The organism is Agrobacterium sp. 22-226-1, from assembly GCF_053522345.1.
On the sequence record NZ_JBNWCP010000007.1, the window covers coordinates 110,988 to 168,658 of the forward strand.

The window sequence follows — 57,671 nt, forward strand, 5'->3', positions numbered from 1 at the left end:
ATCTGGTGCGAAGGCTTGCGAATGCCCGGCATCGGCTCGGCGCGCAGGGGCCATTTCAGAACCACCCGCTTCGTCGCATTCTCCAGCGCAGCCTCCATCAGCTCCACCTGATCCGGGTCGGAGCCTACCAGTTCCCTCAGCACCCGCATCTCCTTTTTCACCAGCGCCGTGTTGTGGCGCGGCGGATGCATGGGGTCGACAATCACCACCTCCGGTGAAAGCTCTTTCAGCAACTGGCGTGAATCTCCGTGAAGCAGCGTCATGCGCGCCGCCGCCTCGGCATAGGCGCCGCCCGCCTCCAATGCGCGGCGAATGCCGTCCGCAAGATGGGCATGCATTCCCGGCGAGCGTTCGATCAGCGTTACTTCTGCTCCCAGTGAAGCCAGCAGAAAAGCGTCGCGCCCGAGGCCTGCGGTCGCATCCACGATTTTCGGCGTGCGGCCCTTTGTGAAACCCGCGGCTTTCGGCAGAGCCTGTCCGCGCCCCTCGCCGGAGCGGAAACGGTGGCCAACTGCACCGCCGACAAAATCTACTACGAAGCTTTCGTCTTTTTCTTTCATCGCAGGCCTCAGAACGGGCAGGGTACGGTATAGGTGACGTCACGGCCATCGGGATGGCGGAACCCGACCTCCTGCGCATGCAGCATCAGCCGCGGCGCGGCGGCAAGCGCTTCGCCTTCGGCATAAAATTCATCGCCGAGAATGGGGTGGCCAAGCGCCTTCATATGCACACGCAATTGGTGGGTGCGGCCGGTAAGGGGGGTCAGCGCCAGCCGCGTTGCCGGAAGCGGCAATCGCTCCAGCACCCGCCAAAGGCTCTGTGCCGGCTTGCCGCTCTCGTGGTCGACCCGGTGGCGGGGCTTGTTTTCGGGATCGATGGCGAGCGGCAGGTCCACTTCTCCCGCTTCTCCCGCAACCTCTCCCCAGACAATGGCGACATAGGATTTGCGCGTCTGGCGGTTTTCAAACTGCGACGCAATCGCCGCATGCGCCTTGCGGTTCAGGGACATCAGCACGATGCCCGATGTGTCCTTGTCCAGCCGGTTGATCATCAGCGCTTTCGGGAACTGTTTCTGCACACGCGTCATGAGGCTGTCGGAAAGCGCGGGATCGCGCCCCGGCACCGATAAAAGCCCGCTTGGCTTGTCGAGCACCAGCAGATCGTCGTCGCGGTGCACGATGGTGAGCCAGGGGTCGAGTGGCGGATGATAGACGGGGTTGGAAAGCTCGGATGACATGTCGCTTCCTTAGCACGAATTGCGCATTCGGACAGACGCTAGAGCATTTCCAGGAAAAGTGGACCCCGGTTTTCCGTCCGGAAATGCGCCAAAACAAAGAGTTAGAGTGTTTTCGCGATTCGAAGAAAAGCGAAAAAACTCTATTCGGGAATATGCAAATTGACGCGCCCGCTGGTCAGGTCGCTGAGAAGACGGGTGAGCCGTTCGGCTTCTTCGGCCGGAACCGAGAGCAGCATATCCGCGCCGGTTCCGTTGAAATCTTCCTTTTCCACCCGCAGGTTCTGTGTGGCGGAAAGGCGCGATTTCACCAGCGCGAGATCGGAGAAGGGGCAGCTCAAAGTCGCGCTGACATAGGCGATGACGGGTGAGGTTTCGCCAAGCCGCAGGCAGGCCGCCGCCGTGCCGCCATAGGCGCGCATCAGCCCGCCGCTTCCGAGCAGGATGCCGCCGAACCAGCGGATGACGAGAACGGCGACATTGTCCAGCGCCTGACCGTCTATCGCCTGAAGGATCGGTTTCCCGGCCGTGCCCGAAGGCTCGCCGTCATCGCTGAAACGATAGGTCTGGCCGCTTCGCCATGCCCAGCAATTATGGTTCGCATCCGGATCGGAATGCGCCGCCAGAAAGTTTTTCGCATCCTCTTCGCCCGTCACCGGCGCGGCGAAGGCGATGAAGCGGCTTTTCTTGATATCCTGCGAAAAGGTGACGGGTCGGTCGAGCGTGAACATGGGCGTTTCAATATCGCATATATTCGCATGCGGAAATCGGTATAAGGCTCGGAATGGCGAAGATGGCGATGGAGAGGGTTTTGAGCGAGGTGAGGCAGGTCGCGATTATCGGCGGCGGACCGGCGGGGCTGATGGCGGCCGAGATGCTTTCGGCCGCAGGCCATGCCGTGACGGTGTTCGAGGCGATGCCGACCGTGGCGCGTAAATTGCTGATGGCCGGAAAATCCGGCCTCAACATCACCCATGCCGAAGATTACGACAGCTTCCGTCACCGGTTCGGCGATGCGGCACCGAGCCTGCGCGCCGCTCTCGATGATTTCACGCCGGATATGCTGCGCGACTGGGCGCAGAGACTGGGGCAGGAAACGTTCGTCGGCACCTCGGGCCGGGTGTTTCCCTCCGTCATGAAAGCCTCGCCGTTGTTGCGGGCATGGCTTGCTCGGCTGGAGGTGCAGGGGGTGACCATCAGGACACGGCATCGCTGGACGGGTTTTTCCGGTGAGCACCTGGTTTTCGCGACACCGGAGGGCGAGATCACCATCAAGGCCGATGCCGTTCTTCTGGCGCTCGGCGGCGCGAGCTGGCCGCGTCTTGGCTCCGATGCCGCGTGGGTTCCGGCGCTGGCGGAGAAAGGCGTGGCGTTTTCCCCGTTCCGCCCCGCCAATTGCGGTTTCGACGTTGACTGGAGCGATACCTTCCGCGCTCGTTTTGCGGGTGAAGCGGTGAAATCCACCATCACCATTTCGCCGGCCGGAGCCTTTCAGGGCGAATTCGTGATCACGAAGCATGGTATTGAGGGCAGCGTGATCTATGCTCATTCCGCCGCGCTGCGCGACCGGCTGGAAGAGGTGGGCAAAGTGTCGCTCGCAATCGATCTTGCGCTGGGACGTACGGTGGAACGACTCAGCCGCGATCTGGCGAAACTCGGGCGGAAGGAGAGTTTTGCAAATCGCATGCGCAAGGCGGCCGGCTTATCGGCTGTGAAGGTCGGGCTTCTGCGGGAAATCTTTCCCGACATCGCGGCCATGCCGGATGAGTTCGTCGCCGCGAGAATAAAACATGCCGAGATACCGCTTTTGCGGACGAGGCCGATTGCCGAGGCAATTTCGTCCGCCGGTGGCGTCGCGTGGAGCGGTCTCGATGAGAACTACATGCTGGAAAAGCTCCCCGGCATATTTGCCGCCGGGGAAATGCTGGATTGGGAAGCGCCGACCGGCGGTTATCTCTTGACCGCCTGTTTCGCCACCGGCAGGGCCGCTGCCAAGGGCATGGCCGCGTGGCTTGAAAGCTTAGCCTGACAAGCGTTCAGCCGTCCCTGCTTCCTCACCATGTGCGGTCCTGACGAGGCAGCGCATGATGGCGTCAGTGGTGACGGCGCCAAGCGGTTTGCCGTTTTCTCCGACGACCGTGGCGCTGCTGACATTTTCCCGGACGAGCGCACGCAGGCCCTCTTCGACCGTCATATCCGCATCGAGCTGAAGTCGTGACTGGCCGGATAATTCCGGCTGGACGATGGCGCCGAGGCGAATGACCCGGCCGCGATTGACCTCCTCCACGAAGGCTTCGATATAGCTGTCGGCCGGCGACATGACGATTTCGGCCGCCGTGCCCTGCTGGATGATCTCGCCGTCGCGCAGAATGGCGATCTTGTCGCCCAGCCGCAGCGCTTCATCGAGATCGTGGGTGATGAAGACCACGGTTTTTTTCAGTTCTTTCTGCAGTTCCAGCAGCACCGTCTGCATATCGACGCGAATGAGCGGATCGAGCGCCGAATAGGCTTCGTCCATCAAAAGGATTTCGGCATTGTTGGTCAGCGCCCGCGCCAGACCCACACGCTGCTGCATGCCGCCCGAAAGCTGGTTCGGATAATGGCTGGAGAAGCCTTCCAGCCCCACGCGCCTGATCCAGACTTCCGCCCTTTCCTCCCGCTCGCGCTTGTCGACGCCCTGCACTTCGAGACCGTAGACGACATTCTGCAGCACGTTGCGGTGTGGCAGCAGCCCGAATTTCTGGAACACCATCGCCGTCTTGTGGCGGCGAAACTCCAGCAGATCTGCTTCGTTGAGGCGGCACACGTCCGTGCCGCCATAAAGGATTTCGCCGGCAGTCGGGTCGATCAGCCGGTTGACGTGGCGGATCAGTGTCGATTTGCCGGAGCCGGAAAGGCCCATGATGACGGTGATCTGCCCGCCCGGCATGGTGATGTTGATATCCCGCAGGCCGAGCACATGACCATGTTTGGCGTTGAGATCCGCCTTGGACATGCCGGCCTTGACGGGTTCGACATAGTCGGCTGCCCTGGGGCCGAAAATCTTGTAGAGGCTGCGAATTTCGATCGATTGACTAGCCATGCGCCACTTCCCGGTGTTTTTGCAGGCGAAGGCCATAGGCCTGGCTGATGCGGTCGAAGATGATGGCGATGCCGACGATGGCAAGCCCGTTGAACACGCCGAGCGTGAAATACTGGTTGGCGATGGCCTTCAGCACCGGCTGGCCAAGGCCCTGCACGCCGATCATGGAGGCGATGACGACCATGGCAAGCGCCATCATGATGGTCTGGTTGATGCCGGCCATGATGGTGGGAAGGGCAAGCGGCAGCTGCACCTTGAAAAGCTTCTGGCGCTTCGAAGAGCCGAAGGCGTCCGCCGCCTCCAGCACGTCGCGGTCGACCATGCGAATGCCGAGATTGGTAAGCCGGATCATCGGCGGAATGGCGTAGATGACGACGGCGATGACGCCGGGCACACGGCCGATGCCGAGCAGCATGACGACGGGAATGAGATAGACGAAACTCGGCATCGTCTGCATCACGTCGAGAACGGGATTGACCACGCTCTGCAGGCGGTTGGAGCGCGCCATGGCGATGCCGATGGGCAGGCCGACGACGATGGACAGCACGGCGCAGACGAAGATCATCGAGACCGTCTTCATCGTGTCTTCCCACATGCCGAACCAGCCGATGGCGAAGAGAATGCCGCAACAGAGCGAAACAATGGTGGCGCTGCGGCTGCCGAACCAGGCAAGCGCGCCGACAATAAGAATAACGACCGGCCAGGGCGCGCCGATCAAAAGCCTTTCCGCCCAGATGAGGAAGCTCTGAAGGGGAGTAAACAACCCCTCGATTGCGCCGCCATAGGTTCGGGTGAAAGCCCGGAACCCCTCGTCGATGACTTTTTTCAGCGCGCGCAGAGCATCGTCATTCATGGTCGGAAATTTGAAAAGCCATTCCATATCCTGTTCTCCATGACGAACCGGAGGCGGGGATCGATATCCTCCGCGCTCCGGGAGTAAAATCGTCAGAGCGCCGCGCATCCGTCAGGACGCAGGGCGGAACGCTCTGTTGAACCGGCGCATCGTCACCGGAAAGCCGGGAGGCATTCCAGGGCCGATGCGGGCGCGGCGTCGCCGCTGGCGGACGCCGTTTGCCGGGCAGATATGCAGGGACCGGCTTTTAAAGGGCGGCCTTGACCTTTTCCGCGACGTCAGGAGATACCCAGCCCGTCCACAGCGCCTCGTTTTCCTTCAGGAAGTGCTTGGCGCCATCTTCACCGGTCGCCTGGTTGTCCGTCATCCAGGCAATCAGCTTGTTGACGGTGTCGTTGGTCCAGGCGCGCTTGTTCAGATAGTCCATGGCCGGGCCGGCACGATCGGCGAAGGTCTTGCTCACCAGCGTCTGCACGTCATCCACCTGCCATGCGTTCGGCTTCGGGTCCGCGCAGTCGGCGACGGATGTGCAGCGCTTCCATTCAGCCGCATCGTAGTCGGCGCCGAAACCGAGCTTCACCATCTCATATTTGCCGAGCAGCGAGGTGGGCGCCCAATAATAACCGACCCAAGGCTGCTTGGCTTCGTAAGCCTTGGCGATGGAGCCGTCGAGACCCGCGGCGGAGCCGGTGTCGACGAGGGTGAAGCCGGCCTTTTCACCACCGAAAGCCTTGAAAAGCTGCGCGGTGACGACAGTGCCGCCCCAGCCCTGCGGGCCGTTGAACACGGCGCCCTTCGACTTGTCTTCGGGCGAGGGGAAGAGTTCGGGATGTTTGAAGAGGTCCGGAATGGTCTTGAGATCGGGATTGGCGTCGGCGACATATTTCGGAATCCACCAGCCCTGGACCGCGCCATCCGAGAGGATCTTGGCGGCCGCAACGACCTTGCCGCCTTCCAGCCCCTGCTTGACGATTTCCGGCTGCAGGCTGACCCATGCCTCAGGCGCGATATCCGGCTGGCCTTTTTCGGCCATGGAGGTCAAAGTCGGCACGGTGTCGCCGGTGACGATTTCAGCGGAGCATCCGTAGCCCTTTTCGAGAATGAGCTTGTCCAGATTGGCGGCGACTTCGGCGGACTGCCAGTTCATGCTGGCGATCGTCACGTTTCCACAGTCGGCGGCATAGGCCGCGCCGCCTGAAAAGGCGAAGCCGGCGGAAAGAATTGTGGCACCCAAAAGTATTTTCATTGTTGTTCCCTCTGGTCGCGGTGTGGCGAAGACCCGGGCGCTGACGGCACCGCGACCGCCAGCGCCCGTATTGAGGCTTAATAATTCCTTTGTGGCCGTTCCGTTTGCGGCAGATTCTGGCGTATTGAGGATGGCAATTATCAATCAATTATCCGGTCTGGCGGATGTGATCTCCAGATCTGCGGTGTCGGGATACCGAATTCGCGTCACCGTTCCGGCACTGCGTCCGGATATTTCGCGCGAATGGAACTTTTTCGAAATTTAAAAAAAAGGCCGGGAACAATAAAGGGAAGTTTTTGTTTTCTTGGACTTTTATCCCGTGCTGTATTACGGGAGTTTTTCTCTCGGTTTTTGTGGTGATGTTGAATGACCAATCTTGGTGCTGCGCCGGTATGGCCGATCGGTGGCGGTGAAACGGGTGAGCTTGTGCGCCGCTTCGACTGGTCGAAGACATCGCTCGGTCCTATTTGCGACTGGCCGCAAAATCTGAGGCAGAAAGCCAATTCCGTCGTCAATTCCCCCATTCCGCAGGTGCTGATGTGGGGTAGGGATCATGTGATGATCTACAATGACGGCTATGCGGAGATCGCCGGCAATTATCACCCGCAGGCGCTGGGCGGAACCGTGCCCGGCATCTGGCCGGAAATATGGGACTGGAACAGCCGCATTCTCGAAGCCGGTTTTCGCGGTGAGGTCATGGCCTATCGCGACCAGCCGATGACGCTGATGCGGCATGGCCTGCCGGAAGAGGTGATCTTCGATCTGTTCTACACGCCGATCTATAATGAGGGCGGCACGGTAGACGGCGTTTTATGCACCGTGCTTGAAAATACCGACAAGGTGAAGGCCGTGGAGGCGCTGGAACAGAGCCGCAAGGAACTGAGCCGGCTTACCAATGCCCTGCCCATTCTGGTCGGATATGTCGACCGTGATTACGTTTATAAATTCGCCAATGACGGCTATCTGGAATGGTTCGGTCGCCGCGCCGAGGAAGTGATCGGCCGCAGCGTTCCCGAAATCGTCGGCGAGGCGTTTTTCGAGGCCCGCAGGGCCTATCTCGACCGCGCACTCAGCGGTGAGAAGATCGTTTCGGATACCGTGATCAGCAGACCGGACGGCAGCACGCGCGCCGCCGAAATCCGCTATGTTCCGCGTTACATTGCCGATGGCTCCATCGACGGCATCTATGTGCTGATCATCGATATCGAGGAGCGAAAGCGCTCGGAGCGGGAAATCCTCATCAGCAACAATCGATTCCGTGCTGCGGTGGATGCCGTGCACGGTGTGCTGTGGACCAACAGCGCCGAAGGAATGATGCTGGGCGAGCAACCCGCCTGGAGCGCTTTGACGGGCCAGACGCCGGAAGACTATCAGGGCTTTGGCTGGGCGGACGCGGTCCATCCCGAGGACAGGCAGGGGTCTGTCGACAGCTGGAACAAAGCGGTTGCGGAAAAGTCGACCTATATCTGGGAACATCGGGTGCGCCGCCATGACGGCGTCTACCGTACTTTTGCGATCCGTGGCGTGCCGATTTTCGACAAGGCCGGCGCCATTGCCGAATGGGTCGGTGTCCATACGGATGTCACCGAACAGCGGCGGGCCGAAAACACCCTCAAGGAACATGCGAGCAATCTCGAGCGCGAAATTCGTCACCGCATCCGGGCGGAAGAGCAGCTTCGGCAATTGAACGAGAGCCTCGAGGCGCGTGTCGAGGCGGAAATGGCCGAGCGCCGCCAGACCGAAAAGGCGCTACAGCAGGCGCAGAAAATGGAATCCATCGGCCAGCTCACCGGCGGCGTGGCGCATGATTTCAACAATCTGCTGCAGGTGATCGCCGGCAATCTGCAATTGCTGTCGAAGGATGTGATCGGCAATGAACGTGCGGAGCGGCGGCTGGAAAACGCGCTTGCCGGCGTTCATCGCGGCGCAAAGCTGGCCAGCCAGCTTCTGGCCTTCGGCCGCCGCCAGGCGCTGGAGCCGCGCGTCATCAACATCGCCCGTTTCGTAACCGGCATGGACGATCTGCTTCGCCGCTCGCTCGGCGAGGCGATCGAGGTGGAGGTCATCACCTCGGGCGGTCTCTGGAACACCTATGCCGACCCCAACCAGGTGGAGAACGCTCTTCTCAATCTGGCCATCAATGCGCGCGATGCCATGGAAGGGCAGGGCAAGCTGACCATCGAGGTCGGAAATGCGGTACTCGACCGCGATTATGCCCGCAAGCACTCGGAAGTTTCGGCGGGGCAATATGTGATGCTCGCCGTCACTGATACCGGCTCTGGCATGTCGCCGGAAATTCTCGAAAAGGTCTTCGAGCCGTTCTTCTCGACAAAACCGGAAGGCAAGGGCACCGGTCTTGGGCTTTCGATGGTCTATGGTTTTGCGAAACAGTCCAGCGGCCACGTCAACATCTATAGCGAGGTGGGGCAGGGCACGACGGTAAAGATGTATCTGCCGCGCTCCGCCGCCGATGAGGACAGGGAAGTGGTGATGCCGACCGGCCCCGTGGAGGGCGGCACGGAAACCATTCTTGTGGTGGAAGATGACGAGGAAGTGCGCAACACCGTCGTCGAGACCTTGAGCGATCTCGGCTACCGCGTGCTGACCGCCCGCGATGCGCAGGCCGGTTTGACGGTGGTGGAAAGCGGCATTCCGATCGATGTCATCTTTACCGACGTGGTGATGCCCGGACCGTTGAAAAGCCGGGAAATGGCGCGCCGCGCGCAGGAACGGCTGCCCAACCTCGCCGTTCTCTTCACCTCGGGTTACACCGAAAACTCCATCGTGCATGGCGGCAAGCTGGATGCCGGGGTGGAACTGCTTTCCAAACCCTATACGCGCGAAGCGCTGGCGCGGCGCATTCGCCATGTGATCGCCAACCGCAAACAGGTGTCGCTGTCGAGAGCGCGGCCGACATCGGCGCCGGGTTCTTCGAAACCTTCCGAACCGGTCAGGGCGGTCGAAAATCAAAACCGGTCCATACGCGTTCTTCTGGTCGAGGATGACGAGTTGATCCGGATGAATTCGACGGAGATGCTCTCGGAGAGCGGCTTTGCCGTCGTCGAGGCCGGAAATGCGGCGCAGGCGCTGAAGGCTATCGAAGCGGATCAGATCGACGTTCTCGTCACCGACATCGGCCTGCCGGACATGAAGGGTGGCGAACTGGCGGTGGAGGCCCTGCGCCGCAAGCCGGGGCTTGCCATTGTGTTTGCGACGGGGGACAGCCATTTGCCGGAAGGAGCGCCGGCAAGCGCGGTTCTCTTGACCAAGCCCTATGACGAACAGCAGATCGTCTCCGCCGTTGAACAGGCCCATACGGGCAAGTCGGTGGCGGCCGAATAGGCCGCCTTGCCGCCGTTCAGTAACCGCGGGCCATGTCGACCGTCTCCGGCAGCCCGCCCGTTTCCCGCCATGTGCGAACATTGCCGGCGACGATCCGGGCCGAACTTTCCCGGCTTGTCGGCGCGGAAATATGCGGCAGGACCGTAACTTTGGGGTGTTGCCAGAAGGCGGAAGCGGCGGGCAGCGGCTCCTGCTCGAAGACATCGAGAACGGCGTGCGAAAGCCTGCCGGAATCAAGTGCCGCAATCAGTTCATCGGCGACGATGACGGCACCGCGGGCGAAGTTGATGAGTGCCGCGCCCTGTTTCATTGCAGCGAGACGGCCGGCATCGAGAAGACCGCGCGTCGCATCGGTAAGCGGCACGAGGCAGACGAGAATGTCGCTCTTTTCCAGCAATGCCTGCAGCCCGTCATCGCCGGTCAACGTTTCCACGCCCTTTATCGCCTTGGCCGAGCGGCTCCAGCCTGCAACGTTGAAACCGGCATGGATAAGGCGTTCCGCCGCAGCCGTGCCGAGCGCTCCGAGGCCGAGGAGACCGACGGTCATCTCGCCGGGGTGGCGATAGTTCAGCTCCTGCCAGAGCGCCTTTTTTTGGTTTTCGCGATAGGCGGGCATGTCGCGCTGCAGGTAATAGGTCCATGCCAGCACGGCTTCGGCCATGACGCGGGAAAGCTCAGGGTCCTTCAGCCGAACGATGGGGGGAGCCTTATCGCCCAGTTCCAGCACCAGCCGCTCGACACCCGCCCACAGGCTGTGGATCCATTTGAGGCTCGGAAGTGCCGCGATATCGGCCGGATCGGGATTGGCGACGATGGCGAAATCCACCGCCTGTCGCTGCTCGTCCGTCAACTCGGAAAAGGAGAGGATGTCCTCCTGCGGCATGGCGGCGCGCAGCGCCTGTTTCCAGACGGCTTCCGTTTCCGCAGTCATCCGTGAAACAAAGGCGATGGGTGATGGCATGGGACTGATCCTGCTTGCGATTTTAGCTTCACGCCATCAATGCGCAATTTCGGCGGGCAATACCATGGGTGGAATGGGGGAATTTGTGATTCTTCCGTCATGCCGGACTAGATCCGGCATCCAGCCGCCGCGCGTCTGCGCGGCGCCAAGACTTCTTTTCAGCCCAAGGACTTGGGCTGGCTGGACCCCGGCTCGGGGGCCGGGGTGACGGAGTGTGGATGCAACCGGCCTGTTAAATCTCCACCATTACGCATCTTCCTTTACCGGCGGCTTCGCATCGCCGTAATAGGCCGAGAATTTCTCGTGATAATGCTCCGAACCGCCGGGGCCGGCATAACGCTGCAATTCCGTCATGTCGGTCTTGTTCAGCACGATGCCGAGCGTCTTGTTGGCGATCTGCGGTTCGTTGGCCATCAGGTTCTGCACCATCTGGATCGGCGTCTTGCCCCATTCGGTGACGAAGACGAAACCGTCCACCTGCGGCGCAAAGGCCTTGGCGTCGATGACGGGAACCACGGGTGCAAGGTCGACGATGATGTAATCGCAGGCCTCGCGAGCGGAGTCGATGAATTTGCGCATGCCGGAGGAGGAGAGCAGTTCGCTCGAATGGGCGAACTGGTTGCTGGTGGAAACCGGCAGGATGCCCATTTTCGTGCGCGTATCCACCTTCACCGCCTGCGTCCACGGAACTTCATCGAGCACCACTTCGACGAGGCCGGCGGATTGCCGTGTCGTCAGCATGCGGCTGAGGCCGGGATTGCGGATATCCGCATCCACCACCAGCGTGCGCTTGCCGGTGGAGGCGATCAGCCCGGCGAGATTGAGCGCCACGACAGACTTGCCTTCGTTCGGCAGGCAGGAAATGACGCCGATGACCCGGCACTGGCGCTCCTGAATGACGACATCCGCCGTCAGCTTCACGTTGCGCAGCGTCTCAGCAAAGCTGGAGCGCGGGCTGTCGACGGCAAGGCGCAGCATTTTCTGGAACGAGACCTGTCCGCTTTCGTCAAGCGTGGCGTTCTCGCCGCCGGGGGTGGCGGCGCTGTTGCCCGCCTTGGCGTTTTCCACGCCCCTTTCACCGATGAAGGGCAGGTAACCGAGAAAACGCATGCGCAGATTGTCACGCACATCATTGCCGGTGTGGAAGAAGCGATCCCGGAATTCGAGAAGCGCTGCGATACCGCCGCCCAGCATCAGGCCGAGAACGACCGAAAGCGCCATGGTCATGGTCTTTTTCGGGCTGGAAGGCGATGTCGGCAGGCCCGCTTCGGAGATGATGCGCGCCTTGGCGATGGGCAGCGACTGCTTCTGGGAAGCCTCCTCGAAGCGGCCAAGATAGGACTGGTAGAGGGTGCGCAACGCCGTTGCCCGCTGCTCGAGTTCGCGCAGCTGGACCATGGTGATGTTGGCCTCTGAATTGCGGCCTGCCACCCGGTCGATATTGTCGCGCAGCGACTGTACGCGGGAATTGGTGACGTCGTATTCGTTCTTCAGGCTGCCGGTAAGCTGCTGCAGTTCCTGATAGATCTGCCGCGAAACCTCTTTCTTCTCGGCGTCCAGCGCGACCGCCTGCGGATGGTCGGCGCCGAATTGCTGGACGATGCCCTGCTGCCGATCGGAAATGGTGATGTAGCGTTTGCGCAAATCCTGAATGACCGAATTGTCGGTATCGCGGGCGGAAACGACGGCATTGTCGACGGCCGCATCCGGTCCCCGGTCGATGATCGATTTATACTGGTTGTAACGGGCCGAGGCCGTCGCGGCATCGGCCTGCGCGGCGATCAGCTGGCCGTTCAGGTCGGCAAGCTGGCCTTCGGACATCAGCTCGCCGCGCGAGGAGACGATGTTGTTGTCCGACTTGAATTTCTGTACTGCCAGTTCAGCCGCCTGGGCGCGCTGGTTCAGGTCCGTCATGCGTTCCTGCAACCAGACGGAGGCGCGTTCGCTGGCGTCGAAATTGGCGTTCAGCTGTTCGGTAAGGTAAGCCTGCGCATAGGTCTTGGCGATCTGCGCGGCAAGCTGCCGGTCGGTCGAGCGGGTGGAAATGGCGATGACCGAGCTGCGGCCGACACGTTCCACCGTCAGCGACTGCTGCAGAACGGCAGCGGCCTTTTCGCGGCGTCCGGCGCGGATTGCGGCTTCGGAGACCGGCGGATCGCCCGGCAGGACGAGATCGAGAATGCCACGCACGGAGGATTTGACGAGTTCGACCGGCGACATCGGCGGATTGACGATGGTGTCGTTCTCATCGAGCCTGGCCTTGTCTACCACCGTCAGCGCCATTTCCTTGGATTTCAAAATTTCCACGGCGCTGGCGATGCGGTTGTCGACGATCTGCGCGGCGGGCACCGGCGATTCCTCTTCCGCATAACGGGAAAGGCTCTCATCCAGGAGCACCTGCGTCATCGCGGTGTAAACGGGGGTCGCAAGCACCAGATAAAGGCCGGCCAGAACCACGGCGGCGATGACCGAAGCGGCAATGACATTGGCACGACGCACCACGGCGGCCCACAGGCGGTCGAGGTCGATGAACGTGTCGGAATCCTTGCCGGACTCCGGAAAACCGATATTGGATTTAAAGGTCTTGTGGTGCATGGACCTACCTTGTGAATTAAAATGGTACTCGGGAAGCCGAACAAATGCTCGCCTTCCCGCCTCCCGTTATTGGTGCGCCGGCCGCCTCCCCCGGCGGCGCGATTAAAGTCAGGCCGCCTGGACGCGGCTTTCGTGGTTCGCCACCAGTTCCTTCACCGAAGCGAGAACCTGGGCTTCCATGTCGGCGCGCATCAGCGAGAAGGCGACGTTGGCGGCGATGAAGCCCTGCTTGCTGCCGCAGTCGAAAGTGCGTCCGCTATATTTCTGCGCATGGAAAGACTGCTTTTCGGCAAGCCGCTTCATGCCGTCGGTCAGCTGGATTTCATTGCCCGCGCCGCGCTCCTGCTTGGCGAGAATATCGAAGATTTCCGGCTGCAGGATGTAACGGCCATTCAGGTAATAATTCGAAGGCGCTCTCGAAGGTTCCGGCTTTTCGACCATTTCGGTGACGGCGAAACCGTGATTGACCTTCTGGCCGACGCCGACAACGCCATAGGACGAGACTTCTTCCGGCAGGCATTCCTCGACGCCGAGAATATTGCCGCCGACTTCATCGTAAAGCTCCATCAGCCCGGCAATGCAGCCGCGTGCGCCATAGGAAACCATATCAGGCAGAAGCAGGGCGAAAGGCTCCTTGCCCACCAGTTCGCGCGCGCACCAGACGGCGTGGCCGAGACCGAGCGGCACCTGCTGGCGCGTATAGCTGACGGTGCCGGCGACCGGCAGCATCTTTTCAAGCTGCAATACCTGCACGGTCTTGCCGGAGCGGGTGAGCGTGTTGATGAGTTCCGGCGCGCTGTCGAAATAGTCCTCGATGGCGGTCTTGTTGCGGCTCGTCACGAAAATAATGTGTTCGATGCCGGCCTGCATGGCCTCGTCAACGGCATATTGCACGACCGGACGATCCACGATCGTCAGCATTTCCTTCGGCATCGCCTTGGTGGCGGGCAAAAACCGTGTGCCGTTGCCAGCTACGGGAATGACGGCTTTTCTGACAGTTTTGTTCAGGTCCATCGCGTTCTCCTTCATCAAGGTTTGATCTGTCCCCAGTCCCCGCGCAGATTTCGTCCACGCGTCAATTTCACGAAATCTGTCTTTTCACCCCTGTATTCGCCGCGGGCGCAAACATGGCGTCCCGCAGCCTCCTCAGCCGCACCGCAATCGGCATTCTTAAGTGCCCCAGCACGGCAGGATCCCTTATCGTGGTCTTCAAGGCGCCCAGTACCGAGCGGCTCTTGATGTTTTCCACCAATGTCAAAAAATTATGCGCCAGCCGCAGGCTGCGGGCTCTCGCCTGCTGCGCATCCATGGCGGCGGGCAGTAAAGTGTAATGGCTCAGGAATTCCTGATCCGCCCGCATCATCGCTTCGACGTGGTGCAGTTCGAGCACGCGCGAAATCGAGCCTTCGCGAATATTGTAGATGTAACCCGGTTTGGGTTCGATGACGCAGAGGCCGCCGGCGGCGAGTGCCGAGGCGAGCAGGATATAATCCTCGCCGATGCGGATATCCTCGCGGAAGCGCAGCCCCTCGGCATTGAGGAAGTCGCGCCGGAACATCGGTTTCATGTAACCGAAGTTGAAGGTGGCGCGGAACAGGATGTTGGACGAAATGAAGTCCTCAAGCGTGAGAACCGGCCGTTCCTCCAGAAAGTCTTCCGGAAACATCGTCTCCATGGGCCTGCCGTCGGTATAGACGACATCGAGATTATCGACCGCAATCGCCGCATTGGCGGCTTCCGCCCGGCACATCATGCAGGCGGAACGCTCCGGGCGGATGACATCGTCGGAATCGAGCACGGCGATCCAGCGTCCGGTCGCAGCTTCGATACCGGCATTGCGCGCACCGCCCGGACCGAGATTTTCAGCAAGAGCAAGCAGGCGGACGCGCGGATCGACGATGGCGATACCTTCCACGAGCGCAATGGTGTCATCGGCGGAGCGGTCGTCGACGACGATCACTTCCAGCGTCACACCCTGCTGGTCGAGTGCGCTTTGAATGGCGGCTTCAATCGTATCGGCGGCATTATAGGCGGCGATGACGAAGCTGATATCGGGCGGTGCTGTGAGGTTTTCCATCAGGTCGCCTCCACCGCGCCATACTGGCGGATTTCACGCACGCCGAAGGCGCCACTCATCGAGCCCATATGCAGTGCGCCACGCAGCGCATAACGGTTGCGGCGCACGGCGTTGAAACCGTTCAAGGCGGCGAAGACGGCGCAATAAAGCACTTTCGAACCTGCCTTCAGCACCTGCACCACGCGGCGTATACCGGGTTTCCTGTCCGCCAGCACGCGGCCATGGGTCTGGCCGGAGCGGAAGCGGCGTTTGGCAAGCCACATGAAGCTTGCGCGGTTTTCCGGCACCGGTTCGGACAGCATGGCATCTTCTGCAAAAACGATGCGGCCGCCGGCGGCGTGAAGATGCGAAAAGAAATGCGTGTCCTCACCGCCGCTCTGGCCGAGCGCCAGCGCGAAGCGCCGACCCTTCACCGAGGGCGCATCCATCTTGAGCAATGTGTTGCAGGTATAACCGGTGATGATCTCGCCATTGACCCAGACCGGAACGGTCGAGTGGAAATCGCCGCGTTTCATCCAGCCCGGCGCATTGTCCCGGTAAACCGCCGTCACCGGGCCGAGAACGGCTTCCGCACCGGTCTCGTCGGCCTTTTCCAGAAGGGCGGAGAGCCAATGCGGCGGGGCGGTTTCGTCATCGTCGATAAAGGCCAGATAATCCGCCTTGCATTCCGACAAGCAGGCATTGCGGGCAATCGAAATATTCGACTTCGGGCAATGGACATAGGTGATCTCGAAGGGGGCGGTTTCGCGCAGGCGGTCGACGCTCGCCCTGGCGCTTGGCTCCTCGTCATTATCGGCAACAATCAGCCGAACTTTCACGCCTTCCGGCACCTCCAGCTCGAAGAGTGACAGAAGTGTGGCGATAAGTGCGGGGCGTCTGTAGGTGCAGATGCCGATATCGACGGTTTTCGAATCATCTGTGCGGGTGACGGTGTTGTCGGTCATGAGACAGCCTTTCTTCCCCGGAATTTCAGGAGTTCCAGCCAGAAGCCGGTGGACCAGGCCAGATGCATCACCATCGCCGAAAAGGCGGCGAGCGGGCCGTATGGGTTTTTCTGACCTATTGCCATCCACAAGCCATAACCCACACATGCGGCGATCCAGAGGCCGAGCGGAATAAGTGCCGCCCAATGCACAAGCGACAGCAGCGCGAGGATGAAAACCGGCAGCACGGCGAGCGGGATCATCTGGCGGATTTTCGGGATCGAGCGATGTTTCAGGAGGTTCTTCGCCCGGCCGCGGCCATAGGCGAGATATTGCCTGAACAGCGGCATGACGCTCGCGCGCGGATAATAGGTCATGCGGGTCTTGTCGGTCATCCAGATGCGGAAACCGGATTTGCGCAGCCGGAAATCCAGCTCGGCATCCTCATTGTGGCTGAAGCTCTCATCATAACCGCCGACCGCGTCGAAAGCGGCGATCCGCATCAGCGCGTGGTGGCCATGGTCGATCCAGTGGCCTTTCGCGCCTTCGCGGTGCTTGGAGCCGCCATTGCCGAGCTTGGAATTCTGGGCGATGGCCGTCGCCTTCTGAAACAGGCCGTGGCCGACCGTATCCATGGCGACGACGACGGAATCCGCGCCGGTGCGCTCCGCATCCTCAATCAGCCGCTGGCAATAATCGTCGGGATAATCGCCATGGGCGTCGATGCGGATGAGGTAGTCGAAATCCTCGCCGAAGGTGGCGACGGCAAGGTTGATGCCGGCGCTCTGGATGCGCTTCGGATTGGCGAGAAGCGTCACGCGGTCATCCGCCGCCGCAAAGGCGGTAACGATATCGCGGGTTCCATCCGTGCTGCCGCCATCGGCAACCACGATGCGGAAAAGACGCCCCTGCATCGCGCCGGTGAATTTGACAAGCAGCCCCTCGATCGTCTTCGCCTCATTGAGGCAGGGAATGACGATCAGCGTTCTGATGCCGGAATGACCAAGACCTTCCATGATTTGCCCCCTACGCACTACACGGGTGAAAACTGCGCTTCGCGGGCATGGCCGGAAGCGGATTTGGCGAGAGAGGACAATTGCTGCACCAGCAGACGGCAATCGTCGCGGTCGGTCAGCCATTGTTTCCTGTCGAGTGCCGAGAGGGTGTTGAAGGCGTCCGCATAGGTTTGCGGGTTCATCCGGTTAAACAGCGCGGCGAGATCGTCAGCGCCCGCATGTTGCAGGACGAAGCCGATATCGCGCTTTTCGATGAAACGGGCGGTTTCAGTGCCGGTAAGCGCAATCGGCAGGGTGCCATAGAGGCAGCCCTCGTACAGCCGGTTGGGCAGCAGCCAGCTGGAATTCTGGCCTTCCTCGAAAAAGTCTATCGCCCAGGTGAACTGCACCTCGTTATAGATGGCGGCAAGGTCCTCGGGGTTCTTGTAAGGCCCATGGAAATGCACATGCGGGGCGGCGGCCACGAAGCCGTCGAAATCGGCAAATTCCGAATAGGCCGGCCGGCCGCGCAGGATGACTTCGACCTTGCCCTCCATTCGACGGGCAAATTCGGCGAGAATTTCCAGCGATTTGCGGCAACGAAGCGCGCCAAACCAGCCGATTTTCCACGGTTCGCCGGGGGCGGGAGCGCGTGGTTGCGGTATGGCGGCAACGGTGGCGTCGAGCGCCAGCACCTTGTTTTCCTGCAGCAGGACGGGAAGGTCGAGGCCAGACACGGGCTTGAAGTAGTGCTCCACGAAGGCCGGAGAGCTGGTAATCAGCAGTTTCGCGTCGCGGGCGAAATAACGCTGCGCGGCATTCAGCATCTGTCCGGGCTTGCCCGTGTTGAGAAGCAGGCGGTGAATGTCGAGACACTCGTAAACCAGCGCCGGCTGTCCGGCATAGATCGACATGGCCCGCTTTGCCAGCGCCAGCATTTCGAGGTTTCTGGCAAGAATGACGTCGGGGTCGGGGATGCCGCTCAATGTCTTGCCGAGCGAAAGGCTGGCTTTCGCCACCGCCGCCATGCGCTGCAGAAACTGCCCGTCGGCGGTTTCCCCCAGCACGACGGGTACGACGCCTTCAATCTCCGCCAGTCGGTTCTGTCCGCGCCGGAAACCCGCCAGCGTGACCCGCGCCCCGCCCGCAAGCAGGGTCAGCACCCGCCGACGAATGGCGGGGTCCGACAGATCATGCGCGAGATATAGAACATGGGTCATGCAAGGGTCCGGTTGGTTCATGCGTCAGAGACGCCGCGGATGACGGTTTGGTTCAAAAAAATCAGTTGAGGGCGCAGGCGATGGATTCCGGAAACTGGCATTTGTCGCCGAGCGCCGTGAAGGCAAACCGGTCAACGATCATTTGCGATGGTCCTGCATAAGAAAACCGGCCCATCCAGTCTTTCAGCGTGTCGGTGCCCCACAGGCTGAAGAAGATCTTCTGGGCATTCTGGGGAATTTTCGTTTCGTCCGTCACTTCATGGACGAGCTTGCCGTTGACGTAATAACGCAGGCGCTGCGGCTCCCAGACAAAGGCGTAATCGTTGAAGCCGGCATCGGCTCCGCCTTCCACCGCCACCAGCTTCTCATTGCCGCCCTTGGCGGAAATATACTGGTTGAGCTGCACCTGGCCCGTATTCCTGCCCAGAACCTCGAAGTCGATTTCGTCATGCGGTTTCTTGTCGGTCGGGCCGATATAGGTGAAGAAGGCGGAGTTCAGGCCGGAGCCGGTGGCTGCCTTCATACGCGCTTCATAGGTGCCGTAGCGATAACGCCCCTTGGTCTGGATTTCACCGCAGGCGAATTTGCGGTCTCCGGCCTGGGCTTCTTCGAAACCGAGTGTCAGCTGGCTGTTTTCCACCGTCGCCAGTTTCTTCGACCAGGTGCAGTTCTGATGCGCGCCATTGTTCCAGCCGTCGGACACGTACCAGAAGCTTCTGTCCATGGAATCGAAGTTCTCGATGAAGGATGCGCCATTGCCTTCCTGTGCCTGGCCCGGCGTCGCAAAGGGAGCGGCCAGAAGGGCCGCGGCGAGAAGAATGCGTGTCTGAACGCGGGTGACAAATGTTGTCATTGGTTCACCTCTGTCGTTGCGAATAAAGCGTTTCGGATGTCGGCGGGCCGATCATGGCGGCCCGTTTTGCCGCAAAATCGGCCTTCGTCTTGCCTTTGCCGCTGCGGCTTCCGGTCAGCACGGCATAGACGGCCGGCAGGTATTTGCGGGTCTGGGCATTGCTGATCACCAGAATGACGAAGGCGGAGAGCGTCGCGCTGATATAAAAAGCGGGGTAGAAATCCGGCCCGCCCTTGTTCCACACCATCCACATGATGACGAGCAGCGGATAATGGGCGCAGAAAATCCAGAAGCTCAGGCTGCCGGTTTCGGCAAGCCGCTGACCAAGCCGGCTGCGGATCAACAGGGCGGAAGACGCCCAGAAACCGAGCGCGCCGAAAACGGCAAGCAGATTACGCGACATGTTGAGCCAGAAGGTGAATTCCGGGCCGGTGAAATAGAGGCCTGTCGCCAGCATGGCAGAGGCGGCAAAGGTCAGCGCCATGATCGGCACGGCATAGGGGTCCAGCGCCTTGACGTCGATACGATGAAGCGCGAGCGCAATGCCGAGCGAGAAGCTGAAAAGAATGGATTTCTTCTGGACGATGAAAATCGTCAGGTCTGGCATGGCGGTGATGAAGAGCAGGATGGCGAGCGTCGGCAGGGCGAAACGGCGCATCAGAAAGGCGAGCACCGGCGACAGCAGGATGCAGACGAAGAGGTCGCGCAGGAAATACAGCGGCACATTCACCGGCAGCTCCTCAAGCGCCGTTCCGTGGCTGATGATTTCACGCGGGCTCGCATTCCACAGATCGGGGAAATACCCCACACCGACATCGAAAAGCTGGATCAGCAATACGGCCGCAAACAGCGCGCCATTCCACAGAAGGAAGGGCAGCAGCACGGTTTTCGACTTGGAGCGGATCGTCGCCGGATAATCGAAACCGCTCATGCCGCGGCGAAACAGCAGATAACCGGAAATGGCGCTGAGACAGGGCACGCCGATGCGAAACAGCGCATCGCCCAGGAAAACCCGCAGCCAGTCGAAGAAGCCGTAAAGGCCGAGAAAAGGGCTGGTTTCGGCATCGTGCGGCACATGGACGAACACGATCCCGGAGATCAGCAATATGCGCATCAAATTGATACGGGAGGATAGGTTCTGATCGACAGTCACATCAGTCACCCCTATTGGGCGGCGTCCACCCACGCCGCGTTGCAACCAGAGCGAACTTAAGCCCGCACTGGAAAGTCTGGTTTCGACTTTGGGATAAAATGTGGCGACGCGGGAAAAACACAAGCTTAGATTTTGCGGGTGAATGTCTGGCGTTCCGGTCATTCCTGTCGCTGTAAAAATTCAAATATCTGAAATTACTGGAATTTTTATAAATATGGCCATCGTTAAAAATCTCCCAACCGTGTGAAATTGTCATTTGTCGTGATGTTGCGCTGCAAAAAGAACCGCCATCCGGCCCTGCCGCGGTGAGGAAAATCACCGCGGAAAAGGTCGGTTAACGGCGGAAATGAGGCGCGTTTTTCGGCGATTGAACTAACCTTGGGTTGCAGTATCCCGCATGCGCCGCGATTTGACCATTCCGAGAATTTTCCCGAGCAGCGCCCGTTCGGTCAGCAGGATCAGCACCGCATAGATGAGGCCGCCGACGGCAGCGCCGATGAGAACCTGAAGCGTGGCATTGGGAACGCGCTCAGCCAGAAGGTGAAGCAGATAACGCACCGCAACGGCCATCACCAGCGCCGCGATCATCGGCCGGCTGCTGACATAAAGGCCGCGGAAGAAGGGCATATCGCTTGCCTTGAACACCGCCCAGGAATAGGCGACCAGCGTTATCGCATTGACGATGCAGAGCCACACCATCGCGTCGATCAGGGTGCCATAAAGCGCGGCAAGCCAGACCGCGACAGTCGTGACGATGGCGCGGATGGTCGCCGACCAGAACAGCACGCGGCCGTAACCTGCTCCCTTCAGATACGGGATGAAGGTGCTGCACGGCGTCAGAATGGCCTTGGACAGGGCGAGCAGACCGAGGACCGGCCAGGCATAGGCCCAGTTCTGCCCGAAGATGACAAGCATGGCCGGCTCCGCCACGGCCCAGAGGCCGAACATCATCGGTGCCAGGAGCACGGTCAGCACCTGCGTACTGAACATCAGCGCATCGCGCCGGCGTTGCGGGTCGTCCATCATGCGGCTGAAGGCGGGAAACAGGACACCCATGACGGCTGACAGAACCACCTGATTGGGAATGCTGGCAAAGCGGTTGGAGGCGGAATAGGCGCCGGCATCCGCCAGCCCAAGATGCCGGGCAATGACCACCATCGGCGACTGAAAGGTAACGAAATTGGCGATTTCCGAGCCCATCAGCCCCGAACTGAAGCCGAGAAGCGGCACCAGCCGGCGCGGTTTCATGACGAAGCGCGGGCAATAGCGCGAAACGGCATAAAGCCCGACAAGCCGGATGAGGGCCGCGGCAAAAAGCTGGATGATCAGCGCCCAGACGCCGAAGCCGAGAAGGGCGAGCGCCACAGCGACAACCGCGGCGATGCTTTCCGACGCCATGCTCCACACCGCGTCCTGGCTGAAGTTCATCCGCCGGGCGAGCAGCGAATAGGCGACATCGCCGGCAAGCTGCAGCGGAATGAGGAAGGCCATGATGCGCAGCAGGTAAGCGCTTTCCACCGCGCCCAGCAGCCCGCCGAAAAATTCCGCGAAGATGTAGAGGACGGCGGCCATGGTGCAGGAGATGGCAAGATTGGCCCAGAAGACGGTATGGATCGTTTCCATATCCTCTTCCTTTTCGACGATGAGGGCAGAGGTCAGCCCCGCGCCGGCGATCATGGTCAGAAACTGTACAACCGTTAGTCCTACCGCAACCACCCCGAATTCCTCCGGGGAAAGCAGTCTTGCGAGAATTGGGACCGTGACAAATTTAAGCCCGAATGTCCCTGTTTTTGATAAAACGCTCCAGCCGACATTCGTGGTGATGGTCTTTACATTTGGCGCTGGGGGCATACAAGCATCCTGTTTCTGGAGGCCGGCGGGAGGAAAGCCGGTTGGGAGTTGCCGATACCATCGGGGCCGCTTTTAGGATCGGGCCCGACACTTCTTGATCAACGCAAGGGGCGAAACAATGGCAAGATTTACTGTCGTCATTCCCTACTACCAAAAGCAACACGGTGTCTTGGGACGTGCACTCGCATCGGTTTTTGCGCAGACTTACCAGGATTTCGATCTTGTCATCGTCGATGACGAATCGCCATACCCGATCGATCAGGAACTTGCGGAACTTTCGCAGGGTGAGAAAGACCGGATTCTCGTCATTAAACAGGCCAATGCCGGCCCGGGCGGCGCCCGCAACACCGGTCTGGACAATGTGCCTGACGGCACTGACTATGTCGCTTTTCTTGATTCCGACGATATCTGGACACCCGATCATCTGCAGAATGCGGCCTTTGCGCTTCAGACCTATGGCGGCGAGTGCTACTGGGCATCCATGCAGGCAAGTGACGAATTTTATTATCATTTCGCCATCTCCGAGCTGGAGAAGAATGAGGGTGCGGCAAGGCTTTCCGAGAAGCCGCTGGTGATCGAACTGCCGGATCTGGCAAGTGTGATGCTGCGCAACTGGAGCTTCCTGCATCTCTCCTGCATGGTGATCGGCCGTCCTCTTTTTGAGAAAATCCGCTTTGACCCGGCGCTTCGTCTGGCGGCGGAAGACGTGCTGTTTTTCTGTGATTGCATCCTTGCATCGAAGCGAACGCTTCTGTGTGACGATGCCGGCGCGATGCGCGGCATGGGGGTCAATATCTTCCACAGCATCGACAATACCTCGCCGGAATTCCTGCGCCAGCAGTTCAATACCTGGGTGGCGCTCGATACGCTGGAGGGGCGTTTCTCACGCCGGCCGGACGATGTCGCCTCCATCGCTTCCTATAAAAACACGGCGCGCAAACAGGCGCTGTGGAGCCAGGCGGGTAATCTGAAACGGCGCAAGGCGCCCGAATTCGGGCTGCTCCTGAAATGGGCGATGCGCGATCCGGCATTGCTGCGCGCCGCTTTCGAGCTCGGTGCTGGAAAAATCGTCCGCTCCAGATGAGCGAATTCTCGCCCGCAAGAATTTATATGTTTTTTCACCCAGGAGTGACCTCATGAAACCTTACCACTGGGAATCTCATCACGGAAATTTCGGTGACGATCTCAACCTGTGGCTGTGGGATTTTCTGCTTCCGGGCCTGCGCGATGTGCATGACGATGTCATGCTCGTCGGCGTCGGCACCGTGCTGAACGACGTTCTTTTGCCCGCAAAGCAGCGCAAGCTGGTGATCGGCAGCGGTTATGGTTATGGCGCGGTGCCGGATACCAGCACCGAGTTCTGGGATATTCGTTGCGTGCGCGGCGAAAAAACCGCTGCCAAGCTGGGGCTCGCGCCCGAAAAGGGCATTGTCGATCCGGCCGTCATGGTCACCGAGATGCCCGATTTCAAAGGCCTGCCGAAGCTCTACAAGAAGACCTTCGTTCCGCACTGGGAATCGGCGGAATTCGGCATGTGGGAAACCGTCTGCGAACCGGCGGGGCTGACCTATCTCGACCCGCGCGGTGAGGCGAAAGCGGTGATCCGCGCCATCGCCCAGTCGGAATTCATCGTTGCCGAATCCATGCATGGCGCAATTCTTGCCGATGCCTTCCGCGTGCCATGGGTCGCGGTCAGCACCTCGCCGTCGATCAACAGCTTCAAATGGAGCGACTGGGCCGGTAGCGTGGGTGTCGAATATCAGCCGCGCTACGTGCCGGTTTCGACCCGCGCCGAGGCGGCGAAAAAGGGCTCGCGCTTCTGGGGCATGAGCTTCCCGCCGCCGCCCGGCCCCGTTATTGCCGAGACCGGTTCCGCTCCGGCGCACGAAGGTCCGACGCATGAGGGTGACGTGCTGGTGCGGCCGCAGGAAACGCAGCCCCGGTCATTGCGCAAATTGGCCAAGCAGGTGCTGGCCGCGCCTTCCACGCTGGCGCTCTGGCAGGCAAGCCGCGCGGAGCCGCGTCTCAGCCCGGATGGCCGGCTGGAAGAGCGCAAGGAGCGCTTTGCCGCCGTTCTGGAAACGGTGAAGCGGGATTATCTCTGAGGGCGAAGAGTGGATGCGGCAGAGAATTTTCTGCCGCCTTCGCTTGAGGATGCCATCCTCTAGGGTCTCTATCGTCATGCTCGGGCCTGTCCCGAGCATCTGCAACCGACCGATCATACGATACGTGAGTAGATTCTCGGGACAAGCTCGAGGATGACGGCGAGAAATTGGCGGAGGTCGCCTTTCCCCTTACGAAACCGGCGTACCGTCCAGCAGATAACGCACATCCCGCACCGGCGGGGATTTACGGAATCGGGCGGTCTTGTCGCTCCAGATGCCGCGCGTGATGGCGGGCAGGGCGGGGAGCCGTGCAAGGGCGTGGCTCAGCGCGCCGCCCATGCCCTTCTGCTTTTTCGCATCGAGAAAATGGCGAAGCTCGAACTTGGCGCGGATGTGTTTTTCGTGTTCGCGCAGGATCGCCGTTTCCTCTGCCGAAAGCCGGCAGCCAGCGAGAATGGCCTTGTCTGCCTCATATAAGCGGCGAAGATCTTCGGTGCGGTGGCGGCCGCTCAGCGAGTTGCCGCGCACGATCGCGCCGTAACCGCAATGGCGGATGACCTTGTAACGCGCGCCGGCGGCCAGCGCCCGCACGTAAAGCTCGTAATCTTCGCCGAGCCGCAGGCCGTCATCGTAACGCAGTGCATGTTTGTCGAGAAAAGCGCGGCGTATGACCGGCTTCAGAAACCCGGTTTCCCCGCGCTCGACGCCGGGCCTGGAAATATTGCCTTCCACGAATTCCGTCAGCGACAGAAACCGCGCCTGCGGTTCGAAACGGACCGGCTGCATGGAGGATGCACCGGGGACCGATTGCTGGATGAAGGCGATATTGTCGGCCACCAGATCCCAGTCGTCATCGGCCAGCATGGCCGCGAAACGACCCCGGAAAAAGAAGTCGTCCGCATCGAGAATGCTGATGAGCGGCGCCGATGAAATCGAGATGGCGTGGTTGCGCGCAGCCGAAGGGCCTCGATTGACCTCGAATCGCACGACCCGCAGACGGCCCGTGCCGTCATCCGCCGCATGCGCCACATCGCTCGTCGTGTCGGTGGAACCATCGTCGATCACCACGACTTCGCCGACCTCCGGCTCCACAAGGGCGGAACGTATGGCGATATCGATTGTTTCGGATGCATTTTTCGCAGCGATGATGACGCAAATGGGCTGTGAACCGCTCACCATGGATTGTCCTTCTGCTTTGACCAACCGTCAGGATTTGGCCAGCAGAAAGTGTCACGGGTATGGATGCAAGCGATTTTTTTGCGACGCAATAAATGAAGCTGCGTGAAAGCTCACATATCGGTCAGTTTTGCACCGTGCGGCGGCGGGCTTTTTACGGCGTCCGCCTGCATTGCCTCGGCGCCACGGTCCCGCGCGAAGGTTTCGCGCATGCGCCGCTTTTCCCGGGCGACCAGAACGAGAATCCCAACAAAATAACCGACTTGCAGAATGACCGCGCAGATGAGGGTCTGGATGAATGCCGTATAGAACGAGCCGTGGATGAAATATGTCGCAACCGCAAAGGTAAGCAATGCACCGATCATGCTGAAAAAAACACGAGGTGCATACATGGTGCTCTCCTCCCGAGAACGATTTCTCCATTTTTGACTGCGCTGCGGCATTTTTCTTCTTTGCAAGAAATATACGATGAGACCGGTGCTGTTTCAACACACATATACTTCTTCTAACGGTTGCGGCATGAAATTTCGGTAATCTTGATTGGTAAATTCCTCGGTAATCGATGACTTCCCCCAATCGGGGCTGCCTTACCAGGCGATTTCCTGCTTTTGAGAGGCGTAAAATCGTTCTCTTGCGGCCATTGTCGGCTGTCTTACGCCCTCTGCAGACTTCGTTAACCATCTCGCCTTTAAAAAGTCGGTATTGATTCCTCAGCAAGAGCAAGGTGCCCGCGTGACAACGAGTTCAGAAGTAATCGCCTTTCCGGCAAAGAACCGTATTGCCGACGTAAAAAGATGTGCAACCATGCTCGACCGGCTGCATGGTGTGGAGGCGAATGATTTCTGGCGCAGGGAGTGCCGCGAGCTGGCCGCCCGTCTGACGGCGCTTGGCTATGAGGACGCCGCCATGCGGCGCGAGGTCATGGAATTTCAAAACGCCGTGCAGGCGGAATTGTGGGCGGGCGATGCCACGCCAGAGGCACGCCGCGACAGCCATTGAGGCCTCAGCATTTTCCATAAAAAAGCCGGCAGGTGTCAAACCTGCCGGCCTTTTCGTTCATGCCCGTTTGATCAGGAAGCGCTGGCGCCGCGTGTGCGGGCAACGCCGTCGAGTGCGGGCTTGTATTTCGGGTCGAGTCGGGCCGCATGCCCATAGGACTTGGCGGCCTTGGCCATCTCGCCGCGACGCTCATAAACAAGCGCCTGGTTGGCCCAGGATTCCGCCACATTGCCATCCAGAGAAATGGCGTGGTTGAAATCGGCAAAGGCGTTTTCATCGTCGTTCAAGGCGACATAGGAAAGGCCGCGGCCGTTATAGGGTTCCGGCGAGGTCGACGACAGCGAGATTGCCTTGGAGAAGTCCTCGATGGCCTGGGCATGCTGGTTGCGCAGCTGGTAGATCAGCCCGCGATTGTGCCAGGCGCGTCCGTCGGTGGTTTCAAGCTCGATGGCGCGGGAGAAATCGTTGAAGGCTTCGTTCACACGCCCGGACTGGCGGTAAAGATTGCCGCGGCCGATCAGCGCCACATCGTAGCTCGGATTGATCTGCAGGGCGGCGTTGTAGTCCTGCAGGGCCTGCTGCTGCTGTCCGGAGTTGCGATAGACCAGCGCGCGGTTGGCATAGGCCTGATAAAAGCGCGGGTTGAGCTGCAGCGCCTTGTTGAAATCCTCGATGGCGCGGCGCGAATCGCCGGCGCGGCCGTAAGCCGAACCACGGACGTTATAGCCTTCGGGATCCTGCGGATTGGCGTTGATGACCGAGGTGAGCGAGGCGATGTTTTCCTGCGAACCCTGGGCACGGTCGATCCTGAACACATCTTCCGTCTGGTTGGATGTCGCGCAGCCGGAAAGACCGGCAAGGACGGTACAGACGACCAGAGAAGCGCGGAACCCTCTGTTGTTTTTCAATGGCACCCGGCGCGTGGAGGCATCGGAGTTTTTCACAACACAGGCGTCGACAGCGATCATTCGGTGTGGGTTCCCTCGCAGGCCGGTCTCACGGTCGTTTTCAAGAGCGTTCTCCGGCCACAAACACAAAGAGCGGCGGCGAATTGATCGCCCCCGCCCAACAAGCATTCAAAAACGTCCAAAAGACGGCCTATTAACGGCCTGCGCGGGGGCCTGCAACCAGACCTTCGCGCTGTGCACGCTTGCGTGCCAGCTTGCGAACGCGGCGAACGGCTTCAGCCTTTTCGCGAGCGCGCTTCTGGGAGGGCTTTTCGTAGTAATCGCGCATTTTCATTTCACGGAAAATGCCTTCGCGCTGCATCTTTTTCTTCAGGGCGCGGAGCGCCTGATCAACGTTATTGTCGCGGACTAGTACCTGCACGTGAATCCCGTTCCTTTGGTTTGGTTAATTTGCTATGTGAATAAGGCATTCGCACGCAAATAAAAAATCGTTCGTTCGGCTGTCGAGCCGGGCGATTGGTGACGTGCAATAACAGATCATTTGCAGCAAGTCCAGCCGGTAGCGCATAATCACCCAGCAAAATGCGGCTTGCCCGGAATTCTGCCTGCGATGTCGAAACAAAATCATTGCGGCGTCGCAAAATGGATATTGCCTCCCATCCCGATTTGCCATGTGTATGATAAGGGCCGGAGCCATGTTTCCGGCCTCTGGCCGGTTCTTGAGGAGCAGATTGCGAATGCGCAAATATTCCGTTTTTGCCGTGGCGCGTGAGGCGCTCAGGGGTCACAAGGGGTGGGATGCGCAATGGGCCTCGCCCGAGCCGCGCAAGGATTACGATGTCATCATCATCGGCGGCGGCGGCCACGGTCTCGGTGCGGCCTATTATCTTGCCAAGGAACACGGCATTACCAATGTCGCAGTTCTGGAAAAAGGCTGGCTTGGCGGCGGCAATACCGGCCGTAACACCACCATCATCCGCTCCAACTATCTCTATGAAGAGAGCATGGATATTTACGAGCATTCCCTGAAACTGTGGGAAGGCCTGAGCCAGGATCTCAATTACAACGTCATGTATTCGGCGCGTGGCGTGATGATGCTGTCGCACAATATCCATGACCGGCAGTCCTTCAGCCGCCATATCAATGCCAACCGTCTTTACGGCATCGACAATGAGTGGCTGACGCCGGAGCAGGCGAAGGCCTATTGCCCGCCGCTCGATATTTCCGGCAATGCGCGGTATCCGATCAATGGCGCAGCACTCCAGCGCCGCGGCGGCACGGCGCGCCACGATGCAGTGGCCTGGGGTTATGCCCGCGCTGCCTCCGACCGCGGCGTGCACATCATCCAGAACTGCGAGGTCACGGGCATTCGCCGTGGGCCGGACGGGGCGGTGACGGGTGTGGAAACCAATCGCGGCTTCATCGGTGCGAAGAAAATCGGCGTTTCCGCTGCCGGTCATTCCTCCGTTATCATGAAGATGGCGGATGTACGCGTTCCGCTGCATTCCAACCCGCTGCAGGCGCTGGTTTCGGAGCCGCTGAAGCCGATCTTCCCCTGCGTGGTGATGTCCAACACGGTCCACGCCTATATTTCGCAATCCGACAAGGGCGAGCTGGTCATCGGCGCAGGCACCGATCAATATAACTCCTATTCCCAGACCGGCGGCCTGCAGATCATTACCCACACGCTCGACGCTATCTGCGAGCTGTTCCCGATCTTCCGCCGCGTCAAGATGATGCGCCAGTGGGGCGGCATTACCGACAACACGCCTGACCGCTCGGCGATCCAGAGCGTGACGCCGGTGCCGAACCTCTTCGTCAATTGCGGCTGGGGCACGGGCGGCTTCAAGGCGACCCCGGGTTCGGCGAACCTCTTCGCGCATCTCATCGCGCGCGGTGAACCGCATCGTCTGGCGGCGGGGCTGACGCTCGACCGGTTCCGCACCGGCCGTCTGATCGATGAGGCTGCCGCTGCCGCGGTGGCGCATTGATGCTGGCGGCGGCCATGCTTGCGATCAACATATCAGGCGCGGCCGTGGCCGTGCCTGTCGGCAGCGTCATTCCCGAGGCTAAGGATTTTCGCAGCCAGAAGATTGCGAAGATGCACGGTGAGAAAGACTGGCCCTTCGTGGCGGAAAAAGGCCTGCTTCTCTGTGCTCCGAGTCTCGCGAACAAGATGGTTTATTTTGTCGGCGAGAAGGAAGATGGCGAGCAGGATTACCCCTTCGCGATCGACACCGACATGATGGCGGTTGCCATCGTCAATATGGGCCGGGCCTCGGCGCTACGCCCTTTCGATAATTTCGAGCAGCTTTTAAAGCGGCTTTCCCCTTTCGTAGCCATGGGAAAGCGGCTGTGTGACCAACCCGCCGGAACAGCGCTTCCGGAAAATTCTCTCTAGGTGGAGCGACGATGCTTCTGATCCATTGCCCCTATTGCGGGGAAGACCGTTCCGAACTGGAATTCCGCTGGGCGGGCGAAGCCCATATTGCCCGGCCGGAAAACATCGCCGATATTTCCGACGAGGCCTTCGCCGAATATTTCTTCATTCGCGACAATGACAAGGGCCTCGTTTTCGAGCGCTGGCGTCACATTCACGGCTGCGGCCGCTTCTTCAACGCCGCCCGCGATTCGGTCAGCGACAAATTCCTGATGACCTACAAGGCGGGTGAGCCGAAACCCGATACTGAGACGGTCCTTTCCGCAGAAAAGGGAGCCGGGCAATGAGCGGCGATTATCGTATCAAGGGGGCCGGTCGTCTCACCCCGGCCAGAACCGCGCGCTTCACCTTCGATGGCAAGATTTATCAGGCGCTGGAGGGGGACACGGTCGCCTCCGCGCTTCTGGCCAATGGCGTGCATCTGATCGGCCGCTCGTTCAAATATCACCGGCCGCGCGGCTTCCTTTCCGCCGGGCCGGAAGAGCCGAATGCGCTGATCGATGTGTCGCGCGACAGCCTGCGCAAGCAGCCCAATGTGCGCGCCACGGTGCAGGAAGTGTTCGACGGCGCGATCATCGCCTCGCAGAACCGTTTCCCGTCGCTATCCTTCGATCTGAGTGCGATCAACGACCTCCTTTCGCCGATGTTCGCGGCCGGGTTTTATTATAAGACCTTCATGTGGCCGAAGGCCGCCTGGCACAGGATTTACGAACCGTTGATCCGCCGCGCCGCCGGTCTCGGCAAGGCGCCGAGCGAGCCGGATGCGGATCATTATTCCGGCCGTTATGCCCATTGCGACGTGCTGGTGGCCGGCGCCGGCGTCGCTGGTCTGACCGCGGCGCTTGCTGCCGCGAAAACCGGCGCCAGCGTCATTCTGGTCGATGAAAATGCCGAAGTCGGCGGCGCGCTGCGTTTCGACACCGGTACTGTCATCGACGGCCTGCCCGGTTACGAATGGGCGCAGAAGGTTCTTGCCGAACTGAAGTCCCTGCCCAATGTGCGGGTTCTGACCCGCACCACCGCTTTTGGTTATTACAACCACAATTTCGTGGCGCTGGCCGAGCGGGTGACCGATCATCTCGCCACGCCCGCCAGACACCAGCCGCGTGAGCGGCTGTGGCAGGTGCGCGCCAAAAAGGTCGTGCTGGCGGCGGGTGCGATTGAACGCCACATGGTCTTTGCCAATAATGACCGCCCCGGCATCATGCTGGCCTCGGCCGCACGCACCTATCTCAACCATTACGGCGTCGCCGTGGGCCAAAATGTCGGGGTCTACACCGCCCATGATTCGGCCTATGAGACGGCCTTCGATCTGAAGAAGGCCGGGGTGAAAATCGCCGCCATCGTCGATTGCCGCGAGAACCCGGATCAGCGCCTGCTGGATGAAGCGCGGGCGCTCGGCATCGAAGTGCTGGCGGGCCATGGCGTTTACAACACCGCCGGCCGCCTGCGCGTCTCCTCGATGACCGTTGGCCGCAATGGCGGCTCCAACAAGCGCAAGATCGCCATTGATGCGCTTGTGGTTTCGGCCGGCTGGACGCCTTCGGTGCATCTCTTCTCGCAATCGCGCGGCAAGCTGAAGTTTGACGCGGCTAACCAGCGTTTCCTGCCGGATATCCATGTGCAGAACGGTGTCTCCATCGGCGCCTGCAACGGCACGGACGATCTTTCCGCGCTGATTGCCGAGGCTGCGGCTGCCGGTGGCGGCGGCGTGGAGTTTTTCGGCGAGAATGCGCGGACCTGGACAGGCGGCATGATCGGCGCGGCCGAAGGCGCGGGCGAAGGCACCGGCGTCAAGGCTTTCATCGATTTCCAGCACGATGTCTGCGCCAAGGATATCCGCCTCGCCGTGCGCGAGGGCATGCATTCCGTCGAGCATATCAAGCGCTTCACCACCAATGGCATGGCGTCCGATCAGGGCAAGATGTCCAATATGCACGGCCTTGCCATCGCATCGGAGGCGCTTGGCCGGGATTTGCCCAAGGTCGGTCTCACCACCTTCCGCCAGCCCTATACGCCGGTCACCTTCGGCACGCTCATCAACCATTCGCGCGGCGCGCTGTTCGATCCGGCCCGCAAGACGCCGATGCACGAGGAAGAGCTGGCTGCCGGTGCGGTGTTCGAGGATGTCGGCAACTGGAAACGCGCCTGGTTCTTCCCGCGGGCGGGCGAGGATATGCATGAGGCGATCAACCGTGAATGCAAGACGGTTCGGACAAGCGTTGGCGTGTTCGATGCCTCCACACTCGGCAAGATCGAGGTGGTCGGCCCGGATGCGGCGAAGTTCCTGAACCTCATTTACACCAATGCCTGGGACACGCTGAAACCCGGCCGCTGCCGTTACGGCATCATGACCCGCGAAGACGGTTTCGTTTACGACGACGGCGTCGTCGGGCGTCTTGCCGAAGACCGTTTCCATGTGACGACGACCACGGGCGGTGCGCCGCGCGTTCTCCAGCACATGGAAGATTATCTCCAGACCGAATTCCCCGATCTCAATGTCTGGCTCACCTCGGCCACCGAACAATGGGCCGTGATTGCCGTGCAGGGGCCAAAGGCGCGCGAGGTTATCGCGCCCTTCGTCGAGGGCATCGATCTCTCGCCGGAGGCCTTCCCGCATATGGCGGTGGCCGAAGGCACATTCTGCGGCGTGCCGACGCGGCTTTTCCGCGTGTCCTTTACCGGCGAACTCGGTTTCGAAATCAATGTTCCTGCGGACTATGGCGCAGCTGTCTGGACCGCGATCCGCGAAAGAGCGGAAGCCGTCGGCGGCTGCCTTTATGGCACCGAGACCATGCATATCCTGCGTGCGGAAAAGGGCTATATCATCGTCGGCCAGGATACGGACGGCACTGTGACGCCTGACGATGCCGGGCTTGCCTGGGCCGTTTCCAAGAAGAAGACGGATTTCGTCGGCATTCGCGGGCTGAAACGCCCCGATCTCACGCGCTCCGGCCGCAAACAGCTTGTCGGCCTGAAGACGAAAGACCGGCTGATCGTTCCGGACGAGGGCGGCCAGATCGTTGTCGATCCAAACCAGCCGAAACCCATGACCATGCTCGGCCATGTCACCTCCGCCTACTGGTCGGAAAATCTCGGCCATTCCATCGCTTTCGCGCTGGTGGCGGATGGCAGGGCGCGCATGGGCGAAACGCTCTATATTCCGCTCGCCGATAAAACCATTGCCGTCGAAGTGACCGACATGGTCTTCCTCGACAAGGAAGGAGCCCGTCTCAATGGCTGACAAACTTCACGCAAAACGCAAATCCGTGCTCGAGGATTTTCACGGCGGCTCTCCCTTCGTTTCGCTGAAACCCGCTGCTTCCGCATCGCGGCTGTCGCTGCGCGCCCGGGAAAGCGCCCTGCCGGCACTTTCGCAAGCGCTCGGTCTTGCCCTGCCTGCCAGCCCGAAAAGCTCCGTCACCTCGGGCCTGCGGTCCGCTTTGTGGCTCGGCCCGGATGAATGGCTGGTGATCGATCAGGGCGAGAGCGACTTGATGGCGGCTCTCGCCGGCGTTTCCGGCCTGTTTTCTGCAACCGATATTTCCCACCGCAACACGGCCGTCATCGTCTCCGGCGCCGGTGCGGAAGCTGCACTCAATGCCGGCTGCCCGCAGGATCTTTCTCTTGCAAAGTTCCCTGTCGGCGCCTGCTCGCGCACCGTTTTCGGCAAGGCGGAAGTGGTGCTGCTGCGCACGGCGGACGATACGTTCCGGGTGGAATGCTGGCGTTCCTTTGCGGAATATGTCGGCGGGCTGTTGCAGGAGGCGGCTGAGGACGTGGCGGTTTAACCCGCCATCCAGCCCCGCCATTCCACCCATCGCCCATGGAAATCGGCGCGACCGATTTCCTGTTTCTCGCCGGTCGGCCAGATCTGCAGGGTAATGGCGGCGCCGCCCGGCGTCGCATCCGCCTCCATTTGCAGCCGGGCAAGCGGGGCATCCGGCGTGGCGCGGGTTCCAGCTTCGGCAATCACAGCCTCGCCTGCCTGTTTCAATCCATCGGGCAGATATTGCCAGGCGACTGAGTGATAGACGACGTGGACAGCACCCGCATATTGTGTGGCAAGTCGATGTTTCAGCCAGTCGACCGCGTCCGCCTTCTCGACATGCAGACCATGTTCCACGGCTATCCGCAGGGCGGCGGCGGTTCGCTCCAGCCTGTCTGTCTGATCGGCCCAGACATAGGACATCAGCCGCAGGCGATCTTCGGCGGATGACGGGTCGAGCGGGTTGAGATCGCAGCCGGCGCGCTCGATAACCTCGATTCGCTCATGGGCCGGGGTGTCGCCGCGCCATTCCGGTGACAGGAAAACATCGGATTGTTCACCCCAGGTGAGATCGCCGAGGCGATATCGGTAACGGTCGAATTGCAGGTTGAGGCCAGCGCTGGCTCCGACTTCGGAAAGCACCAGCGGCTTGCCGGTTAATTTCGCAATCGAAAGAAAGCCCGGCAGCAGAACGGCGGAACGGCGAACCTCGTTGGTCTGCGGCGGTGATTTCAACCGGTCGAGGATGAAGGCGGAATGAAAACGCAGGGCGCTGGCGCAGGCCTGCCAGAGCGCTTCTTCGTCTTCCGGCGGGATTTCGGCAAGCGGCGCGATCTTTTCCTCGATGGCGAGCGCATGCAGGGCGCCCGCCAGCCGCAGGGGAACGGAATCGCCCGATGGGCCGACATCGCCGGGCCAGGATAAAATCCGCTCGCCCACCTCGGTAAGGCGGTCGAGCCTTGCTGCCATGGTGCGGCAGAGCCGTGCGGTGAAGGGCGAGCCGAGGCTGTCGCAGGCTCTTGCCTGCACGAGAAACGCATTCCTTACGGCTTCGTCATGCATGCGGTCTCTCCCTTGCAGCGGTTTCAGGCGTCTTCCGGCCTGTCCTCCGGATTGAACTGGCTGATGGTGGTCCAGCGGGCGGTAAGCGCCGGTTTTTTCTCGTTTTCGATTTCCACCGTCACGTCATAGGTCGTCATCAACATGGCCGCGCCGCGAAAACGCGCCTCCGTCAGCGTGAAGCGGCCGCGCACCCGCGCACCGCTTTTGACCGGCGTAACGAAACGAACCGCATCGAAGCCGTAATTGATGCCCATGGTCTGTTCGCGGATGCGGGGCAGGGCATCGTAATTCAGCGCCGAAAGCAGAGACAGCGTCAGGAATCCATGCGCGATGGTGCCGCCAAAGGGGCTTTCCGCTTTGGCGCGTTCCGGGTCGGTGTGGATGAACTGTTCGTCCAGAGTCGCCTTTCCGAAGGCGTCAATCATCGTCTGGTCGACGGTAATCCAGTCGGAGACGCCCATTTCCGTGCCGACCAGATTTTTCATCTCCGCCAGCGCAATTTCTTTTGTCATGTTACCTCGTCCGCATTGTTTCCAGGGACTTATACGGCTGGCGACGCGAAGGGATCAACTGCGCAGATAAAACACCACGGAACGGGCGGGCAGGAAGGCGGGATTGCCGAAATCCGTGCCGATCGCATACCAGCCATCGCCGGGCAGCGTGAAAGGAACGACCTCCCGACCGCGATTGATGAGAATCGCAAGCTCGACCTCGTCGTCCGTTTCCCGGTCCGACGTTGACAGCACCATGGCGAAGGCCGGTCCATCCGGGCTTTCCCAGTCCGCAACCGTCATGGGTTCCCCGCCCGGGGCAAGCCATGTCACATCGCCGCTGCCGGAAAAGAAGCTGGTCTGGGAAAAGACGCCGAAGCGTTTGCGAAGCGCTGCGAGAAATGCGGTGTGGTCGATCAGTTCGGGGACAAGCGAAGACCAGTCGACCCAGGTGATGTCATTGTCCTGACAATAGGCGTTGTTGTTGCCATGCTGGCTGCGGCCGCCCTCATCGCCGGCGGTCAGCATCAAGACGCCGCGGCTGACGAACAGGGTGGAAAGCAGCGCCTTCACATCCGCAATGCGGGCGGCGACAATGGCAGGGTCATCCGTCACGCCTTCGAAACCATTGTTCCAGGAGTGGTTTTCATTGTGGCCGTCGCGATTGTTCTCGCCGTTTTTCTCATTGTGCTTGTGTTCGTGGCTGACGAGGTCGAACAGGGTGAAGCCGTCATGGGCGGCGAGAAAGTTGACGCTGCGGCTGTTTAAGCGGCCATGGCGGGAAAAGATCGGCGAAGACCCGGAAAGCGCATTGGCCAGCGCCCCGGTGGTGCCGGCGTCGCCGCGCCAGAAGCGGCGCATATCGTCGCGGGCGCGGTCGTTCCACTCCAGAAAGCTCTCGGGGAAATTGCCGAGCTGATATCCGCCAGGGCCGATATCCCATGGTTCGGCGATCAGCAGGCGGTCATAAAGTGCCGGGTCCGAATGCATGGTCGCAAGCGTTTCGCTCGCCATGTCGAAGCCATTGGCCGTTCGCCCGAGCACGGGCGCGAGATCGAAACGGAAGCCGTCCACCCCGGCATTCAGAACGAAATGCCTGAGGGAATCGACGATGAGCTGGCGAATATAGGGATGGTCGCAGGCGACCGTGTTGCCGGTACCGGTATCGTTGACCAGCACACCCGGCTTTCCCGGCGGGTGGCGGAAGGCGGTGAGGTTATCGAGCCCGCGCAACGACAGGATCGAACCTTCTATATCGCTTTCGCCCGTATGGTTGAAGACCAGATCGAGAATGACGCCGATGCCCTCCGCATGCAGCGCCGCAATCGTGTCGCGCAATTCCCGCACGCCGCCGGGGCAGAGGCGTGGATCGAGCGCCATGAAGCCGACGGGATTATAACCCCAGGCATTGGAAAGGCCGAGCAGCGGCAGGTGGCGCTCATCGATCCAGGCGGTGATCGGCATCAACTCCACCGCATCGACGCCGATTTTTTTCAGGTGCCCGACAATGGCGGGATGGGCAAGTGCGGCAACGGTGCCCCTGATCTCTTCCGGTACTTCAGGATGCAGCCGGGTGAAGGATTTGACGGCGAGTTCGTAAATCAGCCCGCCTTCGGCAAAAAGCGGCGGTTGACGCCGGACCGGCTCATGCTGCGAAAGGATCGCCTTCGGCATGATCCCGCCGGTCTCCGCACCAAAGGCGTAAAGCGCGGGATCGTGCCGGAAGGGGCGGTCGATCTCCGTGGCATAGGGGTCGAGCAGCAGCTTTGCAGGATCGAACCAGAGGCCGTGTTCGGGGGCGTAAATGCCGTGAGCGCGAAAGCCGTATCGCGTGCCGGGGCCGACATCGGAGACGGTCAACCGGTGAACGTCATCTTCACCGCGCGTCATCGGCAAACGCGCCGTTTCTTTCTCGCCTTTGGCATCGAAAAGGCAGAGATCGATCTGCGAGGCGTGACGGGAATAGACCGTGAATTCCGTTCCGTTTTCCGTGTGGATTGCGCCCTTGGGAAAAACGGAAGGTGTCTGCATGGTCTGTCTCTCCGGGGAATGGTGTTTCTCTTCCAGAATGGAAAAGGGAGGCAAGGCCGAGTGAGGGACGCTTTCACTGCGTCCCTCATGAGCGGGCGGCCAGCCCTTACGTAATAACGCTCGGTGCGTTGCGGCCGGTATGGGCCTTGATGCCGGCGATCGTATCGGCAACGGAAATCAGGTCGGCGAGCGCCTCCTGCGTTTCGATGCCGTGACGGGCCGCATCCGGCTCGTAACGCTCGACATAAAGGCGAAGCGTGGCGCCCGCAGTACCCGTGCCGGAGAGGCGCAGCACGATGCGCGAACCGCCTTCGAAGAGGATGCGGATGCCCTGATTTTTGCTGACCGACTGATCGACCGGATCGTGATAGGCAAAATCATCCGCCGCCGCGACCTTCAGATTGCCGTAGCTGGTGCCGGGAAGCGTGGCGAGTTTTTCGCGCAGGGTGGCGACCAGCGTGTTGGCGGCGTCCGAATCCACTTCCTCATAGTCATGGCGGGAATAATAGTTGCGGCCATATTCGGCCCAGTGCTTTGTGACGATGTCCTTCACGCTTTCCTTGCGCGCGGCGACGATGTTCAGCCAGTAGAGCACGGCCCACAGGCCGTCCTTTTCGCGCACATGGTTGGAGCCGGTGCCGAAGCTTTCTTCGCCGCAGATCGTCACCTTGCCGGCATCCATGAGATTGCCGAAGAATTTCCAGCCGGTCGGCGTTTCATACATGCCAAGGCCGAGCTTTTCGGCCACACGGTCCGCTGCGGCACTCGTCGGCATCGAACGGGCGATGCCGGAAATGCCGGCGGCATAACCGGGGGCGAGTTTCGCATTGGCGGCGATGATCGCCAGACTGTCGGACGGCGTGACGAACATGCCCTTACCGACGACCATATTGCGGTCGCCGTCGCCATCCGACGCCGCGCCGAAATCTGGACCTTCCGCGCTCATGACATCGTCATAAAGCTCCTTGGCGTGGACAAGGTTCGGGTCTGGATGGTGGCCGCCGAAATCCGGCAGCGGCGTTGCATTGCGGACCGAGCCCTTCGGCGCGCCGAGACGCTTTTCGATGATCTCCACGGCATAGGGACCGGTGACGGCACTCATGGAATCGACCACGACCTTGAAACCGCCGGCGATCAGCGCGCGGATGGCGGCGAAATCGAACAGTTCTTCCATCAGAGCGGCGTAGTCGGCAACCGGGTCGATCACCTCGACCGTCAGTTCGTCCACCTTGAAGCTGCCCACCTTGTCGAGATCGATATCTGCGGCGTCGGAGATTTTATAGCTGTCGATGACCTTCGAGCGGGCATAGATCGCATCGGTGATCTTTTCCGGTGCGGGGCCGCCATTGCCGATATTGTATTTGATGCCGAAATCTTCGTTCGGGCCGCCGGGATTGTGGCTGGCGGAAAGTACGATGCCGCCGAAGGCCTTGTATTTGCGGATGACGTTGGAGGCGGCAGGCGTCGAGAGAATGCCGCCCTGACCGACCAATACCTTGCCGAAACCGGCGGCGGCGGCCATCTTGATCGCCTTCTGGATGACTTCGCGGTTGTAATAACGGCCATCGCCGCCGATCACCAGCGTCTGGCCCTGAAAGCCCTCAAGCGCGTCGAAGATCGACTGGATGAAATTCTCGGCGTAATTTTCCTGGGCGAAGACTGGCACCTTCTTGCGCAGGCCGGATGTGCCCGGCTTCTGGTCCTGATAGGGCTTCGTCTGAACGGTCTTGATCATTGTTTCAATGGCCTTTCGAAATAAGCTGGCTGTAAAGCGCGGCGTAAAGACCGGCGCTCTTTTCCCAGGAAACATCGGATTTCATTCCGAGTTTCTGCATTTGTGTCCATAGTTTCGGGTCGTGGTAATAACGGACGGTCCGGCGGATCGCCTGTTTCAGACCATCGAGCGTGACGGGTGAAAATTGCACGCCGGTCGCCGATTTATTGGCGATGGCGGCATGGTTGGCGTCGATCACCGTGTCGGCAAGGCCGCCGGTGCGGGCGACGACCGGAATGCAGCCATAGCGCAGCGCATAAAGCTGGGTGAGGCCGCAGGGTTCGAAACGCGAGGGAATGATGATCGCATCGCAGCCCGCCTGCATCAGATGCGACAACGGCTCGTTATAACCGACGGCAACGCCGACGCGGCCATGGTGGCGGGACGCTGCCGCCAGAAGCGCGCCTTCCAGCGCCACATCGCCGGCGCCCAGCACCACCAGACGGCCGCCGAGGGAAACGATCTCGTCCACGGCTTCCGCCATGAGGTCGATGCCCTTCTGCCAGGTGAGGCGGGAGATGATGCAGAAAAGCGGGCTGTCATCATCGTCGATGCGGAAATGTTCGGCGACCGCCTTCTTGTTCAGGGCGCGGTTCTTGAGATTGGCGGCTGAATAATTGTCGTGGATCAGATGGTCCGTCGCCGGGTTCCAGACATCGGCATCGATGCCGTTGACGATGCCGTGCAGCACATGGGCGCGGCTGCCGATGACGCCGTGCAGGCCCATGCCGAATTGCGGGGTGAGGATTTCCTCGGCATAGGACGGGCTGACGGTGCTGAGCGCCGTTGCCGTCTGCAGGCCGCCCTTCAGGAAGCTCACATCGTTGTAATATTCGATGCCTTCCATGCCGAAGGCATGGGCGGGCAATGCAAGCTTGCTGAAAATATTCGCGCCGAACTGGCCCTGAAAAGCGATGTTGTGGATGGTAAGAAGGCTCGGAATCTCCGGCGTTTCGGCATAACGCATATAGACCGGCGCCATGGCGGCCTGCCAGTCATGGGCATGCACCATATCCGGCCGCCAGCCGGGAAGCGCGCCGGCGGCAATGCGGGCCGCAGCCAGCGAAAGCGCCGCGAAACGCTTCCAGTTGTCAGGGTAATCCTTGCCGGTCTGGTCGAGATAGGGGCCGCCGGAGCGCTCGTAATAGGCGGGCGCATCGAGAATGAGGAGGTTAAGCCCCTCATGCCGCACTTCGAGCACGTCGGCTTTTTCGCCGAGCAGGTCGGTAAATTCGAAACATTTGACGGGGTCCGTCACGGCGGCTTTCACGGCCGGATATCCGGGTATCAATGTGCGCGTCGTGACGCCATGGGCTTCCAGCGCAATGGGGAGCGCGCCGGCAACGTCGGCGAGCCCTCCGGTCTTGATCAGGGGATAGATTTCGGATGAAACCGAAAGGACATTCATGGGCTCTACAGGTCCAGCTTGTCGATCATCGATTGGGTGATAAGGCAAATGCCGTTTTCGGTGCGGCGGAAACGTTTGGCATCCAGTTCTGGGTCTTCTCCTACAATCAGTCCTTCTGGAATGACCACGCCATGGTCGATGACGACATTGCTGAGCTGGGCATGACGCCCGATCTTCACACTCGGCAGTACTACGGCATTCTCAAGGCGGGAGTATGAATTAGCGCGCACCCCGGTAAACAGCAGGCTGCGCTGCAGGGAGGCGCCGGAAATGATGCAATCGCCGGAGACGACCGAAGACACCGCGGAACCGCGGCGGTTCTCGTCATCGTGCACGAATTTCGCCGGCGGCGTGATTTCCGCATAAGTCCAGATCGGCCAGGACTTGTCGTAGATATCGAGGTCCGGCACCACATCGGTCAGGTCGATATTGGCCTGCCAATAGGCGTCGATGGTGCCGACATCGCGCCAGTAGGGGCCGTGCTCGAAATCCGAACGCACACAGGAATCGGCGAAGCGATGGGCGACGGCTTTACCGTGCTCGACGATATAGGGAATGATGTCCTTGCCGAAGTCGCGGCTGGAAGTCGGGTCGGCGGCGTCGCGGCGCAGGGCTTCCATCAGGAATTTCGTGTGGAAGACGTAGATGCCCATCGAGGCGAGAGCGAAGCCCTCATTGCCGGGAATGCCCGGCGGATCGGCCGGCTTTTCGATGAAATCGATGATCTCGTCTTTTTCATTCACATGCATCACGCCGAAGCCGGTCGCTTCCATGCGCGGCACTTCAAGGCAGCCGATCGTCACGTCGGCGCCGGAATCGACATGCTGCTGCAGCATGTATTCGTAGTCCATTTTGTAAATATGGTCGCCGGCGAGGATGACCATATATTCCGGCGCATAGGGCTCGATGATGTCGATGTTCTGGTAGACGGCGTCGGCCGTGCCTTCATACCATTGCGTTTCGGAAACGCGCTGGGAGGCCGGCAGAATATCGAAGCTTTCGTTACGCTCGGGACGGAAGAAGTCCCAGCCGCGCTGCAGGTGGCGGATGAGCGAGTGCGCCTTGTATTGCGTGGCGACGCCGATGCGGCGAATGCCGGAATTGAGCGCGTTGGAGAGCGCGAAATCGATGATGCGCGCCTTGCCGCCGAAATAGACGGCGGGTTTTGCCCGGCGGTCCGTCAATTCCTTCAGGCGGCTTCCTCTGCCGCCTGCGAGGACATAGGCCATTGCATCGCGTGCCAAAGGCTGAACTCTTTTTTCCGACATGGTGTCCTCCCTCTCTGTCTGTCAGTTTTCCGGCTCGAGCATGATCGTTGCGAGTGGCGGCAGCACGAGCATTGTCCCGATGTCTCCCCCGGCATCGACCGCCTGAACGCGTCCGCCATTTCCCTTGCCGCTGCCGCCATAAATTTCGGCGTCGGTGTTGAGAATCTCCCTCCACCGCCCCGCAAGCGGAAGCGGCACATAATAATTTTCCCGATAGACCGGCGTGAGATTGCAGATGACCGCCACCGGCTTTTCACCCGGCGCCATGCGCAGCCAGGCGAAGACGGAATTGTCGTGGTCATCCACCACAAGCCAGCGGAAACCTTCCGGTTCGCAGTCGCGGGCGTGCAAAGCGGGTTTTGAACGGTAGGTGAGGTTGAGATCGCGCACGAGGCGGCGCATGCCCTCATGCATCGGATATTGGCGCAGGTTCCAGTCGAGCGAGCCCTTTTCGCTCCATTCGCTCCATTGGGCGAATTCCTGCCCCATGAACAGCAGCTTCTTGCCGGGATAACCCCACATGAAGGCGTAATAGGAGCGCAGATTGGCGAATTTCTGCCAGTCGTCGCCGGACATCTTGGCGATCAGCGATCCCTTGCCGTGCACCACCTCGTCATGGGAAAGCGGCAGCACGAAATTTTCGCTGAAGGCATAAAGCAGGCCGAAGGTCAGCTCCTGATGGTGGAACTTGCGATGCACCGGCTCGCGCGAGAAATAACTCAGCGTATCGTGCATGAAGCCCATGTTCCATTTGAAGCCGAAGCCGAGGCCGCCCTCGTGGACGGGCTGGGATACTTTCGGCCAGGAGGTGGATTCCTCGGCAATGGTCATGACGCCCGGATGGGTGCCGTAGACGAGGGAATTCATCTTCTGCAGGAAGCGAACGGATTCGAGATTTTCCCGTCCGCCATATTCATTGGGGATCCACTCGCCTTCCTTGCGGGAATAATCGAGATAGAGCATCGAGGCGACCGCATCGACGCGCAGGCCGTCGAGATGGAATTTTTCGGCCCAATAAAGCGCATTGTTGATGAGATAGGACATCACCTCGATGCGGCCGAAATTATAGATGGCCGTGTTCCAGTCGGGATGAAAACCCTGACGCGGATCGGCATGTTCGTAAAGCGCCGTGCCGTCGAACCAGCGCAAGCCGTGCTCGTCGGTTGGAAAATGCGCCGGAACCCAATCGAGCAGGATGCCGATGCCGACTTTGTGGGCGCCATTGACGAAACGCGCAAAGCCCTCCGGATCGCCGAAACGGGCGGACGGCGCATAAAGTCCGGTCGTCTGGTAGCCCCAGGAAGGGTCATAGGGATGTTCGGTGATGGGCAGGAACTCGATATGGGTGAAGCCCATATCCGTGCAATAGGGAATGAGTTGGGCGGCCAGTTCATCCCAGCTCAGGAACGTGCCGTCCTCGCGCCGCCGCCAGGAGCCGGCATGCACCTCATAAATGCTGATCGGCTGGCGGCGCTGGTCCACCTGCGCCCAATGTTCCCGGTGAGCCTGGTCTTCCCATTTCTGGGTGAGTTCCGGCGCGGTGACGGAGGCGTTTTTCGGCCGCAACTCGGCGCGGCGGGCATAGGGGTCGGCTTTGAGGGGCAGAAGCTCGCCGTTTGCGCCGAGGATTTCGAACTTGTAGGCACAGCCGGCATAGACGTCAGGCGCGAAGATTTCCCAGATGCCAGTATCCTTGCGGAACCGCATGACATGCCGGCGGCCATCCCAATTGTTGAAATCGCCGACGACGGAAACGCGCCGCGCATTGGGCGCCCAGACGGCGAAGTGGAAGCCTTCGACGCCCTCGAGCTTCAGCGGATGCGCGCCCATCCTGTCGAAGAGCCGCAGATGCGATCCTTCGCGGACGAAATAATCGTCCATGGGGCCGAGAACCGGGCCGAAGCTGTAAGGGTCGGTCACCGCCCATTCGGCATCGTCGCGGCTGGCGCGATACCGCACCGGCTGGCGCTTCGAAAGATCGATCCGGCCTTCGAAAAAGCCATCCGGATCGAGCCGCTTCAATTCGCCCACGAAATTTCCGTCCAGCGTCAGGACGGAAACCTCCTCGGCGCCGGGAATGAAACAGCGGGCGGAAAACCCTTCCGGCGTTTCGTGAACGCCGAGAAGGGCAAAGGGATTGGAATGCAAACCGCTCTTGATCGCCTCGATTTCAGCCTTCGTGATGTCGCCAGTCTTTTTCTCTTCGGCCGAATTGAGCGGTTTTTTCATCAGGCTCTCCAGATCTCGGTGGCATATTGGCGGATTGTCCGGTCGGACGAGAACCAGCCCATGCGCGCCGTGTTGCGCACTGTCTTGGCATACCAGCTGTCCGGATCGCTCCAGATCGCGTCCACCTCGCGCTGCGCATTGGCATAGGCGTCGAAGTCGGCGGCGACCATGAACCAGTCGCTGTTGTAAATACCGTCGATCAGGCCGGCGAAACGCGAGCGGTCATCTGGCGAGAAGACGCCGGAAGCGATGGAAGACAGCGCCTGCGACAGCTCGGCCGATCCTTCGATGATCGCGCGGGGATTGTGGCCTTCGGCGCGCGCCTTGGCCACTTCATCCGCCGTCATTCCGAAGATGACGATATTCTCCGCGCCGACATGATCGCGCATTTCGACATTGGCGCCATCGAGCGTGCCGATGGTGAGCGCGCCGTTGAGTGCGAATTTCATGTTGCCGGTGCCGGAAGCTTCCATGCCAGCCGTCGAGATCTGTTCGGAAAGATCGGCGGCGGGCACCATGATTTCCGCAAGCGAGACGTTATAGTTCGGAATAAATACCACTTTCAGAAGCCCGCGCACGGCCGGATCGTTGTTGATGACCCGGGCAATATCGTTGGCAAGCTTTATGATCAGCTTCGCGTTGTGATAACTCGGCGCCGCCTTGCCTGCGAAGAACTTAACGCGCGGCACCCAATCCAGTTCCGGGTGGGAACGGATCTGATCGTAAAGCGCGACCGTTTCAACAAGGTTCAGAAGCTGGCGCTTATATTCGTGGATACGCTTGATCTGGATGTCGAACATGGCCGAGGGATCGACGCGGATGCCCATGCGCTGCGCCACCGTATTGGCAAGCCGCACCTTGTTCAGACGCTTCACCTCGGCGAATTTCTCGCGGAAACCGGCATCGTCGGCAAAACGGTCGAGCGCGGTGAGTTTTTCCGCATCGTCGAGGAAATCGTCGCCGATCGCTTCGCGCAGCAGGCTGGTGAGACCCGGATTGCACTGCATCAGCCAGCGGCGCGGTGTGATGCCATTGGTCTTGTTGTTGATACGGTCAGGGTAAAGGCTGTGCAGGTCGGCAAAGACCGTTTCCTTCATCAGGTCGGTATGAAGGGCGGAAACGCCGTTGATGGAATGCGAGCCGATAAAGGCGAGGTTGCCCATACGCACGCGGCGTTCGCCGCCTTCATCGATCAGCGAGATCGAACGGATCTGCTGATCCGCCATTTTCTTTTCCTTGCGGGCGTAGACCAGCGTGTTGGCGTTGATCGCATAGACGATCTGCATATGTCTTGGCAGAAGACGCTCGAGCAGCGGCACCGGCCAGCTTTCCAGCGCCTCCGGCAGAAGCGTGTGGTTGGTATAGGAGAACGTGCCCTGCGTGATCTTCCACGCTTCCTCGAATTCCAGCCCGTGCACATCGCACAGAAGACGCATCATTTCGGCGATGGAAATGGCCGGATGCGTATCGTTGAGCTGGATCGAGACCTTCTCAGGCAGCGAGGTGAAATCGGGATATTGCTGCAAATGGCGGCGCAGAATGTCCTGCAGCGAGGCGGAGGAGAAGAAGAACTCCTGGCGCAGGCGCAGTTCCTGACCGGCCGGCGTCGCATCGGCGGGGTAGAGAACCCGCGTCAGGCTTTCCGCCTTGTTGCTTTCGCGCAAGGCGCCGATATGGTCGCCGGCGTTGAAGGCGGCCAGCAGAATGGGGTCGATCGGCTGCGCCGACCACAGGCGAAGCGTATTGACGCGGGTGCCGCGCCAGCCGACGACCGGCGTGTCGTAAGCCATGGCGATGACGCGTTCGGCCGGTTTCCAGACGAAACGTTGCGGATCTTCATAACCGCCGATGGTTTCCACCGAGCCGCCGAAGCCGACCTCATAGGAGCTTTCGCGGCGCTCGAATTCCCAGGGGTTGCCGTGCGCCAGCCAGGTTTCCGGCAGTTCCACCTGCCAGCCATCCGCCATCTGCTGGCGGAAGAGGCCGTGCACGTAACGGATGCCGTAGCCATAGGCGGGAATGTCGACGGTCGCCATGGATTCCATGAAACAGGCCGCAAGCCGGCCGAGACCGCCATTGCCGAGCGCCGCATCCGGCTCCAGACCGGCGATGACATCCAGATCGACGCCGAGCGAGGACAGGGCATCGCGGATTTCATGCATCAGGCCGATATTGGAGATGGCGTCGCGCATCAGGCGGCCGATCAGGAATTCGAGCGACAGATAATAAACGCGCTTGGAATTGTTGGCATAGGCCTTGCGGGTGGATTCCATCCACTTGTCGATGATGCGGTCGCGCACGACAAGGATGGTTGCGGTCAGCCAGTCATGGGGCTTGGCAACCTTGACATCCTTGCCGATACGGTAGGTGAGGCGTTCGATGATTTCCGACGCCATGATTTCCGGGTTGGAACTGCGCGGGGCGGGACGGGGAAGATCGGCGGCGTTAAGATTATTGATCATTGGTCGGTCAGCACCTTGGTGGGAGGAGAGGGTCTGATGAGGTCGATCCGGTTTGCCTTTGCTGATGCCAGTTTATGCATCGATATGGAGGCGTGGCAACAGCAATTTTTTCGGAAAATTGAACAGCTTAGCGCAATGAAAAATAAGTGTTTTTCTCGGCGCCCAAAGGATCGCCGAAGGCATTGATCGCCCTGTCTGCGCCGTTCTTCAGCGGATTTTCTTGGTCCTTGCGATGCCGGGCATCGCTCGGAAAAGGGGAAGAGGCTGCAATACTTCTGAAATGGTTCACCGGTCCTGAAATCTGTTTCGAACTATCGGATCACACACTAGCCTTCGCGGTTGTGAAAATTCAATGAAAATAAACAGGGCAGCGCTGCCGCCGCGCCGAGCTGTGGTGGCGCGGGCGTAAAAACCGGCCGCGATCATCGCCAATGGCGCTGTTTACGGCAGGAGAAAAGGCTCCATCGCCATCTCGCCGGCGCGGATCGTCACCCTGGTATTGGGGGGAACGGCGCACCAGGGCGCGCAATCGAAGGAAAAGGGTTCGGAACTCAATGCGATGCCGTCATCGAGCCCTCGCCAGTAGAGTGTCGGCGGCTTGTCGTCGCTTGACCAGCGGAAGGCATGCAGGCAATCGCCATCCATAAGAACGGCACTGAATCGCAGCGCGGAAGACACGCCTGCCGCCATCATCTTTTCCTGGCAGAGCCGCAGCGCGGTGGAAATGGCGCGAACCGGCTCGGTGTCGAGGCCATGCCCGGCGGCAATCAGGAAAATGGCTTCGCTATCGCCGGTGCCGCGCCGGGATGCATAGATATCGTCGGGGATGAGGGAATCGATGTCGCGCCTGATCTGCTCGTAACCGCCGATCTGGCCGTTATGCATGAACAGGTATCGCCCATGCGCAAAGGGATGGCAGTTGGCGCGGGACACTTCGCCTGATGTGGCGGAGCGGACATGGGCCATGAACATGCCCGAGCGGAGCTGGTGGCAAAGCGCCGCCAGATTGGCGTCGGACCAGGCGGGCCTTGTATCGCGAAAAACGCCGGGCGTTCCACGTTCGCCATACCAGCCAAGGCCGCAGCCATCGCCATTGACGACGGTTTTCGCTTCCCTTGCGGCCATGGACTGGCTGACCAGCGATGCTTCCGGCTCGATCAGAAGACTGTCGAGCCAGACCGGTTTACCGGAATAGGCAAAGAGGCGGCACATTCATGCGGCTCTGTTCAGGGCCTTGTTTCCGAGCGCGAAGCCGACGGCGGCCTTCGCGTGAATGGCGGTCGAATCGTAACCCGGTAGCGGCAGGGCATCGGGATCGATCAGCAGCGAAATCTCGGTGCAGCCGAGAATGACGGAATCGACGCCGAGTGCGCGGGCTTTCTCGATGACCGCGAGATAGCGCTCGCGCGAGCAGGACTTGATTTCGCCCTGGCAGAGTTCGCCGAAGATGATGTCGTGGATCGCCACCCGGTCTTCCGCATCGGGAACGACCACCTCGACACCGTGGCGGCGCATGCGGTCGGTGTAGAAGCCATGTTCCATCGTGTAGCGGGTGGCGAGCAGCAGCGGCTTGCGGCGTCCGTCCGCCTTCAGGGCTGCGGCGGTTTCATCGATGATGTCGATCAACGCCACGCCTGACATCTTCTCCACGGTGTCCGCGACCAGATGCATGGTGTTGGTGCAGATCAGCACGCAATCGGCGCCCGCATTGGCAAGGCGCGCGCCGGCCGCACCCAGAAGCGCACCGGCCTCATCCCAGCGATCGGCCTTCTGAAGGGCGACGACCTCGGAAAAATCGAGCGAATGCATGACGATGTCGGCAGAGACCAGGCCGCCGCGGCTGTCGCGCACGGCCTCGTTGATCATGCGGTAATAGGTTGCGGTGGATTCCCAGCTCATGCCGCCGATCAGGCCGATCCGTTTCATAAGAGTTCCCTTATCAAGTTTGATTGAAAATAAGGATGCCATCGTCGGGACGAAAACGGCATGCGTTTTTGCAGGGATTTCGCGGGCTAGATGCAAAATTAGGGCGCTCTTTCTCTAAAGATCGCAAATTTGTTGCGCTGTTGCGTTAACCTGTGCATTCTTTGCCGATGATTGATGATCGCGACCGCCGAATCCTTGCGATTCTCCAGGAAAATGCAGAAACGCCGCTCGCCGATATCGCGGAGGAGGTGTCGCTATCGCTATCCGCCTGTTCGCGTCGCATCACGCGGCTGCGGGCGGAAGGTTATGTAACGGGTACGATGGCGCTGCTCGACCGGCGCAAGATCAACCTGCCGACCACGGTTTTCCTGCTGGTGAGAACCGGCCTGCATGCGGAGGACTGGCTGGACCGGTTCCATGCCGCTGTCAGCACCATACCGGAAATTGTCGAGGTTCACCGGCTGACCGGTAATTTCGACTATATTCTGAAACTGGTGCTGCCGAATGTCGAATATTACGACACGATCTACAAACAGATCCTGCGCCGCGTCGAGCTTTACGACATGTCCGCTTATATCTCCATGGAGACGGTGAAGCTGTCGTCTTCGCTGCCGACGACACATATCTGAGCGATCATCGAGCCTTAATCAGCGCGCCGTCTCGAAACGAACGCCGAAGCGGAAGCTTCGCGTCTCGCCCGGTTGCAGCGCAATCGCATCCGCGAGTTCCGGCTGGTTGAAGGCGTTGGTCGGCGTTTCCACCGGTTCGAGCGCGATGGATTGTCGCCTGTCGCGGGCGAGCGTATCGCCGGTGAAGACATGCATGTGCCCGCGCTCCTGCCAAACCGTCAGGCTCGAACCGTCGTGCCGGTTTTCGAGCCTCGTCTCGTAAAGCCCGCTTTCGGATGCGACCAGATCGGTGAAGCAGACATCGAGCACATGGCCGGCAAGCGGCGCATAGAGAAAGCGGGTGTCGTCCCGTTTGACCATCCCGCCCTGTGGGTTGCGCAGGGGGATCAGGTCTTCGTCTGTTTCAATCGCCGTTCGCGAGGGCAGTGTGAGAAGAAGGTCGTCGATAGACGTCGTGCCGGGCAGGCGGAAATAGGGATGCCAGCCGGCGGCGAAAGGCAAGGGTCGGTCATCGCGATTGATGCCGCGTATGTCGATGGTGACCTCATGGCCGGCGAAACGATATTCCACCTCGATGGCGAGACGGTAGGGATAACCCTTAAAATCCGCAGGCGCTATTTCGGCGCGGAAGACGAGAATGTGAGCGCCGTTTGCCTCGAAAGACTGCGCAAGCGCGAAGGGCACGGCTCTGGCAAATCCATGGAAGACGAGGGCCTCGTGAGCAAGCACCGGCTCAATGCGGTGCATCTGCCCGCCAAAACCGAACCGACCATCCGGGATGCGGTTGGTGAAGGGTGCGAGAATGCCGTTTCTCACGCCGTTTTGCGATTGCATTTCGGCAGGCGTCGAATATCCGTCGACAAGATTTTCGCCTTCGCCGCCATCGGCAGAGACCGGCCGCCAGCTTAGAAGCGTCGCGCCTTCGTAAGCGATTTCGGCAGTGAAACCGTTTCCAGAAACGGTCAGACCGGCAATCCCCGTGCCTGTGGTGGAGGTAGTCATCGGGAAATTGTCCTTTGCATGCATGCGTCTGCGGTCATCGGGGCAGCTGCCGTGCCGATTCGCCCGATCATCTTCGCTGAAGGACAATTTCGCAATGGCCGTTAAGGGCCCGCAAGGGCTGTATCAACAGGCTCCTGCCATCCATGTCTGCCGGGCAAATCAGTCTGGAAAGGTTCGTTTCGCGCCGCTGAAATATTCCATCAGCGCGGCCTGATCCTCCCCACCCAGCCCGGCCGCCGTCAGCATGCGGTGCACCTCGGCGCAAACCGCCGTCAGCGGCATGGCCGTGTTGGTGCGCCGGGCGAGATCCTGCGCGCCGTTGAGGTCTTTCACCATATTGTCGATGCGGCCGGTGCGGCGGTAATCCTTCGCCACATAACGCGGCATATATTCCTGCAGGATGGCGCTGTCGGCGCGGCCGCCCTTCAGCGCCTGCGGGATTTTGGCGGCATCGACGCCGGCATCCAGCGCCAGCTGCGTTGCTTCCGCCACCGCAAGGAAGTTCAGCCCGCACAGAACCTGGTTGATGAGTTTCGTCGTCTGCCCCGCGCCGCAGGGTCCCATGTGGGTATAATTGCTGGCCACATGCCGCAGCACGCGATGCGCATCAGCCACATCCGTTTCGCTGCCGCCGGCCATCAGCGTCAATTGCCCGATGAGCGCCTTGGGCGCGCCGCCCGAAAGCGGGCTGTCCACCCAGCGCAGGCCTTTTTCCGCGGCATCTGCCGCCAGTTCCTTCGTCGCTTCCGGGTCGATGGAGGACATGTCGATGATGAGCGTGCCGGGCTTCGCCCCCGCCGCGACGCCATCCTTGCCGAAGACGGCGATGCGAACGATTTTCGGCGAATTGAGGCTGAGGATGACCGCATCGGAAACCGAAGCCGCTTCCGCCGCCGTACCCGCGCTCTGCGCGCCAAGGCTCGTCAGCGCCGCCACCTTTTCCGCATCCAGATCGAAAACCGTCAGCTGATTTCCGGTCTCGATGAGCCGTGTGCCGATTGCTCCGCCCATGGCGCCGGCGCCGATGAGGGCGACTTTGTTCTTCTCGGTCATGGTGTTCACGGCCTCCTCCCAAAGTGTCGTGGTGTCGTCGGTTCAAAACCGGATGGCGGCCGCAGCCGGCCATCCGGTTTCGGTGTTTTTAAAGCGAGGCGGTGATGCCGCCGTCGACATAGAGAATATGTCCGTTCACGAAGGACGAGGCATCGGACGACAGGAAGATGCAGGCGCCGACAAGCTCTTCGACCTTGCCCCAGCGACCGGCGGGCGTGCGCTTTTCAAGCCATGCCGAGAAGGTTTCGTCCGCCACCAGGGCCGCGTTGAGCGGCGTGTCGAAATAACCGGGTGCGATGGCGTTGCATTGCAGGCCGTATTTGGCCCAGTCCGTCGCCATGCCTTTCGTCAGGTTGCCGACGGCGCCCTTGGTGGCGGTGTAGGGCGCGATGCCGGGGCGGGCAAGGGCGGTCTGCACGCTGGCGATGTTGATGATCTTGCCACGACCGCGGCTGATCATATGGCGCGCGGCCGCCTGTCCCGCATGGAACACCGAGGCGATGTTGGTCTGCAGCAGGCGCTCGAAGGCATCCGCCGGAAAATCCTCAAGCGGCGTGCGGTGCTGCATGCCGGCATTGTTGACCAGAATATCGATGGGACCGACTTCCGCCTCGAAACCGTCGATGGCCTTGCGCACCGCTTCATGATCGGTGGCGTCGAAGGCAAGCGTTTTGGCGCCCTTGATGCCGGCGGCGGCTGCTTTCAGCTTCGCCTCGTCGCGCCCGTTCAGCACCACTTCCGCTCCCGCTTCCGCCAGCCCTTGCGCCAGCGCGAAGCCGATGCCCTGGGACGAACCCGTGATCAGGGCGCGGCGGCCGGAAAGATCGAACAATTTAAGGCCCACTGTTTCCTCCAGTCTCTCGACATTGCATTCATACAGGTTTATGTTATCGATAACATTCATCCCTTTCAGACGTGGATGTCAAGGCTTAAACGCCCGGTTTCGGTACGGATCGGGCGGGTGGGGAGGCGGCACGACGTGCAAATGCGCGGCAGGCGGCGGTGACAGGGATGCGGATTATTTTGTCGCGCCGCTCAGGTGCGATGTCGAACGGGAGATATTTATGAGAGCGATTGTTGCCCATGGGGCAAAGGATGTGCGCATCGAGGAGCGGCCCGAGGAAGCGCCGGGGCCGGGAGAAGTGCGGCTCCGTCTGGTCCGGGGCGGAATTTGCGGTAGCGATCTGCATTATTACAACCATGGCGGCTTCGGCGCGGTGCGGCTTCGTGAACCCATGGTGCTCGGCCATGAGGTCTCCGCCGTCATCGAAGAACTGGGCGAGGGCGTGGAAGGGCTAAAGGTCGGCGGTCTGGTTGCCGTTTCGCCGTCCCGCCCATGCGGAACCTGCCGCTTTTGCCAGGAAGGCTTGCACAACCAGTGCCTCAACATGCGCTTTTATGGCAGCGCCATGCCTTTCCCGCATATTCAGGGCGCTTTCCGTGAGGTTCTGGTGGCCGACGCCCTGCAATGCGTGCCGGCCGATGGCCTGAGCGCCGGTGAGGCCGCCATGGCGGAACCGTTGGCGGTAACGCTGCATGCCACGCGCCGCGCCGGCGATTTGCTGGGAAAACGTGTGCTCGTCACGGGTTGCGGCCCGATCGGCATCCTGTCCATTCTGGCGGCCCGCCGCGCCGGCGCGGCTGAGATCGTCGCCACCGATCTTTCCGATTTCACGCTTGCCAAGGCGCGTGAGGCGGGTGTGGATCGTGTCATCAACAGCAAGGATGAGCCCGATGCACTTGCCGCCTATGGTGCGAACAAGGGAACCTTCGATGTTCTCTATGAATGCTCGGGTGCGGCGGTGGCGCTTGCCGGCGGTATTGCCGCGCTTCGTCCGCGCGGCATCATCGTCCAGCTCGGCCTTGGCGGCGATATGAGCCTGCCGATGATGGCGATCACCGCCAAGGAACTGGATCTGCGCGGCTCTTTCCGCTTCCACGAGGAGTTTGCCACCGGTGTGGAATTGATGCGCAAGGGCCTGATCGACGTCAAGCCGTTCATCACCCAGACCGTCGATCTCGCCGACGCCATCTCGGCCTTCGAATTCGCCTCGGACCGCAGCCGTGCGATGAAGGTGCAGATCGCTTTTTCGTAAGTAAGGTTTCTACGCGCGAATGCGCCGACGTTTCGATCGGCGGCGGGTCATCCCGCCGCCGATTTTTTTTCGGCGGGTTCTTGCCCGGGCGACTCGTGAAGATGTTATCGATATCATCAGCTGCTTTGGGTACGTCATTCCGGCCTTGAGCCGGAATCCAGCCGACGCACGTCTGCGCGGCGAGAGAGTCCTTTCAGCCCAAAGACTTGGGCTGGCTGGATTCCGGCTCAAGGCCGGAATGACGGAGGAAGAGTGACAGGCTCAGCAAACGCCCGGCCCGTCATAAAGCCCCAACACGACCGCCGCATATTTGGCTCCGTGCTGTACCCACGACCGTCTTTACCGACGTCATCTCTGCCCATTTGCACATTTTGACGCAGGTCAAAAAGGTGATTTGCCGCTCGTCGTTTTTTGCGTTATCGAAATTTCAGAAATTACTGAAAATTCAGGAAACGTAAAAATGCCAACCAGCCTGTCCCCGCTCGTTCAGTCCTTCGTGCTGCATTTCGGTGAGATGGGCAGCCGCTGGGGCATCAACCGCACCGTCGGCCAAGTCTATGCTTTGCTTTATATTTCGCCGCAGCCGCTGTGTGCGGACGAGATTGTGGAGGCGCTCGGTATTTCCCGTTCCAACGTGTCGATGAGCCTGAAAGAGTTGCAGGCGTGGAACCTTGCAATTCTCAAGCATTTTCCCGGCGACCGGCGCGATTTTTTCACGACGCCTGACGATGTCTGGCAAATTCTCCGCACCCTTGCCGAAGAGCGCAAAAAGCGCGAGATCGATCCCACGCTCAGCGTGCTACGCGAAATTCTGATGGAGACGCCGGAAAACGAAGATGAGCGGCATGCGCAAAAGCGCATCGACGAGATGAAGACGCTGATCGAGCAGCTCACCGGCTGGTATGACGATGTGAAGCGGCTGGAGACGGAAAGGCTGGCTTCGCTTCTGGCGCTCGGTTCGAAGGTCACGAAGCTTCTGGAGGCCAAGGACAAGATCGTCTCCCTCGCCAGACCTCGTGGCGCAAAGAAGGACGGGTGAGGAGAACGGCCGTGAGCATGTCCGTGGAAATCCGCCAGGGGGCCGATGGTGACGGGGCAGTCTGTCCCGTTCCGGTTGGAGTCTCGCCCGACGCGACGCGGCGGCGCTTCTTCAGCGACCGCAAAATCTCACACGACAGAGCGGCCGGGCGGGCGAAAATGACACGCTCGCCGGCGGTTGGGAGATCCGTGGCTCTGCTGCATGTCCTGGCGGCTTTGCTCTGGCTGCCGCAGGCAGGCTTGCTTGCCTTTTCAGTCGGAAGAATTGCCGATGGCGCGCCGATGATGGCGATCGTGCCGGCTGTGGCCGCGGTTCTCATCCTCGGCCTCATCAAGGCATGGCTGGAAAAGATCGCGGCGCGGCTGTCGTTTCGTGCCGCTCGTGCGGCGCTGTCGCAGCGGCGGCTGGAAGCGCTGCAGGCTGTGGCGAAGGTTTCCCCGCTCGATCTGTCGCGCACCGCCTCCGGTGAGGCGGCAGGCGTCGTGGCCGAGGCGGCGGAAGCGCTGGTGCCCTATCTTTCCCGTTTCCAGCCGGCGCGGATGAAGGCGACCATCGTGCCGCTGGTTTTCGTGCTGGCGATCCTGCCCTTTACCTGGATTGCGGCGCTGGTGCTGCTGCTCGCCATGCCAACCATCCCGCTTTTCATGGCGCTCATCGGCTGGCAGGCCAAGGCCGCCAGCGAAAAACAGCTTGCCGAGACGGGCAATATGAATGCCTTCCTGCTCGACCGCTTGCGCGGGCTGGAAACGATCCGCACGCTTAAAGCCGTCGATCTGACGGCGGAGCGTCTCAGCGCCGATGCGCAGAACCTCAAGAAGCGGACGATGGCGGTGCTCAGGATCGCCTTTCTCTCCTCGGCGGTGCTGGAGCTTTTCGCAGCGCTCGGCGTTGCCATGACCGCCGTCTATATCGGTTTTCATCTGCTCGGATTTCTCGATTTCGGCGCCTGGGGCCACAAGCTGACGCTTGCCGAAGGTCTTTTCATCCTGCTGCTGGCACCGGCCTTTTTCGAGCCGCTGCGGGAACTCTCCGCCGTCTGGCACGACCGCGCGGCCGGTGAAGCAGCGCTTGATGCGCTCGGCAAATTGACGGCCGGCGGTGCGGCCATCGCCGGCGAGGGCACGGATATGGCGTCTGTCCCATCCCCGACGCCCGGCCTGCTGGAGATCGACAATCTCTCCTTCGCTTATCCGAATGCTCCACCTGTCATCCAAAATCTCAACCTGACAGTTCAGCAGGGTGAGGGAGTTGCGATTCTTGGGCCTTCCGGTTGTGGTAAATCCACTGTACTCTCCCTGATTGCCGGGCTGGCCGAGGCTGGAGAGGGCTCGATCAGGATCGGCGGCGTCAATCTCGATAATGCGACGGCGGATGGGCTGCGCAGGACGATCGGCTGGGTCAGCCAGAAGCCGTTCTTTTTTGCCGGTTCGCTGAAGGCGAATATTCGCTTCGGCCGTTCGGTTGTCAGCGATGGTATGGTGGAAGAGACGCTGCGCCGCACCGGGCTCGATGGCTTGTCGCATGCGCGCCGGCATCTGCAGATCGGCGATGGCGGATATGGAATCTCGGGCGGGGAGGCGGTGCGGCTTGCCATTGCGCGTGCTTTCGCAGACCCCGCAACGCAGCTTGTTCTGGCCGATGAGCCGACAGCCCATCTCGACCGGGAAACGGCTGCTCTCGTCACGGAAAACCTGCTGCAACTGGCAAATGGCAGGACATTGATCGTCGCGACCCATGATCCGGTGCTTGCGGCGCGCATGGACAGGATCGTGGATATGACGGCGATCCATTCGAGGGGGCAGCCATGATCGCGCGTTTTGCGATATTGAAACCCATTATCGGCCTGTTCTGGTCGGCGCGGCGCGGCATGCTGCTGGCGGGCGCGGCTCTGGCGGTAACGACGGTGCTGGCGGGCATCGGCCTTCTCGGCGTTTCCGGCTGGTTCATCACCGCAACGGCGATTGCCGGTCTTCTGCCGGCAACGGCCTATGCTTTCGATGTCTTTGCGCCTTCGGCCGCCATTCGTCTTCTGGCGCTGGCGCGCACCGCCGCCCGTTACGGCGAACGCATGACGACCCATGACGCCACGCTTTCCGTGCTTGCAGCACTTCGGGAAAAGCTGTTTCGCGGTTTTGCCGCGCCGCAGGCCGCGAAATCCCTGGAGGCGAGGCCCGCGCGCCTGCTGAACCGGCTGACGGCGGATATCGATGCGCTGGATTCGCTTTATCTGCGCGTGCTGGTTCCCGCTGCCGTGGCGGTCCTTGCCGCAATCGCGACAGGTCTCGGGCTTGCTTTTCTCCATCCTCTGGCGGGCATTCTGACGGCGGTTTTCCTCATCGCGGCGGGGCTTGGAATTTCGGTTCGCGCCGCCTTGCGGGCGGAAACATTCTCGCGCCGCCGGGCAATCGGGCTGGAGGCCCTTCGGGCCCGCACGGCCGATCTCGTGAGCGGGCAGACGGAGCTCTTGACCACCGGCCGCCTTTCCGCGCAGGTCGCGGCGGTGAAACGGGCGGATGATTACCTCTCTGCCTGCGATGATACCCTGAACCGCATCGAAACCAGTGCCGTTTTTTCCTTCGGGGTTTCAGCGGCCGTTCTTTTGAGCGCCGCCCTTCTCGGCATGGCCTGGCTTGCGGAACAGGGGGCGGTGAGCGCGCCGGCCGCAGCACTCGGGCTGCTTGTCTGTTTTGCCGCGCTGGAGCCTTTCACGGCATTGCGTCGTGGGGCGATGGAACTTGGACGCACATTGTTTTCCGCAAGGCGCATTGCGCCGCGTCTTTCGGCAACGTCTGAAGGCCGCTGTCGCGTCTCGCCGGTCGACGGCATGGCGGCAGAGCTCAAAAACGTGCGTTTGGAGCGGGAAGGGAACGACAATCCGGTCCTGACGAATATCAACCTTGTAATCGCCTCCGGTGAACGGGTTGCCATCATCGGCCAGAGCGGTGCGGGCAAGACAAGCCTCATCCAGCTTCTGGCGGGTGAATTGCAGCCGGCTGCGGGCACGGTCAACGCCCTGCCGTCCACCCTGATGACGCAGCGCAGCCAGCTTTTCCGCGACAGTATCGCCGACAATCTGCGGCTGGCGAAACCCGCCGCAACCGGGGCCGAGTTATGGGACGCGCTCGAGGCGGCGGGCCTTGCCGAACACGTCAAATCTTTGCCGACCGGGCTGGAGACAAGGCTTGGCGAGGCGGGCCAGGGGCTTTCCGGCGGCCAGTCGCGCCGGCTGGCGCTCGCCCGTTTCCTGCTCGCCGACCGGCCGCTCTGGCTTCTCGATGAGGTGACGGAAGGGCTGGACGGCGAGACCGCCCGCGACGTGCTCACCCGGCTGTTTGCGAGGGCAGAGGGAAAGACTGTCGTGATGATCACCCATAATCGCCGCGAGGCGGAATTTGCCGATCGCATCATCGTGCTGAAAG

At 60.7% G+C, this 57,671-nt stretch carries 49 protein-coding genes (2 of these 49 cut by a window edge); 16 read left to right on the forward strand and 33 right to left on the reverse strand.

Going from position 1 to position 57,671, the window contains the following annotated elements:
• The 3 genes from ACQZ5K_RS14155 to ACQZ5K_RS14165 all read right to left on the reverse strand — a co-directional run.
• A protein-coding gene (locus tag ACQZ5K_RS14155) for a class I SAM-dependent methyltransferase (protein ID WP_003522119.1) crosses the window boundary here: on the reverse strand, positions 1–560 show its 5' portion. Its footprint begins 67 nt before the window's first position; the window shows 560 of its 627 coding nt (coding positions 1–560); it begins with the start codon at positions 558–560; its stop codon lies beyond the left edge, outside the window.
• Positions 561–568: 8 nt separating this feature from the next.
• Entirely contained in the window at positions 569–1,237 is a 669-nt protein-coding gene (locus ACQZ5K_RS14160) for a pseudouridine synthase (protein WP_174058399.1), read from the reverse strand.
• Positions 1,238–1,377: 140 nt separating this feature from the next.
• Positions 1,378–1,965 (reverse strand): IMPACT family protein, encoded by a 588-nt coding sequence (locus ACQZ5K_RS14165; RefSeq protein ID WP_174058400.1) that lies wholly within the window; start codon positions 1,963–1,965, stop codon positions 1,378–1,380.
• 53 nt (positions 1,966–2,018) lie between these two features.
• Here ACQZ5K_RS14165 and ACQZ5K_RS14170 point away from each other — a divergent pair, with 53 nt between their 5' ends.
• Entirely contained in the window at positions 2,019–3,263 is a 1,245-nt protein-coding gene (locus ACQZ5K_RS14170; RefSeq protein WP_174058401.1) for a TIGR03862 family flavoprotein, read from the forward strand.
• Here ACQZ5K_RS14170 and ACQZ5K_RS14175 read toward each other — a convergent pair.
• The 3 genes from ACQZ5K_RS14175 to ACQZ5K_RS14185 all read right to left on the reverse strand — a co-directional run bounded on the left by ACQZ5K_RS14175 (position 3,255) and on the right by ACQZ5K_RS14185 (position 6,415).
• Positions 3,255–4,316 (reverse strand): quaternary amine ABC transporter ATP-binding protein, encoded by a 1,062-nt coding sequence (locus ACQZ5K_RS14175; protein WP_174058403.1) that lies wholly within the window; start codon positions 4,314–4,316, stop codon positions 3,255–3,257. The two genes, ACQZ5K_RS14170 and ACQZ5K_RS14175, sit on opposite strands and share 9 nt — an antisense overlap.
• Positions 4,309–5,196, reverse strand: a complete 888-nt coding sequence (locus tag ACQZ5K_RS14180; RefSeq protein WP_035263623.1) for an ABC transporter permease — start codon at positions 5,194–5,196, stop codon at positions 4,309–4,311. Before ACQZ5K_RS14180 ends, ACQZ5K_RS14175 begins: the two co-directional genes overlap by 8 nt.
• Positions 5,197–5,416: 220 nt before the next feature.
• A complete protein-coding gene (locus ACQZ5K_RS14185) occupies positions 5,417–6,415 on the reverse strand; it encodes an ABC transporter substrate-binding protein (RefSeq protein WP_035263625.1) in 999 nt (332 codons plus the stop codon).
• Here ACQZ5K_RS14185 and ACQZ5K_RS14190 point away from each other — a divergent pair.
• Both ACQZ5K_RS14190 and ACQZ5K_RS14195 read left to right on the forward strand, forming a co-directional pair.
• Positions 6,393–6,680, forward strand: coding sequence for a hypothetical protein (locus tag ACQZ5K_RS14190; protein ID WP_174058404.1), 288 nt, complete (start codon positions 6,393–6,395; stop codon positions 6,678–6,680). The two genes, ACQZ5K_RS14185 and ACQZ5K_RS14190, sit on opposite strands and share 23 nt — an antisense overlap.
• A gap of 101 nt (positions 6,681–6,781) precedes the next feature.
• Positions 6,782–9,757: a PAS domain-containing protein gene (locus ACQZ5K_RS14195; protein WP_080853882.1), complete on the forward strand. Its 2,976-nt coding sequence runs from the start codon at positions 6,782–6,784 to the stop codon at positions 9,755–9,757.
• 16 nt (positions 9,758–9,773) lie between these two features.
• Here ACQZ5K_RS14195 and ACQZ5K_RS14200 read toward each other — a convergent pair whose 3' ends face one another.
• The 10 genes from ACQZ5K_RS14200 to ACQZ5K_RS14245 all read right to left on the reverse strand — a co-directional run bounded on the left by ACQZ5K_RS14200 (position 9,774) and on the right by ACQZ5K_RS14245 (position 22,385).
• Positions 9,774–10,718 (reverse strand): 2-hydroxyacid dehydrogenase, encoded by a 945-nt coding sequence (locus tag ACQZ5K_RS14200; RefSeq protein WP_174058405.1) that lies wholly within the window; start codon positions 10,716–10,718, stop codon positions 9,774–9,776.
• Positions 10,719–10,964: 246 nt separating this feature from the next.
• Positions 10,965–13,313: a polysaccharide biosynthesis tyrosine autokinase gene (locus ACQZ5K_RS14205; protein ID WP_059755898.1), complete on the reverse strand. Its 2,349-nt coding sequence runs from the start codon at positions 13,311–13,313 to the stop codon at positions 10,965–10,967.
• 108 nt (positions 13,314–13,421) lie between these two features.
• On the reverse strand, positions 13,422–14,327 hold the full coding sequence (locus ACQZ5K_RS14210; RefSeq protein ID WP_035263633.1) for a UTP--glucose-1-phosphate uridylyltransferase: 906 nt from the start codon (positions 14,325–14,327) through the stop codon (positions 13,422–13,424).
• A 67-nt stretch (positions 14,328–14,394) separates the two neighbouring features.
• A complete protein-coding gene (locus ACQZ5K_RS14215) occupies positions 14,395–15,390 on the reverse strand; it encodes a glycosyltransferase family 2 protein (protein WP_174058406.1) in 996 nt (331 codons plus the stop codon).
• A complete protein-coding gene (locus tag ACQZ5K_RS14220; RefSeq protein ID WP_059755894.1) occupies positions 15,390–16,334 on the reverse strand; it encodes a glycosyltransferase family 2 protein in 945 nt (314 codons plus the stop codon). The genes ACQZ5K_RS14215 and ACQZ5K_RS14220 overlap by 1 nt, the downstream gene beginning before the upstream one ends.
• Positions 16,331–17,329: a glycosyltransferase family 2 protein gene (locus tag ACQZ5K_RS14225; RefSeq protein WP_035260301.1), complete on the reverse strand. Its 999-nt coding sequence runs from the start codon at positions 17,327–17,329 to the stop codon at positions 16,331–16,333. The genes ACQZ5K_RS14220 and ACQZ5K_RS14225 overlap by 4 nt, the downstream gene beginning before the upstream one ends.
• Before the next feature lie 17 nt (positions 17,330–17,346).
• On the reverse strand, positions 17,347–18,528 hold the full coding sequence (locus ACQZ5K_RS14230) for a glycosyltransferase family protein (protein WP_174058407.1): 1,182 nt from the start codon (positions 18,526–18,528) through the stop codon (positions 17,347–17,349).
• A 61-nt stretch (positions 18,529–18,589) separates the two neighbouring features.
• Positions 18,590–19,381, reverse strand: a complete 792-nt coding sequence (gene exoK, locus ACQZ5K_RS14235) for an endo-1,3-1,4-beta-glycanase ExoK (RefSeq protein ID WP_174058408.1) — start codon at positions 19,379–19,381, stop codon at positions 18,590–18,592.
• A 4-nt stretch (positions 19,382–19,385) separates the two neighbouring features.
• A complete protein-coding gene (locus ACQZ5K_RS14240; protein WP_211393988.1) occupies positions 19,386–20,534 on the reverse strand; it encodes an acyltransferase family protein in 1,149 nt (382 codons plus the stop codon).
• 372 nt (positions 20,535–20,906) lie between these two features.
• On the reverse strand, positions 20,907–22,385 hold the full coding sequence (locus ACQZ5K_RS14245; RefSeq protein WP_448740652.1) for a lipopolysaccharide biosynthesis protein: 1,479 nt from the start codon (positions 22,383–22,385) through the stop codon (positions 20,907–20,909).
• Between the two features lie 118 nt (positions 22,386–22,503).
• Here ACQZ5K_RS14245 and ACQZ5K_RS14250 point away from each other — a divergent pair, with 118 nt between their 5' ends.
• Positions 22,504–23,469 carry a glycosyltransferase family A protein gene (locus ACQZ5K_RS14250; RefSeq protein ID WP_174058411.1) on the forward strand — a complete coding sequence of 322 codons (966 nt, stop codon included), beginning with the start codon at positions 22,504–22,506 and terminating at the stop codon, positions 23,467–23,469.
• 52 nt (positions 23,470–23,521) lie between these two features.
• A complete protein-coding gene (locus ACQZ5K_RS14255) occupies positions 23,522–24,490 on the forward strand; it encodes a polysaccharide pyruvyl transferase family protein (protein WP_174058412.1) in 969 nt (322 codons plus the stop codon).
• A gap of 189 nt (positions 24,491–24,679) precedes the next feature.
• Here the strand turns inward: ACQZ5K_RS14255 and ACQZ5K_RS14260 are convergent, their stop codons facing one another.
• Together ACQZ5K_RS14260 and ACQZ5K_RS14265 are read right to left on the reverse strand one after the other, a co-directional pair.
• A complete protein-coding gene (locus ACQZ5K_RS14260; protein ID WP_020811960.1) occupies positions 24,680–25,669 on the reverse strand; it encodes a glycosyltransferase family 2 protein in 990 nt (329 codons plus the stop codon).
• Positions 25,670–25,779: 110 nt separating this feature from the next.
• Positions 25,780–26,058 carry an exopolysaccharide production repressor protein gene (locus ACQZ5K_RS14265; RefSeq protein ID WP_059756990.1) on the reverse strand — a complete coding sequence of 93 codons (279 nt, stop codon included), beginning with the start codon at positions 26,056–26,058 and terminating at the stop codon, positions 25,780–25,782.
• A 340-nt stretch (positions 26,059–26,398) separates the two neighbouring features.
• On the opposite strand from ACQZ5K_RS14265, the gene ACQZ5K_RS14270 reads away from it, so the two are divergent.
• Positions 26,399–26,665: a DUF6074 family protein gene (locus ACQZ5K_RS14270; protein WP_077984785.1), complete on the forward strand. Its 267-nt coding sequence runs from the start codon at positions 26,399–26,401 to the stop codon at positions 26,663–26,665.
• A gap of 71 nt (positions 26,666–26,736) precedes the next feature.
• Here ACQZ5K_RS14270 and ACQZ5K_RS14275 read toward each other — a convergent pair whose 3' ends face one another.
• Both ACQZ5K_RS14275 and rpsU read right to left on the reverse strand, forming a co-directional pair.
• A complete protein-coding gene (locus ACQZ5K_RS14275; protein ID WP_080819947.1) occupies positions 26,737–27,633 on the reverse strand; it encodes a tetratricopeptide repeat protein in 897 nt (298 codons plus the stop codon).
• 133 nt (positions 27,634–27,766) lie between these two features.
• The gene (rpsU, locus tag ACQZ5K_RS14280) at positions 27,767–27,994 is read right to left on the reverse strand and encodes a 30S ribosomal protein S21 (RefSeq protein WP_003508541.1); all 228 of its coding nucleotides are present in this window, start codon (positions 27,992–27,994) and stop codon (positions 27,767–27,769) included.
• A 316-nt stretch (positions 27,995–28,310) separates the two neighbouring features.
• Here rpsU and ACQZ5K_RS14285 point away from each other — a divergent pair, with 316 nt between their 5' ends.
• The 5 genes from ACQZ5K_RS14285 to ACQZ5K_RS14305 are packed head-to-tail and all read left to right on the forward strand — an operon-like array spanning position 28,311 to position 33,804.
• Positions 28,311–29,564, forward strand: a complete 1,254-nt coding sequence (locus ACQZ5K_RS14285; protein ID WP_003522141.1) for a sarcosine oxidase subunit beta family protein — start codon at positions 28,311–28,313, stop codon at positions 29,562–29,564.
• The gene (locus ACQZ5K_RS14290) at positions 29,564–29,974 is read left to right on the forward strand and encodes a hypothetical protein (RefSeq protein WP_174046006.1); all 411 of its coding nucleotides are present in this window, start codon (positions 29,564–29,566) and stop codon (positions 29,972–29,974) included. The genes ACQZ5K_RS14285 and ACQZ5K_RS14290 overlap by 1 nt, the downstream gene beginning before the upstream one ends.
• Before the next feature lie 11 nt (positions 29,975–29,985).
• Positions 29,986–30,300 carry a sarcosine oxidase subunit delta gene (locus tag ACQZ5K_RS14295; protein WP_003508553.1) on the forward strand — a complete coding sequence of 105 codons (315 nt, stop codon included), beginning with the start codon at positions 29,986–29,988 and terminating at the stop codon, positions 30,298–30,300.
• Positions 30,297–33,257, forward strand: coding sequence for a sarcosine oxidase subunit alpha (locus ACQZ5K_RS14300; RefSeq protein WP_174058413.1), 2,961 nt, complete (start codon positions 30,297–30,299; stop codon positions 33,255–33,257). Before ACQZ5K_RS14295 ends, ACQZ5K_RS14300 begins: the two co-directional genes overlap by 4 nt.
• Positions 33,250–33,804, forward strand: a complete 555-nt coding sequence (locus tag ACQZ5K_RS14305; RefSeq protein WP_174058414.1) for a sarcosine oxidase subunit gamma — start codon at positions 33,250–33,252, stop codon at positions 33,802–33,804. The genes ACQZ5K_RS14300 and ACQZ5K_RS14305 overlap by 8 nt, the downstream gene beginning before the upstream one ends.
• Here ACQZ5K_RS14305 and ACQZ5K_RS14310 read toward each other — a convergent pair.
• The 10 genes from ACQZ5K_RS14310 to ACQZ5K_RS14355 all read right to left on the reverse strand — a co-directional run bounded on the left by ACQZ5K_RS14310 (position 33,801) and on the right by ACQZ5K_RS14355 (position 48,433).
• Positions 33,801–34,844: a DUF2332 domain-containing protein gene (locus tag ACQZ5K_RS14310; protein WP_174058415.1), complete on the reverse strand. Its 1,044-nt coding sequence runs from the start codon at positions 34,842–34,844 to the stop codon at positions 33,801–33,803. The two genes, ACQZ5K_RS14305 and ACQZ5K_RS14310, sit on opposite strands and share 4 nt — an antisense overlap.
• A gap of 23 nt (positions 34,845–34,867) precedes the next feature.
• Positions 34,868–35,356, reverse strand: coding sequence for a MaoC family dehydratase (locus ACQZ5K_RS14315; RefSeq protein WP_174058417.1), 489 nt, complete (start codon positions 35,354–35,356; stop codon positions 34,868–34,870).
• 54 nt (positions 35,357–35,410) lie between these two features.
• Positions 35,411–37,366 (reverse strand): glycogen debranching protein GlgX, encoded by a 1,956-nt coding sequence (gene glgX, locus ACQZ5K_RS14320; protein WP_174058418.1) that lies wholly within the window; start codon positions 37,364–37,366, stop codon positions 35,411–35,413.
• A gap of 106 nt (positions 37,367–37,472) precedes the next feature.
• Positions 37,473–39,101: an alpha-D-glucose phosphate-specific phosphoglucomutase gene (locus ACQZ5K_RS14325; protein ID WP_174058420.1), complete on the reverse strand. Its 1,629-nt coding sequence runs from the start codon at positions 39,099–39,101 to the stop codon at positions 37,473–37,475.
• Between the two features lie 4 nt (positions 39,102–39,105).
• The gene (gene glgA / locus ACQZ5K_RS14330; protein WP_174058422.1) at positions 39,106–40,548 is read right to left on the reverse strand and encodes a glycogen synthase GlgA; all 1,443 of its coding nucleotides are present in this window, start codon (positions 40,546–40,548) and stop codon (positions 39,106–39,108) included.
• 5 nt (positions 40,549–40,553) lie between these two features.
• Complete coding sequence (gene glgC, locus ACQZ5K_RS14335; RefSeq protein ID WP_003522150.1) at positions 40,554–41,816, reverse strand: glucose-1-phosphate adenylyltransferase; 1,263 nt, start codon at positions 41,814–41,816, stop codon at positions 40,554–40,556.
• Between the two features lie 21 nt (positions 41,817–41,837).
• A complete protein-coding gene (gene glgB / locus ACQZ5K_RS14340; RefSeq protein WP_035263407.1) occupies positions 41,838–44,045 on the reverse strand; it encodes a 1,4-alpha-glucan branching protein GlgB in 2,208 nt (735 codons plus the stop codon).
• On the reverse strand, positions 44,045–46,507 hold the full coding sequence (locus ACQZ5K_RS14345; RefSeq protein WP_059756961.1) for a glycogen/starch/alpha-glucan phosphorylase: 2,463 nt from the start codon (positions 46,505–46,507) through the stop codon (positions 44,045–44,047). Before ACQZ5K_RS14345 ends, glgB begins: the two co-directional genes overlap by 1 nt.
• 441 nt (positions 46,508–46,948) lie before the next feature.
• A complete protein-coding gene (locus tag ACQZ5K_RS14350; protein WP_035263410.1) occupies positions 46,949–47,719 on the reverse strand; it encodes a class II glutamine amidotransferase in 771 nt (256 codons plus the stop codon).
• Positions 47,720–48,433 carry an aspartate/glutamate racemase family protein gene (locus ACQZ5K_RS14355; protein ID WP_080819962.1) on the reverse strand — a complete coding sequence of 238 codons (714 nt, stop codon included), beginning with the start codon at positions 48,431–48,433 and terminating at the stop codon, positions 47,720–47,722.
• A gap of 167 nt (positions 48,434–48,600) precedes the next feature.
• Here ACQZ5K_RS14355 and ACQZ5K_RS14360 point away from each other — a divergent pair, with 167 nt between their 5' ends.
• Entirely contained in the window at positions 48,601–49,062 is a 462-nt protein-coding gene (locus ACQZ5K_RS14360) for an Lrp/AsnC family transcriptional regulator (RefSeq protein ID WP_003522155.1), read from the forward strand.
• A gap of 18 nt (positions 49,063–49,080) precedes the next feature.
• On the opposite strand, the gene ACQZ5K_RS14365 is transcribed toward ACQZ5K_RS14360, so the two are convergent.
• From ACQZ5K_RS14365 to ACQZ5K_RS14375, 3 genes are all read right to left on the reverse strand, one after another.
• Entirely contained in the window at positions 49,081–50,064 is a 984-nt protein-coding gene (locus tag ACQZ5K_RS14365; RefSeq protein WP_174058424.1) for an aldose 1-epimerase, read from the reverse strand.
• A 159-nt stretch (positions 50,065–50,223) separates the two neighbouring features.
• The gene (locus ACQZ5K_RS14370) at positions 50,224–51,117 is read right to left on the reverse strand and encodes an NAD(P)-dependent oxidoreductase (RefSeq protein WP_174058441.1); all 894 of its coding nucleotides are present in this window, start codon (positions 51,115–51,117) and stop codon (positions 50,224–50,226) included.
• Between the two features lie 88 nt (positions 51,118–51,205).
• Positions 51,206–51,961 (reverse strand): SDR family oxidoreductase, encoded by a 756-nt coding sequence (locus ACQZ5K_RS14375; RefSeq protein WP_003522158.1) that lies wholly within the window; start codon positions 51,959–51,961, stop codon positions 51,206–51,208.
• A 220-nt stretch (positions 51,962–52,181) separates the two neighbouring features.
• On the opposite strand from ACQZ5K_RS14375, the gene ACQZ5K_RS14380 reads away from it, so the two are divergent.
• The 4 genes from ACQZ5K_RS14380 to cydC all read left to right on the forward strand — a co-directional run.
• Positions 52,182–53,213: an L-idonate 5-dehydrogenase gene (locus ACQZ5K_RS14380; protein ID WP_174058426.1), complete on the forward strand. Its 1,032-nt coding sequence runs from the start codon at positions 52,182–52,184 to the stop codon at positions 53,211–53,213.
• 460 nt (positions 53,214–53,673) lie between these two features.
• A complete protein-coding gene (locus ACQZ5K_RS14385) occupies positions 53,674–54,252 on the forward strand; it encodes a GbsR/MarR family transcriptional regulator (RefSeq protein ID WP_003522458.1) in 579 nt (192 codons plus the stop codon).
• 17 nt (positions 54,253–54,269) lie between these two features.
• On the forward strand, positions 54,270–56,060 hold the full coding sequence (gene cydD, locus ACQZ5K_RS14390; RefSeq protein WP_174058442.1) for a thiol reductant ABC exporter subunit CydD: 1,791 nt from the start codon (positions 54,270–54,272) through the stop codon (positions 56,058–56,060).
• Positions 56,057–57,671 carry the 5' portion of a thiol reductant ABC exporter subunit CydC gene (cydC, locus tag ACQZ5K_RS14395; protein ID WP_174058428.1) on the forward strand. Its footprint extends 77 nt past the window's final position, so only the first 1,615 of its 1,692 coding nucleotides appear in the window; its start codon is at positions 56,057–56,059; its stop codon lies beyond the right edge, outside the window. The genes cydD and cydC overlap by 4 nt, the downstream gene beginning before the upstream one ends.

Coding starts and splice junctions, on each gene's coding strand:
- ACQZ5K_RS14385 (WP_003522458.1), top strand. CDS start 53,674: ATGCCAACCAGCCTGTCCCCGCTCGTTCAGTCCTTCGTGCTGCATTTC.
- glgC (WP_003522150.1), bottom strand. CDS start 41,816: ATGTCGGAAAAAAGAGTTCAGCCTTTGGCACGCGATGCAATGGCCTAT.
- exoK (WP_174058408.1), bottom strand. CDS start 19,381: ATGACAACATTTGTCACCCGCGTTCAGACACGCATTCTTCTCGCCGCG.
- ACQZ5K_RS14355 (WP_080819962.1), bottom strand. CDS start 48,433: ATGAAACGGATCGGCCTGATCGGCGGCATGAGCTGGGAATCCACCGCA.
- ACQZ5K_RS14285 (WP_003522141.1), top strand. CDS start 28,311: ATGCGCAAATATTCCGTTTTTGCCGTGGCGCGTGAGGCGCTCAGGGGT.
- ACQZ5K_RS14185 (WP_035263625.1), bottom strand. CDS start 6,415: ATGAAAATACTTTTGGGTGCCACAATTCTTTCCGCCGGCTTCGCCTTT.
- ACQZ5K_RS14230 (WP_174058407.1), bottom strand. CDS start 18,528: ATGACCCATGTTCTATATCTCGCGCATGATCTGTCGGACCCCGCCATT.
- ACQZ5K_RS14305 (WP_174058414.1), top strand. CDS start 33,250: ATGGCTGACAAACTTCACGCAAAACGCAAATCCGTGCTCGAGGATTTT.
- ACQZ5K_RS14315 (WP_174058417.1), bottom strand. CDS start 35,356: ATGACAAAAGAAATTGCGCTGGCGGAGATGAAAAATCTGGTCGGCACG.
- ACQZ5K_RS14300 (WP_174058413.1), top strand. CDS start 30,297: ATGAGCGGCGATTATCGTATCAAGGGGGCCGGTCGTCTCACCCCGGCC.
- ACQZ5K_RS14310 (WP_174058415.1), bottom strand. CDS start 34,844: ATGCATGACGAAGCCGTAAGGAATGCGTTTCTCGTGCAGGCAAGAGCC.
- ACQZ5K_RS14350 (WP_035263410.1), bottom strand. CDS start 47,719: ATGTGCCGCCTCTTTGCCTATTCCGGTAAACCGGTCTGGCTCGACAGT.
- glgB (WP_035263407.1), bottom strand. CDS start 44,045: ATGAAAAAACCGCTCAATTCGGCCGAAGAGAAAAAGACTGGCGACATC.
- ACQZ5K_RS14345 (WP_059756961.1), bottom strand. CDS start 46,507: ATGATCAATAATCTTAACGCCGCCGATCTTCCCCGTCCCGCCCCGCGC.
- ACQZ5K_RS14255 (WP_174058412.1), top strand. CDS start 23,522: ATGAAACCTTACCACTGGGAATCTCATCACGGAAATTTCGGTGACGAT.
- cydD (WP_174058442.1), top strand. CDS start 54,270: ATGTCCGTGGAAATCCGCCAGGGGGCCGATGGTGACGGGGCAGTCTGT.
- ACQZ5K_RS14200 (WP_174058405.1), bottom strand. CDS start 10,718: ATGCCATCACCCATCGCCTTTGTTTCACGGATGACTGCGGAAACGGAA.
- glgX (WP_174058418.1), bottom strand. CDS start 37,366: ATGCAGACACCTTCCGTTTTTCCCAAGGGCGCAATCCACACGGAAAAC.
- ACQZ5K_RS14360 (WP_003522155.1), top strand. CDS start 48,601: ATGATTGATGATCGCGACCGCCGAATCCTTGCGATTCTCCAGGAAAAT.
- ACQZ5K_RS14220 (WP_059755894.1), bottom strand. CDS start 16,334: ATGACCGACAACACCGTCACCCGCACAGATGATTCGAAAACCGTCGAT.
- ACQZ5K_RS14170 (WP_174058401.1), top strand. CDS start 2,019: ATGGCGAAGATGGCGATGGAGAGGGTTTTGAGCGAGGTGAGGCAGGTC.
- ACQZ5K_RS14165 (WP_174058400.1), bottom strand. CDS start 1,965: ATGTTCACGCTCGACCGACCCGTCACCTTTTCGCAGGATATCAAGAAA.
- ACQZ5K_RS14325 (WP_174058420.1), bottom strand. CDS start 39,101: ATGATCAAGACCGTTCAGACGAAGCCCTATCAGGACCAGAAGCCGGGC.
- ACQZ5K_RS14290 (WP_174046006.1), top strand. CDS start 29,564: ATGCTGGCGGCGGCCATGCTTGCGATCAACATATCAGGCGCGGCCGTG.
- ACQZ5K_RS14370 (WP_174058441.1), bottom strand. CDS start 51,117: ATGACCGAGAAGAACAAAGTCGCCCTCATCGGCGCCGGCGCCATGGGC.
- ACQZ5K_RS14265 (WP_059756990.1), bottom strand. CDS start 26,058: ATGTATGCACCTCGTGTTTTTTTCAGCATGATCGGTGCATTGCTTACC.
- ACQZ5K_RS14380 (WP_174058426.1), top strand. CDS start 52,182: ATGAGAGCGATTGTTGCCCATGGGGCAAAGGATGTGCGCATCGAGGAG.
- ACQZ5K_RS14250 (WP_174058411.1), top strand. CDS start 22,504: ATGGCAAGATTTACTGTCGTCATTCCCTACTACCAAAAGCAACACGGT.
- ACQZ5K_RS14175 (WP_174058403.1), bottom strand. CDS start 4,316: ATGGCTAGTCAATCGATCGAAATTCGCAGCCTCTACAAGATTTTCGGC.
- ACQZ5K_RS14225 (WP_035260301.1), bottom strand. CDS start 17,329: ATGGAAGGTCTTGGTCATTCCGGCATCAGAACGCTGATCGTCATTCCC.
- ACQZ5K_RS14365 (WP_174058424.1), bottom strand. CDS start 50,064: ATGACTACCTCCACCACAGGCACGGGGATTGCCGGTCTGACCGTTTCT.
- ACQZ5K_RS14195 (WP_080853882.1), top strand. CDS start 6,782: ATGACCAATCTTGGTGCTGCGCCGGTATGGCCGATCGGTGGCGGTGAA.
- glgA (WP_174058422.1), bottom strand. CDS start 40,548: ATGAATGTCCTTTCGGTTTCATCCGAAATCTATCCCCTGATCAAGACC.
- ACQZ5K_RS14210 (WP_035263633.1), bottom strand. CDS start 14,327: ATGGACCTGAACAAAACTGTCAGAAAAGCCGTCATTCCCGTAGCTGGC.
- ACQZ5K_RS14295 (WP_003508553.1), top strand. CDS start 29,986: ATGCTTCTGATCCATTGCCCCTATTGCGGGGAAGACCGTTCCGAACTG.
- ACQZ5K_RS14180 (WP_035263623.1), bottom strand. CDS start 5,196: ATGGAATGGCTTTTCAAATTTCCGACCATGAATGACGATGCTCTGCGC.
- ACQZ5K_RS14245 (WP_448740652.1), bottom strand. CDS start 22,385: ATGCCCCCAGCGCCAAATGTAAAGACCATCACCACGAATGTCGGCTGG.
- ACQZ5K_RS14205 (WP_059755898.1), bottom strand. CDS start 13,313: ATGCACCACAAGACCTTTAAATCCAATATCGGTTTTCCGGAGTCCGGC.
- ACQZ5K_RS14160 (WP_174058399.1), bottom strand. CDS start 1,237: ATGTCATCCGAGCTTTCCAACCCCGTCTATCATCCGCCACTCGACCCC.
- ACQZ5K_RS14215 (WP_174058406.1), bottom strand. CDS start 15,390: ATGGAAAACCTCACAGCACCGCCCGATATCAGCTTCGTCATCGCCGCC.
- ACQZ5K_RS14260 (WP_020811960.1), bottom strand. CDS start 25,669: ATGGTGAGCGGTTCACAGCCCATTTGCGTCATCATCGCTGCGAAAAAT.
- ACQZ5K_RS14275 (WP_080819947.1), bottom strand. CDS start 27,633: ATGATCGCTGTCGACGCCTGTGTTGTGAAAAACTCCGATGCCTCCACG.